Origin of the sequence: Enterobacter sp. CP102 (assembly GCF_025152625.1) — a bacterium.
GTDB lineage: Bacteria > Pseudomonadota > Gammaproteobacteria > Enterobacterales > Enterobacteriaceae > Enterobacter > Enterobacter soli.
The window spans coordinates 1,322,103-1,379,773 of sequence record NZ_CP104014.1; the positions used below are offsets into that span (position 1 = coordinate 1,322,103).

Annotated in this window: 53 protein-coding genes and 5 tRNA genes (1 of these 58 only partly in view); 40 read left to right on the forward strand and 18 right to left on the reverse strand. The window is 53.6% G+C overall.

Annotated features, from left to right (window positions below):
- From glnS to chiQ, 3 genes are all read left to right on the forward strand, one after another.
- Positions 1-833, forward strand: the final stretch of a protein-coding gene (gene glnS, locus N1249_RS06180; RefSeq protein WP_014069349.1) for a glutamine--tRNA ligase. 835 nt of this gene lie to the left of the window's left edge; 833 of the gene's 1,668 nt are visible here — the last part of the coding sequence; its start codon lies off the left edge, out of view; it ends in the stop codon at positions 831-833.
- A 448-nt stretch (positions 834-1,281) separates the two neighbouring features.
- Positions 1,282-2,679: a chitoporin ChiP gene (gene chiP, locus N1249_RS06185; protein ID WP_014069350.1), complete on the forward strand. Its 1,398-nt coding sequence runs from the start codon at positions 1,282-1,284 to the stop codon at positions 2,677-2,679.
- A gap of 47 nt (positions 2,680-2,726) precedes the next feature.
- Positions 2,727-3,053: a ChiQ/YbfN family lipoprotein gene (gene chiQ, locus N1249_RS06190; RefSeq protein ID WP_259838003.1), complete on the forward strand. Its 327-nt coding sequence runs from the start codon at positions 2,727-2,729 to the stop codon at positions 3,051-3,053.
- 144 nt (positions 3,054-3,197) lie between these two features.
- Here chiQ and fur read toward each other — a convergent pair whose 3' ends face one another.
- The 5 genes from fur to ybfF all read right to left on the reverse strand — a co-directional run bounded on the left by fur (position 3,198) and on the right by ybfF (position 5,812).
- The gene (fur, locus tag N1249_RS06195; RefSeq protein WP_014069352.1) at positions 3,198-3,644 is read right to left on the reverse strand and encodes a ferric iron uptake transcriptional regulator; all 447 of its coding nucleotides are present in this window, start codon (positions 3,642-3,644) and stop codon (positions 3,198-3,200) included.
- Complete coding sequence (locus N1249_RS06200) at positions 3,637-3,723, reverse strand: ryhB-regulated fur leader peptide (protein WP_182063536.1); 87 nt, start codon at positions 3,721-3,723, stop codon at positions 3,637-3,639. Before N1249_RS06200 ends, fur begins: the two co-directional genes overlap by 8 nt.
- A 212-nt stretch (positions 3,724-3,935) precedes the next feature.
- On the reverse strand, positions 3,936-4,466 hold the full coding sequence (gene fldA, locus N1249_RS06205) for a flavodoxin FldA (protein ID WP_003858653.1): 531 nt from the start codon (positions 4,464-4,466) through the stop codon (positions 3,936-3,938).
- A gap of 155 nt (positions 4,467-4,621) precedes the next feature.
- Entirely contained in the window at positions 4,622-4,909 is a 288-nt protein-coding gene (gene ybfE, locus N1249_RS06210) for a LexA regulated protein (RefSeq protein ID WP_041162017.1), read from the reverse strand.
- Between the two features lie 129 nt (positions 4,910-5,038).
- Positions 5,039-5,812 carry an esterase gene (gene ybfF, locus N1249_RS06215; protein ID WP_259835474.1) on the reverse strand — a complete coding sequence of 258 codons (774 nt, stop codon included), beginning with the start codon at positions 5,810-5,812 and terminating at the stop codon, positions 5,039-5,041.
- A 183-nt stretch (positions 5,813-5,995) separates the two neighbouring features.
- Here ybfF and seqA point away from each other — a divergent pair, with 183 nt between their 5' ends.
- Together seqA and pgm are read left to right on the forward strand one after the other, a co-directional pair.
- Positions 5,996-6,544: a replication initiation negative regulator SeqA gene (gene seqA / locus N1249_RS06220; RefSeq protein WP_259835477.1), complete on the forward strand. Its 549-nt coding sequence runs from the start codon at positions 5,996-5,998 to the stop codon at positions 6,542-6,544.
- 24 nt (positions 6,545-6,568) lie between these two features.
- Positions 6,569-8,209, forward strand: a complete 1,641-nt coding sequence (gene pgm, locus N1249_RS06225; protein ID WP_259835488.1) for a phosphoglucomutase (alpha-D-glucose-1,6-bisphosphate-dependent) — start codon at positions 6,569-6,571, stop codon at positions 8,207-8,209.
- A 90-nt stretch (positions 8,210-8,299) separates the two neighbouring features.
- Here pgm and potE read toward each other — a convergent pair whose 3' ends face one another.
- The 9 genes from potE to kdpF form a co-directional block, all read right to left on the reverse strand.
- Entirely contained in the window at positions 8,300-9,613 is a 1,314-nt protein-coding gene (gene potE, locus N1249_RS06230; protein ID WP_217186153.1) for a putrescine-ornithine antiporter, read from the reverse strand.
- A complete protein-coding gene (gene speF, locus N1249_RS06235) occupies positions 9,610-11,808 on the reverse strand; it encodes an ornithine decarboxylase SpeF (RefSeq protein WP_259835492.1) in 2,199 nt (732 codons plus the stop codon). The genes potE and speF overlap by 4 nt, the downstream gene beginning before the upstream one ends.
- Before the next feature lie 256 nt (positions 11,809-12,064).
- Entirely contained in the window at positions 12,065-12,169 is a 105-nt protein-coding gene (gene speFL, locus N1249_RS06240) for a leader peptide SpeFL (RefSeq protein ID WP_003858645.1), read from the reverse strand.
- A 277-nt stretch (positions 12,170-12,446) separates the two neighbouring features.
- On the reverse strand, positions 12,447-13,124 hold the full coding sequence (gene kdpE / locus N1249_RS06245) for a two-component system response regulator KdpE (protein ID WP_259835495.1): 678 nt from the start codon (positions 13,122-13,124) through the stop codon (positions 12,447-12,449).
- Positions 13,121-15,808 carry a two-component system sensor histidine kinase KdpD gene (gene kdpD / locus N1249_RS06250; protein WP_259835498.1) on the reverse strand — a complete coding sequence of 896 codons (2,688 nt, stop codon included), beginning with the start codon at positions 15,806-15,808 and terminating at the stop codon, positions 13,121-13,123. Before kdpD ends, kdpE begins: the two co-directional genes overlap by 4 nt.
- Positions 15,809-16,384 (reverse strand): potassium-transporting ATPase subunit KdpC, encoded by a 576-nt coding sequence (kdpC, locus tag N1249_RS06255; protein ID WP_259835512.1) that lies wholly within the window; start codon positions 16,382-16,384, stop codon positions 15,809-15,811.
- A 12-nt stretch (positions 16,385-16,396) separates the two neighbouring features.
- Positions 16,397-18,445 (reverse strand): potassium-transporting ATPase subunit KdpB, encoded by a 2,049-nt coding sequence (gene kdpB, locus N1249_RS06260; protein WP_259835515.1) that lies wholly within the window; start codon positions 18,443-18,445, stop codon positions 16,397-16,399.
- A gap of 18 nt (positions 18,446-18,463) precedes the next feature.
- Positions 18,464-20,143, reverse strand: coding sequence for a potassium-transporting ATPase subunit KdpA (gene kdpA / locus N1249_RS06265; protein WP_259835518.1), 1,680 nt, complete (start codon positions 20,141-20,143; stop codon positions 18,464-18,466).
- Positions 20,143-20,232, reverse strand: a complete 90-nt coding sequence (gene kdpF, locus N1249_RS06270; protein ID WP_014069365.1) for a K(+)-transporting ATPase subunit F — start codon at positions 20,230-20,232, stop codon at positions 20,143-20,145. Before kdpF ends, kdpA begins: the two co-directional genes overlap by 1 nt.
- 308 nt (positions 20,233-20,540) lie before the next feature.
- Here kdpF and N1249_RS06275 point away from each other — a divergent pair, with 308 nt between their 5' ends.
- The 7 genes from N1249_RS06275 to nei all read left to right on the forward strand — a co-directional run bounded on the left by N1249_RS06275 (position 20,541) and on the right by nei (position 26,655).
- A complete protein-coding gene (locus tag N1249_RS06275) occupies positions 20,541-20,747 on the forward strand; it encodes a YbfA family protein (protein WP_014069366.1) in 207 nt (68 codons plus the stop codon).
- Positions 20,748-21,353: 606 nt separating this feature from the next.
- The gene (gene phrB / locus N1249_RS06280; RefSeq protein WP_259835523.1) at positions 21,354-22,766 is read left to right on the forward strand and encodes a deoxyribodipyrimidine photo-lyase; all 1,413 of its coding nucleotides are present in this window, start codon (positions 21,354-21,356) and stop codon (positions 22,764-22,766) included.
- A 10-nt stretch (positions 22,767-22,776) separates the two neighbouring features.
- Entirely contained in the window at positions 22,777-23,520 is a 744-nt protein-coding gene (locus N1249_RS06285) for a type 2 GTP cyclohydrolase I (RefSeq protein ID WP_166717478.1), read from the forward strand.
- A gap of 14 nt (positions 23,521-23,534) precedes the next feature.
- Positions 23,535-24,191, forward strand: coding sequence for a 5-oxoprolinase subunit PxpB (gene pxpB / locus N1249_RS06290; RefSeq protein ID WP_259835526.1), 657 nt, complete (start codon positions 23,535-23,537; stop codon positions 24,189-24,191).
- Positions 24,185-25,117: a 5-oxoprolinase subunit PxpC gene (gene pxpC, locus N1249_RS06295; protein ID WP_259835529.1), complete on the forward strand. Its 933-nt coding sequence runs from the start codon at positions 24,185-24,187 to the stop codon at positions 25,115-25,117. The genes pxpB and pxpC overlap by 7 nt, the downstream gene beginning before the upstream one ends.
- A complete protein-coding gene (gene pxpA / locus N1249_RS06300) occupies positions 25,104-25,841 on the forward strand; it encodes a 5-oxoprolinase subunit PxpA (protein WP_259835532.1) in 738 nt (245 codons plus the stop codon). The genes pxpC and pxpA overlap by 14 nt, the downstream gene beginning before the upstream one ends.
- A gap of 22 nt (positions 25,842-25,863) precedes the next feature.
- Complete coding sequence (nei, locus tag N1249_RS06305; RefSeq protein ID WP_259835534.1) at positions 25,864-26,655, forward strand: endonuclease VIII; 792 nt, start codon at positions 25,864-25,866, stop codon at positions 26,653-26,655.
- A 121-nt stretch (positions 26,656-26,776) separates the two neighbouring features.
- Here nei and N1249_RS06310 read toward each other — a convergent pair whose 3' ends face one another.
- Positions 26,777-28,060, reverse strand: coding sequence for a citrate synthase (locus tag N1249_RS06310; protein ID WP_259835546.1), 1,284 nt, complete (start codon positions 28,058-28,060; stop codon positions 26,777-26,779).
- Positions 28,061-28,699: 639 nt separating this feature from the next.
- Between N1249_RS06310 and sdhC the strand changes: the two genes are divergently transcribed.
- From sdhC to sucD, 8 genes are all read left to right on the forward strand, one after another.
- Positions 28,700-29,104: a succinate dehydrogenase cytochrome b556 subunit gene (sdhC, locus tag N1249_RS06315; RefSeq protein ID WP_020684965.1), complete on the forward strand. Its 405-nt coding sequence runs from the start codon at positions 28,700-28,702 to the stop codon at positions 29,102-29,104.
- Positions 29,098-29,445, forward strand: coding sequence for a succinate dehydrogenase membrane anchor subunit (gene sdhD / locus N1249_RS06320; RefSeq protein ID WP_008501088.1), 348 nt, complete (start codon positions 29,098-29,100; stop codon positions 29,443-29,445). The genes sdhC and sdhD overlap by 7 nt, the downstream gene beginning before the upstream one ends.
- The gene (sdhA, locus tag N1249_RS06325) at positions 29,445-31,211 is read left to right on the forward strand and encodes a succinate dehydrogenase flavoprotein subunit (protein WP_259835549.1); all 1,767 of its coding nucleotides are present in this window, start codon (positions 29,445-29,447) and stop codon (positions 31,209-31,211) included. The genes sdhD and sdhA overlap by 1 nt, the downstream gene beginning before the upstream one ends.
- Positions 31,212-31,226: 15 nt before the next feature.
- Positions 31,227-31,943: a succinate dehydrogenase iron-sulfur subunit SdhB gene (sdhB, locus tag N1249_RS06330; RefSeq protein WP_010428707.1), complete on the forward strand. Its 717-nt coding sequence runs from the start codon at positions 31,227-31,229 to the stop codon at positions 31,941-31,943.
- Between the two features lie 243 nt (positions 31,944-32,186).
- Positions 32,187-34,994, forward strand: coding sequence for a 2-oxoglutarate dehydrogenase E1 component (sucA, locus tag N1249_RS06335; RefSeq protein WP_259835552.1), 2,808 nt, complete (start codon positions 32,187-32,189; stop codon positions 34,992-34,994).
- Positions 34,995-35,008: 14 nt separating this feature from the next.
- Complete coding sequence (gene odhB / locus N1249_RS06340; protein ID WP_089598913.1) at positions 35,009-36,229, forward strand: 2-oxoglutarate dehydrogenase complex dihydrolipoyllysine-residue succinyltransferase; 1,221 nt, start codon at positions 35,009-35,011, stop codon at positions 36,227-36,229.
- A gap of 85 nt (positions 36,230-36,314) precedes the next feature.
- The gene (gene sucC, locus N1249_RS06345; RefSeq protein WP_014069379.1) at positions 36,315-37,481 is read left to right on the forward strand and encodes an ADP-forming succinate--CoA ligase subunit beta; all 1,167 of its coding nucleotides are present in this window, start codon (positions 36,315-36,317) and stop codon (positions 37,479-37,481) included.
- Positions 37,481-38,350, forward strand: coding sequence for a succinate--CoA ligase subunit alpha (gene sucD / locus N1249_RS06350; protein WP_166717411.1), 870 nt, complete (start codon positions 37,481-37,483; stop codon positions 38,348-38,350). The genes sucC and sucD overlap by 1 nt, the downstream gene beginning before the upstream one ends.
- Positions 38,351-38,431: 81 nt before the next feature.
- On the opposite strand, the gene N1249_RS06355 is transcribed toward sucD, so the two are convergent.
- The gene (locus tag N1249_RS06355; RefSeq protein WP_259835559.1) at positions 38,432-39,148 is read right to left on the reverse strand and encodes a GntR family transcriptional regulator; all 717 of its coding nucleotides are present in this window, start codon (positions 39,146-39,148) and stop codon (positions 38,432-38,434) included.
- Between the two features lie 183 nt (positions 39,149-39,331).
- Between N1249_RS06355 and mngA the strand changes: the two genes are divergently transcribed.
- The 20 genes from mngA (at position 39,332) to pnuC (ending at position 56,186) form a co-directional block, all read left to right on the forward strand.
- On the forward strand, positions 39,332-41,239 hold the full coding sequence (mngA, locus tag N1249_RS06360; RefSeq protein ID WP_259835562.1) for a PTS 2-O-a-mannosyl-D-glycerate transporter subunit IIABC: 1,908 nt from the start codon (positions 39,332-39,334) through the stop codon (positions 41,237-41,239).
- A 22-nt stretch (positions 41,240-41,261) separates the two neighbouring features.
- Positions 41,262-43,895: a mannosylglycerate hydrolase gene (gene mngB / locus N1249_RS06365; RefSeq protein ID WP_259835564.1), complete on the forward strand. Its 2,634-nt coding sequence runs from the start codon at positions 41,262-41,264 to the stop codon at positions 43,893-43,895.
- Positions 43,896-44,579: 684 nt separating this feature from the next.
- Complete coding sequence (cydA, locus tag N1249_RS06370) at positions 44,580-46,148, forward strand: cytochrome ubiquinol oxidase subunit I (RefSeq protein WP_259838013.1); 1,569 nt, start codon at positions 44,580-44,582, stop codon at positions 46,146-46,148.
- A 15-nt stretch (positions 46,149-46,163) separates the two neighbouring features.
- Positions 46,164-47,303: a cytochrome d ubiquinol oxidase subunit II gene (gene cydB, locus N1249_RS06375; protein WP_014069385.1), complete on the forward strand. Its 1,140-nt coding sequence runs from the start codon at positions 46,164-46,166 to the stop codon at positions 47,301-47,303.
- Positions 47,304-47,317: 14 nt separating this feature from the next.
- Positions 47,318-47,431, forward strand: coding sequence for a cytochrome bd-I oxidase subunit CydX (cydX, locus tag N1249_RS06380; RefSeq protein WP_259835568.1), 114 nt, complete (start codon positions 47,318-47,320; stop codon positions 47,429-47,431).
- On the forward strand, positions 47,431-47,721 hold the full coding sequence (ybgE, locus tag N1249_RS06385; protein ID WP_014069387.1) for a cyd operon protein YbgE: 291 nt from the start codon (positions 47,431-47,433) through the stop codon (positions 47,719-47,721). The genes cydX and ybgE overlap by 1 nt, the downstream gene beginning before the upstream one ends.
- Positions 47,722-47,869: 148 nt before the next feature.
- Positions 47,870-48,274: a tol-pal system-associated acyl-CoA thioesterase gene (gene ybgC / locus N1249_RS06390; protein WP_014069388.1), complete on the forward strand. Its 405-nt coding sequence runs from the start codon at positions 47,870-47,872 to the stop codon at positions 48,272-48,274.
- Positions 48,271-48,963 (forward strand): Tol-Pal system protein TolQ, encoded by a 693-nt coding sequence (tolQ, locus tag N1249_RS06395; protein ID WP_014069389.1) that lies wholly within the window; start codon positions 48,271-48,273, stop codon positions 48,961-48,963. Before ybgC ends, tolQ begins: the two co-directional genes overlap by 4 nt.
- A 3-nt stretch (positions 48,964-48,966) precedes the next feature.
- Complete coding sequence (gene tolR / locus N1249_RS06400; RefSeq protein ID WP_003858589.1) at positions 48,967-49,395, forward strand: colicin uptake protein TolR; 429 nt, start codon at positions 48,967-48,969, stop codon at positions 49,393-49,395.
- 41 nt (positions 49,396-49,436) lie between these two features.
- Positions 49,437-50,735: a cell envelope integrity protein TolA gene (gene tolA, locus N1249_RS06405; RefSeq protein ID WP_259835585.1), complete on the forward strand. Its 1,299-nt coding sequence runs from the start codon at positions 49,437-49,439 to the stop codon at positions 50,733-50,735.
- Positions 50,736-50,869: 134 nt separating this feature from the next.
- Positions 50,870-52,162 (forward strand): Tol-Pal system beta propeller repeat protein TolB, encoded by a 1,293-nt coding sequence (gene tolB, locus N1249_RS06410; protein ID WP_259838015.1) that lies wholly within the window; start codon positions 50,870-50,872, stop codon positions 52,160-52,162.
- Positions 52,163-52,197: 35 nt separating this feature from the next.
- Complete coding sequence (gene pal / locus N1249_RS06415) at positions 52,198-52,719, forward strand: peptidoglycan-associated lipoprotein Pal (protein ID WP_003858578.1); 522 nt, start codon at positions 52,198-52,200, stop codon at positions 52,717-52,719.
- A 9-nt stretch (positions 52,720-52,728) separates the two neighbouring features.
- Entirely contained in the window at positions 52,729-53,523 is a 795-nt protein-coding gene (cpoB, locus tag N1249_RS06420) for a cell division protein CpoB (protein ID WP_259835589.1), read from the forward strand.
- A gap of 161 nt (positions 53,524-53,684) precedes the next feature.
- Positions 53,685-53,760 (forward strand) — tRNA-Lys (locus tag N1249_RS06425).
- 27 nt (positions 53,761-53,787) lie between these two features.
- Positions 53,788-53,863 (forward strand) — tRNA-Val (locus N1249_RS06430).
- Between the two features lie 3 nt (positions 53,864-53,866).
- Positions 53,867-53,942, forward strand: a tRNA-Lys gene (locus N1249_RS06435).
- 46 nt (positions 53,943-53,988) lie between these two features.
- Positions 53,989-54,064 (forward strand) — tRNA-Lys (locus N1249_RS06440).
- A 23-nt stretch (positions 54,065-54,087) separates the two neighbouring features.
- Positions 54,088-54,163 (forward strand) — tRNA-Lys (locus N1249_RS06445).
- Positions 54,164-54,400: 237 nt separating this feature from the next.
- On the forward strand, positions 54,401-55,444 hold the full coding sequence (gene nadA / locus N1249_RS06450) for a quinolinate synthase NadA (RefSeq protein WP_259835592.1): 1,044 nt from the start codon (positions 54,401-54,403) through the stop codon (positions 55,442-55,444).
- Positions 55,445-55,466: 22 nt separating this feature from the next.
- Positions 55,467-56,186 (forward strand): nicotinamide riboside transporter PnuC, encoded by a 720-nt coding sequence (pnuC, locus tag N1249_RS06455; RefSeq protein WP_259835595.1) that lies wholly within the window; start codon positions 55,467-55,469, stop codon positions 56,184-56,186.
- Here the strand turns inward: pnuC and zitB are convergent.
- Positions 56,183-57,121: a CDF family zinc transporter ZitB gene (gene zitB, locus N1249_RS06460; RefSeq protein WP_259835598.1), complete on the reverse strand. Its 939-nt coding sequence runs from the start codon at positions 57,119-57,121 to the stop codon at positions 56,183-56,185. The two genes, pnuC and zitB, sit on opposite strands and share 4 nt — an antisense overlap.
- 99 nt (positions 57,122-57,220) lie before the next feature.
- Entirely contained in the window at positions 57,221-57,601 is a 381-nt protein-coding gene (locus N1249_RS06465; protein WP_014069396.1) for a YbgS-like family protein, read from the reverse strand.
- Positions 57,602-57,671 lie beyond the last annotated feature (70 nt).

The window sequence follows — 57,671 nt, forward strand, 5'->3', positions numbered from 1 at the left end:
CTGACAAGCACGTTGAAGGCTGGGATGACCCGCGGATGCCGACCATCTCTGGCCTGCGTCGTCGTGGTTATACCTCTGCGTCCATTCGCGAGTTCTGCAAACGTATCGGCGTCACCAAGCAGGATAACACCATTGAGATTGCCTCTCTGGAATCCTGCATCCGTGAAGATCTGAACGAAAACGCGCCACGTGCGATGGCTGTTATCGATCCGGTTAAACTGGTTATCGAAAACTACCCGCAGGGTGAAAGCGAGCTGGTGTCCATGCCTAACCATCCGAGCAAACCGGAAATGGGCAGCCGTGACGTGCCATTCAGCGCGGATATCTGGATCGACCGTGCTGACTTCCGCGAAGAAGCCAACAAGCAGTACAAGCGTCTGGTGCTGGGTAAAGAAGTGCGTCTGCGTAACGCCTACGTGATCAAAGCTGAACGCGTAGAGAAAGATGCAGAAGGCAATATCACCACTATCTTCTGTACCTATGATGCAGAGACCCTGAGCAAAGATCCGGCTGATGGCCGTAAAGTGAAAGGCGTTATCCACTGGGTGAGCGCAGCACACGCGCTGCCGGTTGAAATCCGCCTTTACGACCGTCTGTTCAGCGTACCTAACCCAGGTGCGGCGGATGACTTCCTGGCAACCATCAACCAGGAATCTCTGGTGATCAAGCAGGGCTTTGCGGAACCTTCACTGAAAGACGCTGAAATCAGTAAAGCGTACCAGTTTGAGCGTGAAGGTTACTTCTGCCTGGACAGCCGTTACAGCACCGCAGAAAAACCAGTATTTAACCGTACTGTGGGTCTGCGTGATACTTGGGCGAAAGTCGGCGAATAATAACGCTTGCCTGGTCAATGAGAAACAAACGCCGCTTATTGCGGCGTTTTTTTTATTTAATGATCATGCCATTAACGGCATGGCGAAAGTGATATAGAGAAATAGACAGGTCAATGAGCAGCTACTTATTTTTCTCAAAAAAAGTTTGTTGAATTACGGAAAGGCAGAACCGGTGGAAATAAACGCAAACCACTCTTATTAGCCTCTGAATTTAATCGCTTTCCCCCGTGAAATCTCGCTTCGCGCGAAATGTTACAAATCACTACCAATTATGTGCACTTCGTCATAATCCTGACTTTTGGCTGCTAAAAAGCATTGATAATTCGCGTCGCGAAAAATAACCTAAAGACGGTAGTTAATTCGAGGGTATTTCTAACTACCCCTGACCTTTTGGTCTTTTATATTTTCGCCGTTTTAGGCGTTTTAATTCGTCAAAGAGGAATAATCTATGCGTACGTTCAGTGGCAAACGTAGTGCGCTGGCGCTGGCTATTGCCGGTGTGACAGCAATGTCGGGCCTGGTTGTCGCGCCAGAAGCTAAAGCGGCAGGTTTCATCGATGATTCTACTCTCACGGGCGGTATCTATTACTGGCAGCGTGAACGTGACCGTAAAGACGTCACCGAAGACAAATACAAAACCAACCTTTCTCACTCCACCTGGAACGCCAACCTGGATTTCCAGTCTGGTTATGCCGCCGATATGTTCGGCCTGGATATTGCGGCATTCACCGCAATTGAAATGGCAGAAAATGGCGACAGCGGCCACCCGAACGAAATCGCATTCTCTTCCAGCAACAAAGCGTATAAAGAAGACTGGTCAGGGGATAAAAGCGGAGTCAGCCTGTATAAGGCCGCTGCGAAATTCAAATATGGCCCGGTATGGGCACGTGCAGGTTATATTCAGCCAACCGGACAAACGCTGTTAGCGCCGCACTGGAGCTTTATGCCTGGTACTTATCAGGGCGCAGAAGCCGGCGCGAATTTTGACTACGGCGATGCAGGTGCATTGAGCTTCTCGTATATGTGGACCAACGAGTACAAAGCGCCGTGGCATATCGAGATGGATAAGTTCTACCAGAACGATAAAAAAACCAAAGTTGATTATCTTCACTCGCTGGGCGCGAAGTACGATTTCAAAAACGACCTGGTTCTTGAAGCCGCATTTGGTCAGGCTGAAGGCTATATCGACCAGTATTTTGCCAAAGCAAGCTACAAGTTTGATATTGCTGGCAGCCCATTAAGCACCAGCTATCAGTTCTACGGTACGCGCGACAAAGCCAGCAGCGGTACGGTCAACGATATTTACGACGGCACGGCGTGGTTACAGGCGTTAACCTTCGGCTACAAAGTGGGCCAGGTCGATTTACGTCTTGAAGGGACATGGGTGAAGGCCGAAGGCCAGCAGGGCTACTTCCTTCAACGTATGACCCCAACCTACGCGTCCTCTAACGGTCGTCTGGATATCTGGTGGGATAACCGTTCAGACTTCAACGCCGATGGCGAAAAGGCTGTCTTCTTCGGCGCCATGTATGACCTGAAAAACTGGAATCTGCCAGGCTGGGCGGTGGGGGCTTCGTACGCTTATGCATGGGATGCAAAACCGGGCGATATGGCCACACCAGACGCGTACTACGATCCGAACTATCGTCTGAAAGAGTCCTCTTACAGCCTGGATGCGATTTACACCCTTCAGGATGGTCGCGCGAAAGGCACGATGTTCAAACTGCACTTCACTCAGTACGACAACCACTCCGATATCCCAAGTTACGCGGGCGGTTACGGCAACATCTTCCAGGATGAACGTGACGTGAAATTCATGGTGATTGCCCCGTTCACAATCTTCTGATGAACAGACCGGCGGGTTAAGTCCCGCCGGAATGGAGACTGAAAATGATGAAAAAAATCATAATCGTCGCGATGCTGGCATCGGGGCTGGTGGCTTGTGTGCAGACTCAGGCACCAAAAGAGGACTCACGTCTGAAAGAGGCTTACAGCGCCTGTATTAATACCGCTGAAGGCTCGCCAGAAAAAATCGAAGCCTGCCAGAGCGTGCTTAATGTGCTGAAGAAAGAGAAGGCGCATGAGCAGTTCGCCACTCAGGAAAACGTCCGCGTGATGGATTACCAGGCCTGTATCCAGGCGCGTAAAACCGGAAACGATCAGGAAGTGGCGAAGCGTTGCGATCAGATCTGGAAAGAGATCCGCAACAACAATAAATAAGAATTGCACTACGCCCGGTGGCGCTGCGCTTACCGGGCCTACAAAGGTGTCATAACCCGTAGGCCCGGTAAGTGCAGCGTCACCGGGCTTTTTGGCGCAAAAAAAAGCCAACCTTTCGGCTGGCTCAGAGTATGAAAAGAGTACTTACTTCGCGTCGTGCGCGTGATCATTTTCGCGGCAATCGCCTTCCGCACAGTGGCCGTACAGGTACAGGCTGTGGTTGGTCAGACGGATGCCATGACGGGCCGCGATTTCACGCTGGCGCGCTTCGATAGAGTCGTCACTAAATTCAATGACCTTGCCACAGTCGAGGCAGATCAGGTGATCGTGATGGTGCTGCTGGGTCAGTTCGAAAACAGATTTACCGCCTTCGAAGTTATGACGGGTAACAATGCCCGCGTCATCAAACTGGTTCAGCACGCGATAAACGGTCGCCAGCCCAATTTCTTCACCCATGTCGATAAGACGCTTGTAAAGGTCTTCCGCACTGACATGGTGATTGTCTGGTCCCTGAAGCACTTCAAGGATTTTTAACCGAGGAAGCGTAACTTTCAGGCCAGCCTTCTTTAATGCGGTATTGTTGTCAGTCATGCGGAATCTGTCCTGTTGCTAAACGATTCACTTCTAAGGAAGAAGTGACAGAGAATGCACTTGGGATAATGCGTATCATTATAGAACTGCCATGTCTAAATGAAAACTGCAAGTCTCAAGCAAAGTATGCTTATAAAAACGTGGTATCACCAACAAACTTGTTCGATAGCACCCACGTATTGCCAGGGGGATATTGTACAGGTCTGAGCGAAAAAGTTAAAAGTTTGTAGCAATTAATTTAATCGGTTTGACCCGGTCAAGCGGGCGCAACCGAAGCTGCGCCGCTCATTATCAGGCGTTAAGGATGTCGTCCAGGTTCAGTTCTTCGCGGACCTGCTTAACCCATTTTTCAACGCGTTCTGCGGTCAGTTCAGGCTGACGGTCTTCATCAATAGCCAGACCCACAAAGTGATCGTCGTCGGCCAGGCCTTTAGAGGCCTCGAAGTGGTAACCCGCCGTTGGCCAGTGACCCACGATAGCCGCGCCGCGTGGTTCAATGATGTCGCGGATGGTGCCCAGCGCGTCACAGAAGTATTCTGCGTAGTCTTCCTGATCGCCACAACCGAACAGTGCAACCAGCTTACCGTTGAAATCAACTTCTTCCAGCGTCGGGAAGAAATCGTCCCAGTCGCACTGTGCTTCACCGTAGTACCAGGTCGGAATACCCAGCAGCAGGATGTCATAGCCTTCGAGATCTTCTTTGCTGCTCTTGGCAATGTCATGCACATCGGCAACGTCTTTACCGAGCTGTTTTTGAATGTTTTTTGCGATATTTTCGGTATTGCCGGTGTCACTGCCGAAGAAAATGCCGATGATTGCCATGAGTAAAATAACCTCTTGAAACTTAATGGTATGGTGGCGCAATTTGTCCACGGATAAGGGCAATAATAGCAGAACAGACAACCCTGCGGAAACAGCTATCACGCAGGACTGCACTCTGTGCTACATGAAAAAGGTGAGAAAGGGAGTTTTCTGACTTATGCCTTGCTGTGCAATTTTTCGAGTTGCGCGATCAACATCTCTTCAATCAGCTCGCTGCGGCTGATATCACGGGCGCTGGCAAGCTCGTTGAGTGCATCAACGGCATCGGCGTTGAGTTTCAGTTCGACACGCTTAAGCCCACGATTTTTATCGCGTTTAAGCTGGTTGCGTTTATTAATACGCAGCTGTTCATCGCGCGAAAGCGGATTTGTCTTGGGTCGTCCCGGGCGACGCTCATTCGCGAACAGATCTATTGTCGTGCGGTCCGTTTGTTCTTTGGCCATGATTTTGAGACTTCGGGGGAAAACAAGCCGCCCTGCTATTGCCCGGGCGATAAGCGCGCCATCATACATCACCCACATCGGCACGCCAACGACTGGAAGCCCGCAGGCTTCCGGTCGCTGACTTTTTAATCAATTTGCAGTATCAGAGAGATAGCGACGGATAGCGCGAAGCACGGCTTCCGGTTTTTCAGCGTGAACCCAGTGCCCGGCACCGGCGATCACATGAGCTCGTGCTTCGGGGAACTGCCTGAGCAATTCATCACGGCAGGCTTCGGTGACATAAGGTGAATTACCACCGCGCACAAAGAGGGTAGGGTGTTGCCAGGCCGGAACCGGCTGCCAGCCGACGATTTCTGAATATTGATCCCACAGCACCGGCACGTTGAAGCGCCACTGGCCGTCGACAAAGGATTTCAGCAGAAACTGCACCACGCCTTCTTCATTAAGATGTTCGCGCATGATGGCCGCGGCCTGCTGGCGTGTGGAAACACCTGAGTCGGTCACCGCATTAATAGCGGCAAAGATCTCATCGTGGCGACGCACGTCATAATCCACCGGGGCAACGTCAATCACCACCAGGCCGCTAATGCGTTCCGGCGCGAGCGCGGTCAGTGCCATAACGGCTTTGCCTCCCATTGAATGCCCGATCAGCGTCACCTTTTCGAGGTGATTGGCATCCAGCGTATCCAGAAGATCCTGCGCCATTGCGGCGTACGTCATCTCTGGCGAGCGCCCGGAAAGACCGTGGTTACGCATATCCACCTGCAAAATATCGTGATCGCTAACCAGATCCCGCGCCAGTACACCCAGGTTATCCAGGCTGCCAAAAAGACCGTGAACCAGTACGATGGGAGAATTATTGTTCGGCGATTGTGCAGATTGCGCTCGGGTATTCAATTTCATGGCAAAGTTCTTTTTTTACGTATGTCAGGTTAGGGTATCATGTTGACCATTCTGCCGCCCGGCTGCAAGGATCCAGTTTAATCTGACTTTTGCCGCCAACCTGGCTTGACGCTATCCGCTGTTGGGATTTGACCTTATAATCCCAACGACTTGTATTCAGATAAGATATCGCACTGGATTAAGATGAAAACAATCGAAGTTGATGACGAACTCTATCAGTATATCGCCAGCCAAACGCGGCATATCGGGGAGAGCGCGTCCGACATTTTACGGCGTATGCTTAAAATTTCCGCCGCCTCACAGCCTGTCACTCCTGTCGCGAAAGATGTCGTGTCCCAGCCGAGCGTTGTGGTGCAAGCCAAACCTGCCATGACACCTGCGAAAGATAAAGTTCGTGCGATGCGCGAACTACTGCTCTCTGATGAGTATGCAGAACAGAAGAAAGCGGTTAACCGCTTTATGCTGGTGCTGTCTACACTCTACTCACTGGATAACAAAGCGTTTGCTGAAGCGACCGAGTCGCTGCATGGTCGTACTCGCGTCTATTTTGCGGGCGACGAGCAGACGCTGTTGCAAAATGGCAATCAAACCAAACCCAAACACGTGGCTGGTACCCCGTATTGGGTGATCACCAATACCAACACCGGGCGCAAGTGCAGCATGGTCGAACACATCATGCAGTCCATGCAGTTCCCGGCGGAATTGATTGAAAAGGTTTGCGGTACAATTTAACCCTTGCATAAGAAGGACCAGGCAATGGCAAATCACAGCCGTGCAGGCCAACCTGCACAACAAAGCGATTTGATTAACGTCGCCCAACTGACCGCTCAGTACTATGTGCTGAAGCCGGTGGTAGGCAACGCGGAACACGCAGTGAAGTTTGGTACATCTGGCCACCGCGGTAGCGCGGGGCGCCACAGCTTTAACGAACCGCATATTCTGGCCATTGCCCAGGCCATCGCGGAAGAGCGCGCTAAAAATGGCGTTACTGGTCCGTGCTATGTAGGGAAAGATACCCACGCCTTGTCTGAGCCTGCATTTATTTCCGTACTGGAAGTGCTGGCCGCCAATGGCGTAGACGTCATTGTGCAGGAAAACAACGGCTTTACCCCAACGCCGGCGGTGTCCAACGCGATTCTGGTGCACAACAAAAAAGGTGGTGCGCTGGCTGATGGTATTGTTATCACGCCATCCCACAACCCGCCGGAAGACGGTGGTATCAAATACAATCCACCTAACGGCGGCCCGGCTGATACCAACGTCACCAAAGTGGTGGAAGATCGTGCTAACGCCCTGCTGGCAGATGGTCTGAAAGGTGTGAAACGCATTTCTCTGGATGCCGCGATGGCGTCTGGTCATGTGAAAGAGCAGGATCTGGTGCAGCCATTTGTTGAAGGGCTGGCGGATATCGTCGATATGGCGGCTATCCAGAAAGCAGGCCTTAAACTGGGTGTGGATCCGCTCGGCGGCTCTGGTATCGAATACTGGAAACGTATCGCAGAGCATTACAAGCTGGATCTGACCATCGTGAACGATCACGTCGATCAGACCTTCCGCTTTATGCATCTGGATAAAGACGGCGCTATCCGTATGGACTGCTCCTCTGAATGCGCAATGGCTGGCCTGCTGGCGCTGCGCGACAAATTCGATCTGGCGTTTGCTAACGACCCGGATTACGACCGTCACGGTATCGTCACCCCGGCAGGGCTGATGAACCCGAACCACTATCTGGCGGTAGCGATCAACTATCTGTTCCAGCACCGTCCACAGTGGGGCAACGATGTTGCCGTGGGTAAAACGCTGGTGTCCTCTGCGATGATTGACCGTGTGGTTGACGCGCTGGGCCGCAAGCTGGTGGAAGTACCGGTTGGCTTCAAATGGTTCGTTGATGGCTTGCATGACGGCAGCTTCGGCTTTGGCGGCGAAGAGAGCGCGGGTGCATCCTTCCTGCGTTTTGACGGCACGCCATGGTCCACCGACAAAGACGGCATCATTATGTGTCTGCTGGCGGCAGAGATTACTGCCGTAACCGGGAAAAACCCGCAGGAGCACTACAATGAGCTGGCTGCACGTTTTGGTGCGCCAAGCTACAACCGTATCCAGGCGTCAGCGACCTCTGCGCAGAAAGCCGCACTGTCTAAACTGTCCCCGGAAATGGTAAGCGCTAACACGCTGGCCGGTGATCCTATCACTGCGCGCCTGACGGCAGCACCGGGTAACGGTGCGTCTATTGGCGGCCTGAAAGTAATGACCGACAACGGCTGGTTCGCCGCGCGTCCGTCCGGTACGGAAGATGCGTACAAAATCTATTGTGAAAGCTTCCTCGGCGACGAACACCGTAAGCTGATTGAGAAAGAAGCGGTGGAGATTGTCAGCGAAGTGCTGAAAAACGCGTAAGTGCGGTTTGTGTGCCGGGCGGTACTGCGTTTGCCCGGCCTACAACAGCGATCGTAGGCCCGGTAAGCGCTAGCGCCACCGGGCTTTTTTTTAACTATGCTTATTCTTCAATTCAAATCTCGGCGATACCAGACCGTACAGCGTCCAGCCCATAAAGGTCACCATCGCGCCGTATAGCATCGCTTCCTGGCCAGACGAATAGAGCGCATAGAAGCTGTAAATCGCCCCAATCAGCGCCACGATGTTGGCCACTCTGGCTTTGCCCGGATCGACTTTCGCCACCTTCTGAATAATCACCAGTGCCGCCATCGACAGGATGTACGGAATGATGTTCGTGACTACCGCCAGGTTTACCAGCACGTTGAACTGGCTGTTCAGCGACGGGCTGATGGTCATGAGCGACAAACCACTCTGGAAGATAACAATCGCTAACATGCCCTGCACCGGCGCATCTGCTTTCGTCACGCGGGAGAAGATTTTCGGGAAATAACCTTCATCTGCGGATGACTTAAACACCTGCGCAATAGTGAACTGCCAGCCGAGCAGTGAGCCACAGCAGGACATCACCATCAGCCCCATGATCACTTTGCCGACGGTTGGGGTAAACATCTGCGCAAAGGCCAGCCCGAACGGCGCGGTGGAATTGGCGAGATCCATGTTAGGCACAATCCCGGCAATCACGTTGGTTGAAACGATGTAGATAACGGCAGCGCCCAGCGTACCGCCCAGTACGGCAATCGGGACGTTCTTTTCCGGGTTTTCGACAACTTCGGCATTCGCACAGGCAGATTCCAGACCGAGGAATGCCCACAGCGTCATGGCGATAGATGACCCCACCGCAGTAAAGAACGGTACATTGTGCGGGTTCCAGGAGTTGGCATACAGCGTAGGGCTAAACCAGAACCAGCCGATGATACACAATCCCACCACCGGGATGATCACCCCCCAGACAGTGATACTGCTGATCTGCCCGGTGATGCGCGCACCACCGAAGTTCGCAACGGTACAGATCCACAATACACAAATGGTGGCGATACCGATTTGTACCGGACTGAGCGTGGCACCGAACAGCTCTGTACCGTAACCGACAGCCGAAATGGCAATCGCCACGTTGGCAATCAGCAACGACACACCGTAGGTATAGTTGGCCATAAAGTTGCCCGACTTGCCGAAGGCATACTCTGCATACCCACCCATGCCGCCTGATTTCCGGCTGAACATCCCGCACTTGGCAAAGGCCCACGCCAGCGCCATTGAGCCAACGGCGGTCACCAGCCAGGAGATAATCGAGATCGTACCGACTTCTGCGAGCTTGGTAGGCAGCATGATAATTCCCGACCCCATCATGTTTACCATGGTGAGGATGGTCAGCTGCACCACGCCCATTTTGTTAGACTTACTCATAATTTTTCTCCTTTCAGCAACGACGGCTGAGCGGCAGGTTGCTTGATGACGTTACAGCGAACGTGTTTGCGGCCGTCACACTCTTCCACGTACACGCCCTGAAGCTCTGGCGCAAAGCCTGGCAGCAGGTTGATCCCTTCTTCCAGCGCGGCAAAGTAGCGCAGCACTGCACCGCCCCAGACTTCGCCCGGCACAACGCACAGTACGCCTGGTGGGTAAGGGAGGGCGCCTTCGGCGGCAATACGGCCTTCGGCATCGCGCAGGGACACCAGCTCCACCTCACCGCGCAGATAGGCATAGTTAGCGTCCTGGGGTGACATCACCACGCGCGGGAAATGAGACTTACGGAACATCTCTTTTTGCAGCTGCTTCACGTTATTACGCGCATACAGGTCGTGCATTTCCTGGCAAATCTGCCGCAGGGAATAGTCGGCGTAGCGTTCCGGGTATTGCTTACAAATCGATGGCAGCACCTCTTTTAACGGCGCATCGGTCTGGAGCAGTTTTTCGAAGCGCACCAGCTGAGCCACAAGCTGCTGCAATTTGCCCATATCCTCTGCCGGAGTCAGCAGGAACAGGATGGAGTTCAGGTCGCATTTTTCCGGGACAATGCCGTTTTCACGCAGGAAGTTCGCAAGAATGGTTGCCGGGACGCCGAAATCCTCGTACTCACCGGTACGGGCATTGATGCCCGGCGTGGTCAGCAGCAGTTTGCACGGATCGATAAAGTACTGATGCTCGGCATAGCCTTCAAAGGCGTGCCAGTTTTCGCCGGGGACAAAGTGGAAGAAGCGCAGGTCAGTGGCAATTTCTGCCGTATCCCAGCTTTCCCACGGGCGGCCATCTACGGTTTCCGGCACGAACGGACGCAGGAACTGGCAGTTTTGCAGAATAAGTTTGCGTGCTTCGATACCCGTGACCACGCAATCCATCCACATGTTGCGACCGCTCTGGCCCTCATGCATCCGGGCGTTGATGTCCAGCGCCGCAAACAGCGGATAGAACGGGCTGGTGGAGGCGTGCATCATAAAGGCGTTGTTGAGACGCTTATGCGGCACATAGCGCTGCTGGCCTTTGATGTGACTGTCTTTTTTGTGGATCTGCGAGGTTTGCGAGAAGCCAGCCTGCTGTTTATGCACGGACTGAGTGACCAGGATCCCCGGATCGTTTTCGTTCAGCTCAAGCAGCAGCGGCGAGCAGTCGGCCATCATCGGGATAAATTGCTCGTAGCCCACCCACGCAGAGTCAAACAGGATGTAATCACACAGGTGGCCAATGTTATCCACCACCTGACGGGCGTTATAAATGGTGCCATCGTAAGTACCAAGCTGGATCACCGCCAGTCGGAACGGGCGCTGGTCACGGGCGCGGCCCGGAGCGACTTCGGCGACCAGCTCGCGAAGATAGCTTTCTTCGAAGCAGTGCGCATCAATCCCGCCAATAAAACCGTACGGATTACGTGCTGTTTCCAGATAAACCGGCGTTGCACCGGCCTGTAACAGCGCTCCGTGGTGGTTGGATTTATGGTTATTACGATCGAACAGCACCAGGTCGCCAGGTGTCAGCAGGGCGTTTAAAACCACTTTGTTTGATGATGACGTGCCGTTCAGCACAAAGTAGGTTTTATCGGCATTAAACACTTTTGCGGCATGTTGCTGGGCAATACACGGGGCACCCTCGTGGATCAGCAGATCGCCCATGGCCACATCTGCGTTGCACAGATCTGAACGGAACAGCGTTTCGCCAAAGAAATCAACAAACTGATTTCCGGCCGGATGACGGCGGAAGAACTGGCCACCCTGATGACCTGGGCAGTCAAACGCGCTATTACCCTGTTTGACGTAGTCTACCAGGGCACGGAAGAACGGCGGACGCAGCTGGGTTTCGTACTTTTGTGCGGCGGCCTCAAGCTGACGGCCATAGAAATCATTGCTGGTGTCAGAGCATTCAAAAACACCCTGAATACGGGACAAATATTCTGCCGGAACAATTTCTTCTTTATGTGTGGCAATAAAGACGGGGATCCCAAATCCCGTTGCTTCTATTTCTTCTATAGCACCACTGGAAATATCGCTGATGGCTAAAACTACGGCTGCAACATCAATATAATCAGAAGCACTCACATCCACCATTTCGCGCGTGGTGGTAAAGCAATCAGGACATGAACGGCTGGCAGCAATTTTTAAACTTTTCATCTTTATCTCTTTATTTTAGGCAATAGGAGGCCTTCGATTCTTCGCAAGAAAAAAATCGATAATTTACCGGAATAAAAAGCAAAGCCTGACCTCTGATAAAAAATCAGTTAATTGCTTTTTACAGAATTAAATCCAGTCCGTCCGGCTACGGAAGAGCCTGGAACAAGAGAAATGAGCGCACGTGTTCACAGGCAGTAGCCTGTAAAGTAAGGTTTTTTAGAATAACCTGTAAGCAGATGCGCCAGAAGTCGAAGGACTACCGGGCATTAAAGAGATGAAAATCGAAGCAGTTACGGTGGGCAAACATCATAATATGAGTTGTCCGCCTTATATGGGGCATTAATCGATTGTTGTTTTCCATGTGTATTTTCCTTTCAGTAATTGAAAGCATGGTCATTCTATCCAGGAAAGGGCGGCAAACCGTGAAGGAGATCAACAATAATCGATCAGATCAGAAATAAATATTCTGTTTTACTGAATAACGCAGATCAAAATGCTGTTTTGTGTGTTTAATGTTAACGTTATGTTTTTGTATTGTTTTTATTGACGAAAAATAAGCCGTAAATAACGGCCTGGTTATTTTCTAATAGAGTTATGGGATGTTATTTGTTTTAATTAAAATCAAAATGAATAACTATTCAAATCATGAATCGATAACCGATACCGGTTTCAGTTAATAAATGGCGAGGACGCGCGGGGTCGACTTCGAGTTTCTGGCGAAGGTGTCCCATATATATGCGTAAATAGTGACTATGCTCGACAGCGTTTGGCCCCCAGACCTGATTTAACAGCTGACGCTGGGTGAGGACCTTACCGTGGTTGTTGAGCAAAACGGCGAGCAGGCGAAATTCAATCGGGGTGAGGTGGATCTCCTCTTCACCGCGCTGAATGCGGCGCGAAGCTAAATCAACCTGAATGTCGGAAAAGGTGTACACCGGCTCTGAAGGGGTTGTGGCGCTGTGTCGGCGCAGCGCCACGCGTAACCGGGCCTGAAGTTCGCCAATCCCGAAGGGCTTAATCAGATAGTCGTCAGCACCGGCATCGAGCGCTGCGATTTTATCTGTCTCTTCGGTACGGGCCGAGAGCACCAGAATGGGCATCTGGCTCCACTGGCGCACTTCGCGGATGAAATCGATGCCATCGCCATCCGGCAGCCCCAGATCGAGAATAACCAGGTCCGGCTTGCGGGTTGCGGCTTCGATAAGGCCGCGCTGAAGCGTCCCCGCTTCATGAACGCGCAGGCCGTCTCCTTCCAGCGCGGCGCGCAGAAAACGGCTAATCGCGAGTTCATCTTCAACAATCAGGACGTTAATCACAAATCCTCTGGTAATTCATCAAGTTCTGGCGGGGGATCAAGGGGAAGTGTAACACAGAAATGCGCGCCGCCTTCCGGGCGGTTCGCCGCTGAAATGGTTCCCCCGTGCACATCGATAATGGCCTGGCAAATCGCCAGCCCCAGCCCGACTCCAGGAATGGCCGACTCCTTATTCCCGCGCGCGAATTTCTCAAAAATTGCGTGCTCCTGCCCGGCAGGGATGCCAGGCCCGGTGTCCCAGACCTCGAGCTGCAGGGTGTGTGCCTCTACCGTTGCGTTAATGCCAATACGCGCTTTCTGACCGGCATATTTGGCGGCATTTTCCAGCAGGTTAATCAGCACGCGCTCGAACAGCGGCCCGTCAACGTGGATCAGCGTCAGCGGCTCCGGCAGGTTCAGCTCAATATGCCGGCCGCCCATTCCCGGCTCGAGCATTTTTAAGGCGCTGCCGACCACTTCCTCAAGCGTCAGCCACTCTTTTTTGAGGTTAAAACCACCGGACTGAATGCGTGCCATATCCAGCAAATTATTCACCAGCCGGGTGGTATTGAGCACATGCTGGCGTATTTCGCTGGCCTGCATGGCGTGGCTAGAGCCTTCCGCCGCCAGATCAAGCGTCAGGATCTCTGACTGACCAAACAGCACGGTGAGCGGGGTACGCAGGTCGTGCGACAGCGCCGCCAGCAGGGAGTTACGAATGCTCTCGCGTTCGCTGGCAAGCCTTGCCTGCTCTTCGCTGGCGGTGAGCGCCAGACGTTCAAGCGCGCTTGCGACCAGCAGGGTAAATGTCTCCAGCAGGCGCTGCTGCTCGGGGATCATCAACTGGCGCAGGTTGGTGGGTTCGACAATCACCAGCCCCTGATTTTTGTCGGCACTGCGCAGCGGCAGGATCTGGTACGGCACGCCTGGCAGCGTATCGGTCCCGGCACCGGCGGGTAAACCCTTGTCAAAACTCCAGCGGGCAATGGCTTCATCCCACGGCGTCATTCCGGTGGCTGACGTTAGCGGGCGCAGTACGCCATGTTCGTCAGGTAACAAAATCAGGTTGCTGGCATGAAACGTGGAGCGAATAAACTGCTCGCTGGTCTGGACGATATCCAGCGGCGTGCGGCCCACCGCCAGGGATTTGGACATCTCGTACAGATGGCGGGTGCGCTGTTCACGATAGCGGGCAATGCGCGCCTGATAGCGAACGCCCGCCGTCAGGTTCCCGATAACCAGCCCCACGGTAAGCATCACGCCAAACGTCAGGATGTACTGCACATCCGACACCGCCAGCGTGCCACGCGGTGCAATAAAGAACAGATCGAAGCTCACCACGTTGATAACCGTCGCCAGTACCGACGGCCAGCGGCCGTAGAAAAGCGCCACCACAACCACGCCCAGCAGGTAAATCATCACCAGGTTAGCGGCGTCAAAGGCGATCAGCCACTGGCTGGCAATAAGGGTTATCAGGGCGCAAAGTACCACGGCCACAAAGCAGCCGCGGATCTGAATACGCCATTTATCGCTAAACGCCCGGGCATCCGGCAGACGGCCTGGCAGGGGAGAGGGCTTGTCATCGAGCGCCACAATCACCAGGTCCAGATCCGGTGCGCGTCGGGCCAGCTTATCGGCAAAGGATTCGCGACTAAACCAGCGGCGATGCTGACGGCGACCAATCACGATTTTGCCGAGATTGTGTTCGCGCGCGTAGCGCAGAATGGCTTTGTCTTCTGACGGGTCGGAGAGGGTGGCGGTTTCAGCGCCAAGCTCCTGGGCCAGCCGGAGCGAGCTCAGGATCGCCCGGCGCTGGTTTTCCGGCAGCGCATGAAGACGAGGGGTTTCGACATACACCGCGTGCCAGACGCTGCCAAATTTTGCTGCCAGCCGGGCGGCTGTACGGATAAGTTTTTCATTGCCGCTGCCGTGATCGATACACAGCAGAATGGCATCCCGCGTGTGCCAGACGCGCTCTTGCCCTTGCAGGTCACGCCAGGCGCGCATCTGATCGTCAACGCGGTCGGCCGTGCGGCGCAGGGCCAGCTCGCGCAGGGCAATCAGGTTACCCTTGCGAAAGAAATGCTCAATGGCGCGTTCAGCCTGGCCTGCGATATACACTTTACCTTCGTGCAGGCGCTGGCGCAGATCGTCGGGGGGAAGATCGACCAGCACAACCTCATCGGCAGAGTCGAAGAACGGATCCGGCACGGTTTCCCGCACCTGAATACCGGTGACACCGCTGACCACGTCGTTCAGGCTCTCCAGATGCTGCACGTTCACGGTCGTAAAAACGTCGATGCCCGCTTCCAGAAGCTCTTCGACGTCCTGCCAGCGTTTAGGGTGGCGTGAGCCTGGCGCATTGCTGTGCGCCAGTTCGTCCATCAGGATAAGCGCAGGGCGGCGGGCGAGGGCGGCGTCCAGATCGAACTCAGTGACCAGACGCCCGCGGTGGTTGATACGCCGGGGCGGCTGCGTGGCAAGCCCGGCCAGCAGCGATGCCGTCTCTTTGCGCCCGTGCGTTTCGACGACGCCGATAAGAATGTCGAGCCCTTGCGCCCGTAGCCGCTGTGCTTCCGTGAGCATGGCAAAGGTTTTCCCGACGCCCGCACAGGCGCCGAAAAAGATTTTCAGTTTGCCGCGATGGGCTTCAGCGGTCTGTTCGAGCAGCCTGTCCGGGTCCGGGCGAATGGGCTCGTCGGTCATTTAGTTTTTCCTTAGCGCGTCCAGCGCCAGATTCAGCTCAACAATGTTCACGACTGGCATCCCGATGAAACTGACCAGCGGTTTTTGCGTATGTTCAGCCACCAGCTGGGTAACCTGTTCGATGGTCAGCTGGCGGGCGGCAGCCACGCGCGGAATTTGCCATGCCACCGATTCCGGCGTCAGGCTGTAATCCAGCCCGCTGGCGGAGGCGGTCACCAGCTCGACAGGCACCTCGCGGCTGGCCTGCGGATTGGCTGCACGCAGGGCGGCAACGCGTTCAGCGATCGCATGATCCAGATCCGGGTTGCTGCCGGCCAGATTACTGCCGCCGGAAGCCATCGGATTATACGGGCTTTCCGCCGTGGCGGAAGGGCGGCCCTGGAAGTAGCGGGCATCCGTAAAGTTCTGACCAATAAGGCGTGAACCACGGGTTTCGCCATCCTGCATAATCAGCGAGCCGTTCGCCTGATCGGTAAACCACCACTGGCCCAGCGCGGTGGTCACCAGCGGGTAAAGGCCGCCGGTAATCAGCGATAACAGAATAAACAGAAGTATAGCGGGGCGTAACATTGTCATTTGATTCACCTTTTAAACCAGCCCGAACAGAGTCAACAGCATGTCGATAACCTTGATGCCAACGAAAGGAACGACCAGCCCACCGAGCCCGTAAATCCACAGGTTACGGCGCAGCATGGCGGCGGCGGTCAGTGGCTTGTAGCTCACGCCTTTTAGCGCCAGCGGGATCAGGAAGACGATGATCAGGGCGTTAAAAATCACCGCGCTGAGAATGGCCGACGCCGGGGAGTGCAGATGCATGACGTTTAGCGCGTTAAGTTGCGGATAGGTTGCCGCGAACGCTGCCGGGATAATGGCAAAATACTTCGCCACATCATTGGCAATACTGAAGGTGGTCAGCGAACCACGGGTCATCAGCATCTGTTTACCGATGTGAACGACCTCAATCAGTTTGGTCGGGTTAGAGTCGAGGTCGACCATGTTGCCCGCCTCTTTCGCCGCCTGCGTCCCGGAGTTCATCGCAACCGCGACATCGGCCTGCGCCAGCGCTGGCGCATCGTTGGTGCCGTCACCCGTCATCGCCACCAGGCGACCTTCAGCCTGATACTGGCGGATCAGCGCCAGTTTGGCTTCTGGCGTGGCTTCTGACAGGAAATCATCAACGCCCGCTTCTGCGGCGATCGCGGCGGCGGTAAGACGGTTATCCCCGGTGATCATCACCGTTTTAATACCCATCTTGCGTAGCTGGGCGAAACGCTCTTTGATCCCGCCTTTAACGATATCTTTCAGCGCAATAACGCCCAGCACGTGCGATCCCTCTGCCACCACCAGTGGAGTGGCCCCCTGACGGGCAACGCTTTCGACCAGTTTGTCCACTTCTGGCGGGAAATGGCCGTTGTTGGCTTCGATATGGCGACGAATGGCGTCGACGGAGCCTTTGCGGATCATCCGGTCCTGGATGTTAATCCCGCTCATACGGGTCTGGGCAGTGAAGGGCACAAAGGTGGCATGAAGACTCTGTACATCGCGCTGACGCAGGTTGAAACGCTGCTTAGCCAGAATCACGATGCTGCGGCCTTCCGGTGTTTCATCGGCCAGCGATGAAAGCTGCGCGGCGTCAGCCAGCGTTTTTTCATCCACGCCAGGCGCGGGTAAGAAATCCGACGCCTGACGATTGCCGAGGGTGATGGTCCCGGTTTTATCCAGCAGCAGAACGTCCACATCACCCGCAGCTTCAACGGCACGTCCGCTGGTGGCGATAACGTTCGCGCCCAGCATCCGGCTCATGCCCGCCACACCAATGGCTGAAAGCAGCCCGCCGATAGTGGTCGGGATCAGACAGACCAGCAGAGCAACCAGCACAGTGATACTCACCGCCGTACCACCGTAGGCGGAAAACGGCCACAGGGTGGCGGTTGCCAGCAGAAAGACAATGGTCAAGGCAACCAGCAGAATGGTCAGGGCGATTTCGTTTGGCGTTTTACGACGCTGTGCGCCCTCGACCATGGCGATCATCCGGTCGAGGAAGGTTTCACCCGGGTTAACGCTGCACTGAATAACCAGCCAGTCAGAGAGAATGCGCGTGCCGCCCGTGACGGAGGCAAAGTCGCCGCCGGATTCACGGATAACCGGGGCGGATTCCCCGGTAATGGCACTTTCGTCTACCGAGGCCCCGCCTTCAATGACTTCGCCATCGCAGGGGATGATATCCCCGGCTTCGACCAGCACCACATCCCCTTTACGCAGCTCATCCGCCGGGACGTGATCCATCTGCGCGCCATATTTTGGCTCGCGCAATTTGCGGGCAAACGCGGTCTTTTTTACCCCTTTCAGGCTGTTGGCCTGCGCTTTACTGCGGCCTTCCGCCAGGGCTTCGGCAAAGTTGGCGAACAACACGGTGAACCACAGCCAGAGGCTGATTGCCCCGGTAAACAGCGCGTTTCCCACCAGATGACCGGTTCCCATCGCCACCGCCAGTGCCGTGGTGAGCAGGCTGCCAACCCAGACGATAAACATCACCGGGTTATGCCACTGAACGCGCGGGCTTAACTTTTTCACCGCATCCATTAGCGCCTGGCGAACTAAAGACGGTTCAAGCAGGGCCAGTTGTTTACGACTCATGACAAATTCTCCGCAAAATCAGCGTAAAGAGAGATATTCCGCGACCGGGCCTAACGCGAGGGCGGGGATAAAGGTCAGGGCACCGACCAGCAACACAGTGCCAATCAGCAATCCAGTGAACAGCGCGCCGTGGGTCGGTAACGTACCGCTGGTGGTCGGTTGGATTTTTTTACTCACCAGCGAACCGGCAATAGCCAGCACGGGCACAATGACGCCAAAACGGCCGACAAACATGCAAAACGCCAGCAGACAGTTCCAGAACGGGGAGTTGGCGTTCAGGCCCGCAAAGGCGCTGCCGTTGTTGTTGGCGGCAGACGAGACGGCATAAAGCACTTCACTAAAACCGTGAATGCCCGGGTTGAAGATGCCGCTGCGTCCCGCGTCGGTCATCAGCGCCAGCGCAGTGCCAAGCAGCACCAGTGCCGGAGTGACCAGGATAGCCAGCGCGGTGAGCTTCATTTCACGCACGTCGATTTTTTTCCCCAGGTATTCCGGGGTGCGGCCAATCATCAGCCCGGCGATAAACACCGCCAGCAGAACAAACAGCAACATGCCGTACAGCCCGGACCCCACGCCGCCAAACACCACTTCACCGATTTGCATCAGCCACAGTGGGATCATGCCGCCCAGTGCCGTAAAGGAGTCGTGCATCGCGTTGACTGCACCGCACGAGGCCGCCGTGGTGACAACCGCGTACAGGCTGCTCGCCAGGATGCCAAAGCGGCTCTCTTTTCCTTCCATATTGATGTTGCTACTGGCACCCAGCTGCATGAAGTGGCTGTTGCCATTCCATTCGGCCCACATCACCAGCGCAGCACAAACCACGAAGATAAGGGACATCGCCCAGAGCAGGGTGCGCCCCTGGCGGCGATCGTTAACCACATCGCCAAACGCAAAGCACAGCGCGGCAGGGATCAGGAAGATCGCCAGCATTTGTACGCAGTTCGTCAGTGCGGTCGGGTTTTCAAACGGATGAGACGAGTTGGCATTGAAGAACCCGCCCCCGTTGGTGCCGAGCATTTTTATGGCCTCTTGCGAGGCAACTGGCCCCATTGGCAGTAGCTGTTTTGCCCCTTCAAGCGAGGTATAGCTTGTGTAGGGAAGCAGGTTTTGCAGCGTGCCTTGCTGGATAAAGAACAACGCCATGATGAGGGAGATCGGGAGCAGCACCCACAAGGTGATGCGTGTCAAATCGACCCAGGCGTTGCCCAGCGTGCCGACATTCTGGCGCGCAAAGGCTCGCGTCAGGGCGAAGATCACCGCTATGCCGCTGGCCGCAGAGAGGAAGTTCTGCACCGTTAAGCCGGCCATCTGGCTGAAGTAGCTCAGGGTGGTTTCACCGGCATAGGACTGCCAGTTGGTATTACTGACGAAGCTGACCGCCGTGTTCAACGCCAGATGCCAGGACAGGCCCGGCAACTGCTGTGGGTTAAGCGGCAGAATGCCCTGAAGCATTAACATTGCGAACAGGGCAAACAGCCCGACAATATTAAGCAGCAGGATGGCCATCAGATACTGACACCAGTTCATCTCCTGGTCGCGTATTCCCAGTACGCGCCAGAGCCCTTTTTCAACACTGCCAACAACGGGCAGCGCCACGTTGTTGATCATTCGCGCAAGCAGGGTTCCCAGTGGTCTTGCAAGCAGGAACAGCACCAGTAAAAAGCTAGCAATAAGCAAAAACGCCTGAGCAGCCATCAGAATGCCTCCGCATTAATCAGGGCATAAACCAGATAACCCAATAACAGGAAAACCAGCACGATGCCGGCAATCAGACCTGCACTCACAATCCACCTCCGGGTGACATTTGTATTTGTGCTAAAGGTAGGATTTACGGCGCAAAGATTTCGCAAAAATCGGGAGGAGGGGTGTAAAAAAAGTATAAAAATGAAAAGGCCACAATTTAACTAATGATAAGTATTTTGTTAACTTTCTTGTAACTTAATTACGAGTCGAATGTAAATATTTGCCAAATGGATGAAAATAAGTGGTCGGATGAGTAGTAAAATTACAATCAAGGCGGTATTATTTTAGCCAGATCACAGATTTTGAATTTTCCGGATGACGTTTCCGGCCAACTATAGGGGAGAAAATTATGGATCTTTATAAAGAATATCCGGCTCATATCGTTTTCATGCGTCGCACTTTCGCCGTAGTGGCCGGTGTCCTCGCACTGCCCGTGATGCTTTTCTGGAAAGATCGCGCACGTTTTTACAGCTATCTGCACCGCGTCTGGGCGAAAACCAGCGAGAAGCCGGTGTGGATGGATCAGGCCGAAAAAGCGACCTGCGATTTCTACTAAAAAAAAAGATTACATACAGCAATAAAAAAACCGCCAACAGCAATGTGGCGGTTTTTTTGTCCCTCGAGATTCGCGGTCCGTTGGGTGGTTTTTCAAGCTCTCACACAGAGGTTTGCAAGCATACTTCTGCAAGCAGAAGATTCAAATGCTTAACTACTAAATATATTCTTAAAAACCATTTTAATGGATTACGCTTCGTTCGTGCGGGGATTACTATGCTGCGTCCCTTTCCGCCATCTCGCAAATGGGCACCGGTCACGGGAGAGGTATTTCCACAACCGTGAGTCAGGCTCCACACAGAGCTTGTGTCCACCGACTTATCACCGGTGGTGAACGGTGGAGCGGTTAGCAGCAGGGACCGCATAATGAAACGCTATATATGCATTGCGTTCATTGTCGCCAGCGTACTCGTTGTGAAGCGTGATGAACCGACCGGGTTTGTTGCATTGACCACGATAGCGCAGGACAAGTAGCGTTAAGGCCGCCTCGGGCGGCCTTTTTTATTTCATCCCGTCTACACTTCATGGCAAAGTACAGTAAAAGGCCGCCGCTTTTTCCTTTGGTGGCGTGCCTTTACGGACATAATAGATATTTGCCTGGAGTTTTATGCCCACCCATCTGGTTTGGTTTCGCGCGGACCTGCGCGTACATGACAACATCGCTCTCGCGGCAGCCTGCCGCTCTCAGGATGCCAGAGTGCTGGCGCTGTTTATCGCTACGCCCGGACAGTGGCAGCAGCATGATATGGCCCCACGGCAAACGGCCTGTTTAGCCTCGCATCTCAGTAGCCTACAACGCGCACTTGCAGAAAAAGGCATTCCTCTGCTGTATGCCGAGGTCAGTGATTTCGCCGCGCAGTCGCAAAAAGTGCAGCACATCTGCGAGCAGCACAGCGTTACGCATCTCTTTTACAACTATCAGTACGAATTCAACGAGCAGCAACGCGATCGCCTGCTGGAAAAAACGTTGCAGAATGTGGTGTGTCAGGGATTTGATGACAGCGTGATGCTGCCGCCGGGCAGCGTTATGACCGGCAACCACGAGATGTATAAAGTCTTTACGCCGTTCAAAAACGCGTTTATCAAACGCCTGAAAGAGGCGCTCCCGGAGTGCGTTGCCGCCCCTGCGTCCCGTGGCGAAACGATAAAGGATTTGCCTGGGCTGGCGTTTAATTACCCGCAAAAAGATTTCGATGAAACCCTTTTCCCGCCAGACGAGAAAGCGGCTATTGCTCAGCTGCGCCACTTCTGCAAACAGGATGCGGCCGGATACGAAACCCGCCGGGATTACCCTGCCATTGAAGGCACCAGCCGTTTATCCGCCAGTTTAGCCCTCGGTGTCCTTTCGCCGCGTCAGTGTTTGCATCGTCTGCTGGCGGAACAGCCGCAGGCGCTGGAAGGCGGTGCGGGTGCGGTGTGGCTTAACGAGCTTATCTGGCGTGAGTTTTACCGTCATTTGATGACGTATCATCCTGGTTTATGTAAGCACCGGCCCTTCATTCGCTGGACGGATAACGTAAAATGGCAGATGAATGATACTCAGTTGAACGCCTGGCAAAACGGGCGGACGGGCTACCCGATAGTGGATGCCGCGATGCGCCAGCTCAATGACACCGGCTGGATGCACAATCGCCTGCGCATGATCACCGCCAGTTTTCTGGTGAAAGACCTGCTTATCGACTGGCGTATCGGGGAGCGCTATTTTATGTCTCAGCTGATTGATGGCGACCTTGCGGCTAACAACGGTGGCTGGCAATGGGCCGCGTCAACGGGAACCGATGCCGCTCCCTATTTTCGTATTTTTAACCCGACCACCCAGGGGCAGAAGTTTGATCCTGACGGCAAGTTTATACGTCACTGGCTCCCCGAGCTTGCTGACGTGCCGCTGAAAGCGCTGCATGAACCCTGGGTGTGGGCGGATAAACAGGGCGTCACGCTCGAGTATCCCCGCCCGATTGTTGACCATAAACAGGCGCGCGTTGCCACCCTGGCAGCGTATGAAGCCGCCCGTAAAGCCTAAGAGAGTGATGATGAAAAACAGCGAACTGGAACGTCTGATTAACGAGAAGCTGAACAGTGCCAGCTTCAGCGACTACGGTCCGAATGGCTTGCAGGTTGAAGGGCGTGAAAACATACAGAAGATTGTAACCGGCGTAACGGCAAGCCAGGCTCTGCTGGATGAGGCGGTGCGTCAGGAAGCCGATGCAGTGATTGTACATCACGGTTATTTCTGGAAAAACGAATCGCCGATTATCCGCGGTATGAAGCGTAACCGTCTGAAAACACTGCTGGCAAACGACATTAACCTCTACGGTTATCACCTGCCGCTGGATGCCCATCCAGAACTGGGTAATAACGTCCAGCTCGCGCAGCTGCTGGGCATCACGGTGATGGGCGAAATCGAGCCGCTGGTGCCGTGGGGTGAGCTGGCCATGCCGGTACCAGGGCTGGAGCTGGCCTCCTGGATTGAAGCCCGACTGGGGCGCCGCCCGCTGTGGTGCGGTGATACCGGGCCAGATACGGTTAAACGCGTTGCCTGGTGCACAGGCGGCGGTCAGGGCTTTATCGACAGCGCGGCGCGTTTCGGTGTGGATGCATTCATCACCGGCGAAGTGTCTGAACAGACCGTTCACTCCGCACGTGAACAAGGGCTGCATTTTTACGCGGCCGGGCATCACGCAACAGAGCGTGGTGGCATCCGCGCACTCAGCGAGTGGTTGACGGAAAATACCGATCTGGATGTGACATTTGTGGATATCCCAAATCCTGCCTGATGAGAGGTGCTTAAGTGCAGCGAGCGCGTTGTTATCTTCTGGGCGAAACGGCAGTGGTTCTGGAGCTTGAGCCCCCGGTAACCCTGGCCACGCAAAAGCGTATCTGGCGGCTGACGCAGCGCCTGGCGGATGTGCCGGAAGTGGTGGAGGCCATTCCGGGTATGAACAACATCACCGTTGTTCTGCGTAATCCACATACTCTGGCGCTGGACGCCATCGAGCGTTTGCAAAGCTGGTGGGAAGAGAGTGATGCGCTGGAGCCAGAATCCCGGGCGATTGAGATCCCGGTCGTTTATGGCGGTAAGGGCGGCCCTGATTTGTCTGTTGTGGCGCAGCACTGCGGGTTAACAGAAAAACAGGTTGTCGAGCTGCACACCTCGGTGAACTACGTGGTCTGGTTTTTAGGATTCCAGCCCGGATTCCCGTATCTGGGCGGTTTATCTCCTGAGCTGTACACACCGCGTCGGGCTGAACCGCGCCTGAGCGTCCCGGCAGGGACAGTGGCTATCGGAGGGCAGCAAACCGGCATTTATCCGCTTGCTTCACCCGGTGGCTGGCAGTTGATCGGACACACCTCTGCGCCGCTATTTGAACCCGGGAAGGATGCGCCAATCCTCCTTCGCCCTGGTGATATCCTGCGCTTTATCCCGCAGAAGGAGGGGATATGTTAACGCTTATTCGCGCAGGACTTTATACCTCAGTTCAGGATGCGGGCCGGTTTGGCCTGCGCCAGTCGGGCGTCAGCTATTGTGGCGCACTCGACCGGCCGGCACTTGAAATTGCCAACCTGCTGGTGGGCAACCCTGGCAGTACGGCAGCGCTGGAAATCACCCTCGGTCAGTGCGTGGTGGAATTTAGCCAGGAAACCTGGTTTGCCCTGACCGGTGCAGGTTGTGACGCCACCCTTGATGGCAAAGCGGTGTGGACGGGCTGGCGACTGCGGGCAAAAGCGGGCCAGCGTCTGACGCTCAAACGGCCGTTACACGGCGTACGCAGCTATCTTGCGGTTGCCGGAGGCATCGATGTGCCGGAGGTTATGGGCTCGTCCAGTACCGATGCCAAAGCGGGCATTGGCGGGCATGAAGGGCGCTTACTTCGCGATGGCGATCGCCTCGCCGTCAGGCCGTCATCTCGTCACTTCACCACGACCCAGGGGGTGAAACAACTGCTCTGGGGGAATCTGATCCGCGCCTTGCCGGGACCGGAATATCAGGAATTTGACGAGGTTTCTCAGGAGTCTTTCTGGCGTTTTCCGTGGCACCTTAGCCCACAAAGTAACCGCATGGGCTATCGCTTGCAGGGGCAACCCCTGAACCGGACCACCGACCGGGAAATGCTCTCCCACGGTTTGTTGCCTGGCGTCATCCAGGTGCCGGGAAACGGACAACCAATTGTACTGATGAATGATGCGCAGACAACCGGCGGTTATCCGCGTATTGCCTGTATTATCGATGCCGATCGCTACCATCTGGCGCAAATACCGCTTGGGCAGCCGATCCACTTCGTGCAATGTTCGCTGGAAGAGGCTCTGAAAGCGCGCCACGATCAGCAGCGCTATCTTGAACAACTGGCGTGGCGACTCGATGGTAAAGATTGATTTAAACGCCGATCTGGGCGAGGGCGGGCAGGCCGATGCAGAGCTGATGATGCTGGTCTCTTCGGTCAATATCGCCTGCGGGTTTCATGCGGGCGATGCGCAGACCATGCTGGTGAGCGTGCGTAATGCCATTAAACATGGCGTGGCGATAGGAGCCCATCCGGGATTCCCCGACCGGGAAAACTTCGGCCGTACGGCAATGGTTTTACCGCCCGAGACGGTTTACGCCCAGACGCTGTACCAGACCGGAGCGCTGGACGCGATTGTCCGCGCCCAGCACGGTGTGCTGCGCCACGTGAAGCCGCACGGGATGCTCTACAACATGGCCGCGCAGGATCCGGCTCTGGCGGACGCCATTGCCCGTGCCGTGCGGGATCACAACCCGCAGCTGATCCTGGTCGGGCTGGCGGGCAGTGAACTTATTCGCGCCGGGCAGCGTCTGGGGCTGGTCACTCGTCAGGAAGTGTTTGCCGACAGAGGGTATCAGCAGGACGGAAGCCTGGTTCCGCGCAGTCAGCCGGGTGCGCTTATCACTGATGAGGCGCAGGCGCTGGCGCAAACGCTGGACATGATACGCACCGGGCGGGTGAAAACGATTAACGGTACGCAGGCAAACGTACAGGCCGAAACGGTGTGTTTACACGGTGATGGTGAGCACGCGCTGCTGTTTGCGCGTCGTCTGCGGGCGGCTTTTGCCGAACAGGGGATCCTCGTTCGCGCCTGAATTTTACAATAAGGCATGAAAGATGCCAGAAGGCCCGGAGATCCGCCGCGCGGCGGATAGCCTGGAGGCGGCGATAAAAGGCAAACCCCTGACGGATGTCTGGTTTGCTTTCCCTCAACTGAAACCGTTTGAAGCACAACTGGTGGGGCAAACGGTGACCCATATTGAAACGCGGGGCAAAGCACTGCTGACGCACTTTTCCCATAACCTGACGTTATATAGCCATAACCAGCTTTACGGTGTCTGGCGGGTGGTGAATACGGGTGAGTCATTACAAACCACCCGAGTGCTGCGTGTTAAATTGCAAACGGCTGATAAAACCATCCTGCTGTACAGCGCCTCGGATATCGAAATGTTAACGCCAGAGCAACTGCTCACTCACCCGTTCCTGCAACGTGTCGGGCCGGATGTGCTGGATATGCGGCTGACGGCTCAGGATGTTAAAGCCCGGTTATTATCGCCCGCCTTCCGCAACCGGCAGTTTTCGGGGTTGTTGCTCGATCAGGCGTTTCTGGCGGGGTTAGGGAATTATCTTCGCGTGGAAATTCTGTGGGCGGTGGGGCTGGCGGCGCAACATAAAGCGTCGCAGCTGAATGAGGCGCAACTCGATGCGTTATCCCATGCGCTGCTGGATATCCCGCGCCTGTCGTACAACACGCGTGGCATGGTGGATGACAACAAGCACCACGGGGCGTTGTTCCGCTTTAAGGTGTTTCATCGCGATGGCGAACCCTGCGAGCGGTGCGGCGGGGTGATTAAGAAGACTACGCTCTCTTCAAGACCGTTTTACTGGTGCCCTGGGTGCCAGATGTAAAAAAGCCGGGTGGCGGAGGTAAAAGCAAAACGGCAACCCAAAGGTTGCCGTTTTTAATGTTTGTGCCCTCTCCCTGTGGGAGAGGGCAAGGGTGAGGGCATCAGACCACACCCAACATCTGTTAGCGCTTAAGATCAGACTTAAAATCACGCTGCTCGTAGCCGGTGTACAGCTGGCGAGGACGGGCGATTTTCATGCCTTCACTGTGCATTTCGTTCCAGTGCGCGATCCAGCCCACGGTACGTGCCATGGCGAAGATCACGGTGAACATGGAAGATGGAATACCCATCGCTTTCAGGATGATACCAGAGTAGAAGTCTACGTTCGGGTAGAGTTTCTTCTCGATGAAGTACGGGTCGTTCAGCGCGATATGTTCCAGCTCCATCGCCACTTCCAGCAGATCATCTTTGGTGCCCAGCTCTTTCAGCACTTCGTGACAGGTTTCACGCATTACGGTTGCGCGTGGGTCATAGTTTTTGTAAACACGGTGACCGAAGCCCATCAGACGGAAGGAGTCATTCTTGTCTTTCGCGCGGCGCACGAATTCAGGAATGTGTTCCACGGAGCTGATCTCTTCCAGCATCTTCAGTGCCGCTTCGTTCGCACCGCCGTGTGCCGGTCCCCACAGGGAGGCAATGCCCGCAGCGATACAGGCGAACGGGTTCGCGCCTGAAGAGCCAGCGGTACGCACGGTAGACGTAGAGGCGTTCTGCTCGTGGTCTGCGTGCAGGATCAGAATACGGTCCATTGCGCGTTCCAGCACCGGGTTCACTTCGTACTCTTCGCACGGCGTGGAGAACATCATACGCAGGAAGTTACCGGCGTAAGAGAGGTCATTACGCGGGTAAACGAACGGCTGACCGATAGAGTATTTGTAACACATCGCTGCCATGGTTGGCATTTTGGACAGCAGACGGAACGCCGCGATATCACGGTGACGTGGGTTATTCACGTCCAGGGAGTCGTGGTAGAACGCCGCCAGCGCACCGGTAATACCGCACATCACCGCCATCGGGTGAGAGTCACGACGGAACGCATGGAACAGACGGGTGATCTGCTCATGGATCATGGTGTGGCGGGTAACGGTGGTTTTGAATTCATCGTATTGCGCCTGCGTCGGTTTTTCGCCGTTCAGCAGGATGTAGCACACTTCCAGATAGTTGGATTCGGTAGCTAACTGATCGATGGGGAAACCGCGGTGAAGCAGGATACCTTCGTCACCGTCGATGAAGGTGATTTTGGATTCGCAAGATGCGGTAGAGGTAAATCCAGGGTCAAAGGTGAAAACACCTTTAGAACCCAGCGTACGGATATCAATAACATCCTGACCGAGCGTGCCTTTTAGCACATCCAGTTCAATAGCAGTGTCACCATTTAGGGTGAGCTTTGCCTTTGTATCAGCCATTTACGGTCTCCTTAGCGCCTTATGCTTAAGACTGCTGTTCACCGGATTTGCATTCAGCTGTTAATCACCGTTACCAGATTGTTATTTGGCTTACCGCTCAGCTCACGAGGAGAAACCAGGGTACAGAGCTATGGCGCCTTGCAGGTAAACGGATGAAATATCAGTGAAAACACAGCAAATCAGCGTTTTTGCAGTCCGAATTATTCAAACCTGTATATCACTAATAACTGTCCTGATAACTTCGGTCAATACCATCACACTGTTACATAACTATTTGTCAGGTGAAAGAGAGACCTCATAACTTTTGCGCATTATATGCCTTTTCTGATGACGTTTGTAACAATATTGTTTAACATTTGTCAAATCAGATGATTAAAATTTAAAAAGATGTTGTTATCGTGACCCTGATCACTGTTCCAGAGAAAACCCGACAAACTGTATGTAGGTTAATTGTAATGATTTTGTGAACGGCCTATACTGCCGCCAGGTCTCCGGAACACCCTGCAATCCCGAGCCACCCAGCGTTGTAACGTGTCGTTTTAGCATTTGGAAGCAATGTTTTGCATGACGCGCAGTTATAGAAAAGGAACGCTGCTTGACCCGCATCGCAGTCCGGAGGAAGGAAACAATAAGAACAGCATGTGGGCGTTATTCATGATAAGAAATGTGAAAAAACAAAGACCTGTCAATCTGGATCTCAAAACGATCCGATTCCCTGTAACAGCAATAGCGTCCATTTTGCACCGTGTTTCAGGTGTAATTACGTTTGTGGCGGTCGGTATTCTGCTGTGGTTACTGGGAACCAGCCTCTCATCTCCTGAAGGGTTCCTTCAGGCCTCTGCCATTATGAACAGCTTCTTCGTGAAATTTATCATGTGGGGCATTCTGACCGCGCTGGCGTACCACGTAGTAGTGGGTGTTCGCCATATGCTGATGGACTTTGGCTATCTGGAAGAAACCTTCGAAGCCGGGAAACGCTCCGCTAACATTTCGTTTGTGATTACTGTCGTGCTTTCACTTCTCGCAGGAGTTCTCGTATGGTAAGCAACGCCTCCGCATTAGGACGCAACGGCGTACATGACTTCATTCTGGTCCGTGCTACCGCCATCGTTCTCACCCTTTACATCATCTATATGATTGGTTTCTTCGCGACCAGCGGCACGCTGACGTGGGAAATCTGGAGCGGGTTCTTCGGATCTGCCTTCACCAAAGTGTTCACCCTGCTGGCCCTGTTCTCCATCCTTATTCATGCCTGGATTGGCATGTGGCAGGTGTTGACTGATTACGTTAAACCACTGGCCATTCGCCTTCCGCTGCAACTGGCTATCGTCGTTGCTCTGGTGGTTTACGTCATTTATGGATTCGTTGTGGTGTGGGGTGTGTAATGAAACTGCCAGTCAGAGAATTTGATGCTGTTGTAATTGGTGCGGGTGGCGCAGGTATGCGCGCAGCGCTGCAAATTTCCCAGAGCGGCCAGACCTGTGCGCTGCTCTCTAAAGTCTTCCCGACCCGATCGCACACCGTGTCCGCGCAGGGTGGCATCACCGTTGCGCTCGGTAATACCCATGAAGATAACTGGGAATGGCACATGTACGATACGGTAAAAGGTTCCGATTACATCGGCGACCAGGATGCCATCGAATATATGTGTAAGACTGGCCCGGAAGCGATTCTGGAACTGGATCATATGGGTCTGCCGTTCTCCCGTCTGGAAAATGGCACCATCTATCAGCGTCCGTTTGGCGGCCAGTCGAAAAACTTCGGCGGCGAGCAGGCGGCACGTACTGCGGCGGCAGCTGACCGTACCGGTCACGCGCTGCTGCACACTCTGTATCAGCAGAACCTGAAAAACCACACCACTATCTTCTCCGAGTGGTACGCGCTGGATCTGGTGAAAAACGCCGATGGCGCAGTGGTAGGTTGTACCGCGCTGTGCATCGAAACCGGTGAAGTGGTTTACTTCAAAGCCCGCGCAACCGTGCTGGCGACCGGCGGCGCAGGCCGTATTTATCAGTCCACCACTAACGCCCACATCAACACCGGTGACGGCGTTGGCATGGCTATCCGCGCTGGTGTGCCGGTGCAGGATATGGAAATGTGGCAGTTCCACCCAACCGGTATCGCCGGTGCAGGCGTTCTGGTGACAGAAGGCTGCCGTGGTGAAGGTGGTTATCTGCTGAACAAACACGGCGAGCGCTTCATGGAGCGTTATGCCCCGAATGCGAAAGACCTGGCGGGTCGTGACGTGGTGGCGCGTTCCATTATGATCGAAATCCGTGAAGGCCGCGGCTGTGACGGCCCATGGGGTCCACACGCCAAGCTGAAACTGGATCACCTGGGTAAAGAGGTTCTGGAATCCCGTCTGCCGGGCATCCTGGAGCTGTCCCGTACCTTCGCCCACGTTGACCCGGTTAAAGAACCGATTCCGGTTATCCCAACCTGCCACTACATGATGGGCGGTATTCCGACCAAAGTGACCGGACAGGCGCTGACCGTGAACGAGCAGGGCGAAGATGTGGTTATCCCTGGCCTGTTCGCGGTAGGCGAAATCGCCTGTGTATCCGTACACGGTGCAAACCGTCTGGGCGGTAACTCTCTGCTGGACCTGGTGGTATTTGGTCGTGCGGTGGGTCTGCATCTGCAAGAGTCGATCGCCGAACAGGGCGACCTGCTTGACGCGACCGACGCTGAAATCGATGCCTCTCTTGAACGTCTGAACCGCTGGAACGGTAACCGTAACGGTGAAGATCCGGTGGAAATCCGTAAAGCGCTTCAGGAATGTATGCAGCACAACTTCTCGGTATTCCGTGAAGGTGACGCAATGGCCAAAGGTCTTGAGCAGCTGAAAGCGATCCGCGAGCGTCTGAAAAATGCCCGTCTGGACGACACCTCCAGCGAGTTCAACACCCAGCGCGTTGAGTGCCTGGAGCTGGATAACCTGATGGAAACCGCGTTCGCAACCGCGATGTCGGCAAACTTCCGTACCGAGAGCCGTGGCGCGCATAGCCGCTTCGACTTCCCGGATCGTGATGACGAAAACTGGCTGTGCCATTCCCTGTATCTGCCAGAGTCGGAAACCATGACGCGTCGTAGCGTCAATATGGAACCGAAACTGCGTCCGGCGTTCCCGCCGAAGATTCGTACTTACTAATGCGGAGACAGGACAATGAAACTCGAATTCTCAGTTTATCGTTATAACCCGGATGTAGACGATGCTCCGCGTATGCAGGATTACACGCTGGAAGCAGAAGAAGGCCGTGACATGATGCTGCTTGATGCGTTAATGCAGCTGAAAGAAAAAGATCCAACGCTGTCGTTCCGTCGCTCCTGTCGTGAAGGGGTTTGCGGCTCTGACGGCGTCAACATGAACGGCAAAAATGGTCTTGCCTGTATCACGCCAATTTCCGCGTTGCAGCGCCCGGGTCAGAAAATTGTTATCCGTCCTCTGCCTGGCCTGCCGGTCGTGCGCGATTTGGTGGTGGACATGGGGCAATTCTATGCACAATATGAGAAGATTAAGCCTTACTTATTGAATAATGGGCAAAATCCACCCGCTCGCGAGCACTTACAGTCTCCTGAGCAGCGTGAAAAACTCGATGGCTTGTACGAGTGTATTCTCTGTGCATGTTGTTCGACATCTTGCCCATCGTTCTGGTGGAACCCGGACAAGTTTATCGGCCCGGCCGGTCTGCTGGCTGCCTATCGCTTCCTGATCGATAGCCGCGACACCGAAACCGATAACCGTCTGGAAGGACTGAGTGACGCTTTCAGCGTATTCCGCTGCCATAGCATCATGAACTGCGTCAGTGTGTGTCCTAAGGGGCTGAACCCAACGCGCGCCATCGGTCATATTAAGTCGATGTTGTTGCAACGCAGTGCATAAGTAACAACGCCTGATGGCGCTGCGCTTATCCGGCCTACGAGAGAGTAGGCCCGGTAAACGTAGCGCCACCGGGCAAATTGCAGGAAACCTCTAAAAACTGCCCTGAAGTGTAGACAGTTTTTAAAGGTTCCTTCGCGAGCCACTACAGAGAGAAGAGCTCGCAGGTGAACCCCGGCACGTACACGTGTTGTGCGTGGTAGTTTCTACGGCGAAAGTAAGCATAAAAATGCTTAAGGGATCACGATGCAGAACGGCGCAATGAAAGCCTGGCTGGACTCTTCTTTCCTTTCTGGTGCGAACCAGAGCTGGATCGAACAGCTCTATGAAGACTTCTTAACCGATCCTGACTCAGTGGACGCAAACTGGCGTTCCATGTTCCAGGAGTTGCCTGGCACGGGAGTCAAACCGGATCAATTCCACTCCAAAACACGTGATTATTTCCGCCGTCTGGCGAAGGATGCCTCACGTTACTCTTCTGCGATTTCCGACCCTGACACCAATGCGAAGCAGGTTAAAGTCCTGCAACTTATCAACGCTTACCGCTTCCGTGGTCACCAGCACGCGAATCTCGATCCGCTGGGACTGTGGCAGCAAGATCGTGTGGCGGATCTTGATCCGGCTTATCACGATCTGACCGAGGCCGATTTCCAGGAAAGCTTTAACGTAGGTTCTTTCGCTATCGGCAAAGACACGATGAAGCTGGGCGATCTGATTGATGCGCTCAAGCAAACCTATTGCGGCTCCATCGGCGCGGAATACATGCACATTACCTCTACAGAAGAAAAACGCTGGATCCAGCAGCGCATTGAATCTGTGGCAGGCCATGCGACCTTCTCTGTTGAAGAGAAAAAACGCTTCCTGAGCGAACTGACCGCAGCAGAAGGCCTTGAGCGCTATCTGGGCGCGAAATTCCCGGGCGCAAAACGCTTCTCGCTGGAAGGCGGTGATGCATTAGTGCCAATGCTGAAAGAGCTGATTCGCCACGCAGGCAACAGCGGCACCCGTGAAGTGGTACTGGGCATGGCGCACCGTGGTCGTCTGAACGTACTGATCAACGTGCTGGGTAAAAAGCCGCAGGATCTGTTCGACGAATTCGCGGGCAAACATAAAGAACACCTCGGCACCGGTGACGTGAAGTACCACATGGGCTTCTCGTCTGATATCGAAACCCAGGGCGGCCTGGTTCACCTGGCGCTGGCGTTTAACCCGTCGCACCTGGAGATCGTCAGCCCGGTGGTTATCGGTTCCGTGCGTGCGCGTCTGGATCGTCTGGACGAGCCAAGCAGCAACAAAGTTCTGCCAATCACCATTCACGGTGATGCAGCCGTAACCGGGCAGGGCGTGGTTCAGGAAACCCTGAACATGTCCAAAGCGCGTGGCTACGAAGTGGGTGGTACTGTTCGCATCGTTATCAACAACCAGGTGGGCTTCACCACGTCTAACCCACTGGATGCGCGTTCTACCCCGTACTGCACCGACATCGGTAAAATGGTACAGGCACCTATCTTCCACGTTAACGCGGATGACCCAGAAGCCGTTGCTTTCGTGACCCGCCTGGCGCTGGACTTCCGTAACACGTTCAAACGCGATGTGTTCATCGACCTGTTCTGCTACCGCCGTCATGGCCACAACGAAGCGGATGAGCCAAGTGCAACTCAGCCGTTGATGTACCAGAAAATCAAAAAACACCCGACCCCGCGTAAAATTTATGCTGACAAGCTGGAAGCGGAAAAAGTGTCCTCGCTGGAAGATGCGACCGAAATGGTCAACCTCTACCGTGATGCGCTGGATGCGGGTGAATGCGTAGTGAAAGAGCTGCGCCCAATGAACATGCACTCCTTTACCTGGTCACCGTACCTCAACCACGAGTGGGATGAGAGCTACCCGAACAAGGTTGAGATGAAGCGCCTGCAGGAGCTGGCAAAACGCATCAGCACTGTGCCAGATGCTATCGAGATGCAGTCTCGCGTGCAGAAAATCTACTCCGACCGTCAGGCTATGGCGGCAGGTGAGAAGCTGTTCGACTGGGGTGGCGCTGAAAACCTGGCTTATGCAACGCTGGTTGACGAGGGTATTCCTGTTCGTCTGTCCGGTGAAGATGCGGGCCGTGGTACCTTCTTCCACCGTCATGCCGTGGTGCATAACCAGACTAACGGTTCAACCTATACCCCGTTGCAGCACGTACATAACGGCCAGGGCCAGTTCAAGGTCTGGGACTCCGTGCTGTCTGAAGAAGCGGTACTGGCGTTTGAATACGGCTATGCCACCGCAGAACCACGCACCCTGACCATCTGGGAAGCGCAGTTCGGTGACTTCGCCAACGGTGCGCAGGTGGTTATCGACCAGTTCATCTCTTCGGGTGAACAGAAGTGGGGCCGTATGTGTGGCCTGGTCATGCTGCTGCCACACGGTTACGAAGGCCAGGGGCCGGAGCACTCCTCCGCGCGTCTGGAACGTTATCTGCAACTCTGTGCTGAGCAGAACATGCAGGTTTGCGTGCCGTCTACCCCGGCTCAGGTTTACCACATGCTGCGTCGTCAGGCGCTGCGCGGAATGCGTCGTCCACTGGTGGTGATGTCTCCGAAATCTCTGCTGCGTCATCCGCTGGCCGTGTCCAGCCTGGATGAACTGGCAAACGGCACCTTCCTGCCGGCCATCGGCGAGATTGACGAGCTGGATCCGAAAGGCGTCAAGCGTGTCGTAATGTGTTCTGGTAAGGTTTATTACGACTTGCTGGAACAACGCCGTAAGAACGACCAGAAAGATGTCGCCATCGTGCGTATCGAACAGCTTTATCCATTCCCGCATCAGGCGATGCAGGAAGTGCTGAAACAATATGCTCACGTACATGATTTTGTCTGGTGCCAGGAAGAGCCGCTCAACCAGGGCGCATGGTATTGCAGCCAGCATCATTTCCGTGAAGTGATTCCATTTGGGTCTGCTCTGCGTTATGCAGGTCGCCCGGCCTCCGCCTCTCCGGCGGTAGGGTATATGTCCGTTCACCAGAAGCAGCAACAAGATCTGGTCAATGACGCGCTGAACGTCGATTAATTAAAGGATACATAATGAGTAGCGTAGATATTCTTGTTCCCGACCTGCCTGAATCTGTAGCAGATGCGACCGTCGCCACCTGGCACAAAAAACCGGGCGATGCCGTTAAGCGTGATGAAGTGCTGGTAGAAATCGAAACTGACAAAGTGGTACTGGAAGTACCGGCTTCGGCGGATGGCGTTCTGGATGCAGTGCTGGAAGATGAAGGCACCACCGTAACCTCTCGTCAGATCCTGGGTCGCCTGCGTGAAGGCAACAGCGCGGGCAAAGAGTCCAGCGCCAAGTCTGATGAGAAAGCCTCTACCCCAGCGCAGCGCCAGCAGGCGTCTCTGGAAGAGCAAACCAACGACGCACTGAGCCCGGCGATCCGTCGTCTGCTGGCTGAGCACAACCTGGACGCGGCAGCCATTAAAGGCACCGGTGTGGGTGGTCGTCTGACTCGCGAAGACATTGAGAAACACCTGGCGAAAGCGCCTGCGAAAGCAGAAGCCAAAGCCCCTGCGGCAGCGCCAGCGGCACAGCCTGCTTTGGGCGCACGCAGCGAAAAACGCGTACCGATGACTCGCCTGCGTAAGCGTGTGGCTGAGCGTCTGCTGGAAGCGAAAAACTCCACCGCGATGCTGACCACCTTCAACGAAGTCAACATGAAGCCAATCATGGACCTGCGTAAGCAGTACGGTGACGCGTTTGAAAAACGCCACGGTATCCGCCTGGGCTTTATGTCCTTCTACGTGAAGGCGGTTGTTGAAGCGCTGAAACGCTACCCGGAAGTGAACGCGTCTATTGATGGCGATGACGTGGTTTACCACAACTATTTCGACGTCAGCATGGCGGTTTCTACCCCACGTGGCCTGGTAACCCCAGTTCTGCGTGATGTGGATACCCTGGGTATGGCTGACATCGAGAAAAACATTAAAGAGCTGGCTGTGAAAGGCCGCGACGGCAAGCTGACCGTAGACGACCTGACCGGCGGTAACTTCACCATTACCAACGGCGGTGTATTCGGTTCACTGATGTCCACGCCTATCATCAACCCACCGCAGAGCGCGATCCTGGGGATGCACGCCATCAAAGATCGTCCGATGGCGGTAGACGGTAAAGTTGAGATCCTGCCAATGATGTATCTGGCGCTCTCTTACGATCACCGTCTGATCGATGGCCGCGAGTCCGTGGGCTTCCTGGTCGCCATTAAAGAGCTGCTGGAAGATCCAACGCGTCTGCTGCTCGACGTCTAGTTTTAGCAGTCTTGCCCGGCGGCGCTGAGCTTGCCGGGCCTACAAAAGCAATACCTAACGATTACCTGAAGGATGGATAGAACACATGAACTTACATGAATATCAGGCCAAACAGCTGTTTGCCCGGTATGGCTTACCGGCTCCGGTGGGTTATGCCTGTACTACCCCGCGTGAAGCAGAAGAAGCCGCATCTAAAATCGGTTCCGGCCCTTGGGTAGTTAAATGTCAGGTTCACGCTGGTGGCCGTGGTAAAGCGGGCGGTGTGAAGGTTGTTAAGAGCAAAGAAGAGATCCGTGCTTTTGCTGAACATTGGCTTGGCAAACGTCTGGTAACCTATCAAACAGATGCGAACGGCCAGCCTGTTAACCAGATCCTGGTAGAAGCGGCGACCGATATCGCAAAAGAACTGTATCTCGGCGCAGTAGTAGACCGTAGCTCTCGTCGCGTGGTGTTCATGGCGTCTACTGAAGGCGGCGTGGAAATCGAAAAAGTGGCAGAAGAAACCCCTCATCTGATCCACAAAGTGGCCATCGATCCGCTGGCAGGCCCAATGCCTTACCAGGGTCGTGAGCTGGCGTTCAAACTGGGTCTGGAAGGTAAACTGGTTCAACAGTTCACCAAGATCTTCATGGGTCTGGCGACTATCTTCCTGGAGCGCGATCTGGCGCTGATCGAAATTAACCCGCTGGTGATCACCACTCAGGGCGATCTGATCTGCCTCGACGGTAAACTGGGTGCTGACGGCAACGCACTGTTCCGCCAGCCGGATCTGCGCGAAATGCGTGACCAGTCTCAGGAAGATCCACGTGAAGCTCAGGCTGCACAGTGGGAACTGAACTACGTGGCACTGGATGGCAACATCGGCTGCATGGTTAACGGTGCGGGCCTGGCAATGGGCACCATGGACATCGTTAAGCTGCACGGCGGTGAACCAGCGAACTTCCTCGACGTAGGCGGTGGCGCAACCAAAGAGCGCGTAACCGAAGCGTTCAAAATTATTCTCTCTGACGACAATGTGAAAGCCGTTCTGGTTAACATCTTCGGCGGTATCGTTCGTTGCGATCTGATCGCTGACGGTATTATCGGCGCGGTGGCAGAAGTGGGCGTTAACGTCCCGGTTGTTGTGCGTCTGGAAGGTAACAACGCTGAACTCGGCGCGAAAAAACTGGCTGACAGCGGCCTGAATATTATTGCAGCGAAAAGTCTGACGGATGCAGCTCAGCAGGTTGTTGCCGCAGTGGAGGGGAAATAATGTCAGTTTTAATTAATAAAGATACCAAGGTTATCTGCCAGGGCTTCACCGGTAGCCAGGGGACTTTCCACTCCGAGCAGGCGATTGCCTACGGTACGCAGATGGTTGGCGGTGTAACGCCAGGTAAAGGCGGTACCACTCATCTGGGTCTGCCAGTGTTCAACACCGTACGCGAAGCAGTAGAAGCGACGGGCGCAACCGCGACCGTTATCTACGTTCCGGCGGCATTCTGCAAAGACTCCATTCTGGAAGCGATCGACGCAGGCATCAAACTGATCATCACCATCACCGAAGGCATCCCGACCCTGGACATGCTGACCGTGAAAGTGAAGCTGGATGAAGCTGGCGTGCGTATGATCGGCCCGAACTGCCCGGGTGTTATCACTCCGGGCGAGTGCAAAATCGGCATCATGCCAGGCCACATTCACAAGCCGGGTAAAGTGGGCATCGTTTCCCGCTCTGGTACCCTGACGTATGAAGCGGTTAAGCAGACCACTGACTACGGCTTCGGCCAGTCCACCTGTGTGGGCATCGGTGGTGACCCGATCCCGGGCTCTAACTTCATCGACATCCTGAAACTGTTCCAGGAAGACCCGCAGACCGAAGCGATCGTGATGATCGGTGAAATCGGCGGTAGCGCAGAAGAAGAAGCCGCTGCGTACATCAAAGATCACGTGACCAAGCCTGTTGTGGGCTACATCGCGGGCGTAACTGCGCCGAAAGGCAAACGTATGGGCCACGCAGGCGCAATCATCGCGGGCGGTAAAGGTACAGCGGATGAGAAATTCGCTGCGCTTGAAGCTGCTGGTGTGAAAACTGTGCGCAGCCTGGCCGATATCGGCGAAGCACTGAAATCCATCATTAAGTAAGTCCTCTCTGCTCCCAGGACTGGGAGCTTTGAAATAAAAATGTCCGTTTCGACATGGTTGGCCGCTGAAAAGCGGCCTTTTTTATTGCCTGCGTTTTGCGACCAGGGTGAATTTATAGTCGTCGGTGTTGAACACATTACGACTGTATTCAAACACCCGGCCATCTTTGAGAAATCCGCGTGACACTTTCTCCAGAATGGGTTTTGCCGGATCGAGCGCCAGTGCGGCTATTGCCTCCTGAGAGGGCATGACCGGCACGAGTTCTTGCTCGCTGCGATCGATGGCCATTTTTTTGATCTGCTCAATATAGTGATACTTGGAGTTTTCCATCACTTCCCACGTGAGGTCGGCAAACATTGCCAGAGGCATCCACGTTTCCTCCAGGTTTACCGGTTTTTGCTTGATGAAGCGTACGCGTTTAACGTGCCAGATTTTATCCTCGGGCTTAATGTTTAACGTTTCTGCCATACGCGCATCAGCTTTTATGACCTCGAAAATTTTGACGTCACTGTGAGTATCCACGTTTCTGTCGGCCAGTTTCTCGTAGAAACCCGTGAGCTGGTAGATATCGTAATTGACGCGCTCCTCTTTCACGTATGAACCGCTGCCCTGAATACTCTCGATGATCTGCTCTTCCGTCAGCCGCTTTAGCGCCTGCCTGACTGTCACGCGACTTACACCGAACGCCTCCTGAAGGCTCGACTCCGTCGGTAATGCATCTCCGGGCTTCAATTCGCCAGTAGTGATTTTATCGCGCAGCGCATCGGCTATCTGCCGGTACATCGGTTTGTTACTCATTATGTGATGCCTGATTAATACCTTTTCAAAGAATTATGCCTGCAACCTGTAATTTGTAAACAATACAAATTAAATACAAATTAAATACAAATAATGCATGTTAGTGAAAATGATCACATAAATGTATTGTTCTGTCTGTCACAATTCCCGGCAGACAATAACACCATGAATGTGAGGATCTGCATGAACCTGACGACCCTGACCCACCCCAGCGCTATCTGCGTGCAGACACAGTTCTCCAGTCGGGATGAGGCCATACGCAAGCTCACAATGCGGCTGTGTGATCTGGGAAAGATCGCTGATTGCGATGAATTTTTAGCGGAAGTTTTTCGTCGTGAATCGCTAGGGCCCACGGCGCTTGGAGAAGGACTGGCTGTGCCACACGGCAAATCATCAGTTGTGAAGGAAGCCGCCTTCGCTGTGGCGACGCTAATCGAACCACTGAGATGGGAAGGTGTTGAAGGCCCTGAGGAGGTCGAACTCATTTTCCTGCTCGCTATTCCGCCATCTGAAGCGGGGTCAACGCACATTCAGGTGTTAACGGAGCTCACGTCCAGACTGGCAGACGATGAATTGCGGGGGCGGGTGATGGCGTCGACCACTGCGCCAGCCTTACTGGCTGCGCTCAACGATACGCCTCAGGGCGAGGAAAACACTGTACAGGCTGATGCACCTACAGTTGTCTGCGTCACTGCCTGTCCGGCCGGGATTGCCCACACCTATATGGCAGCTGAATATCTGGAAAAAGCAGGGCGCAAGCTCGGCATCAATGTAGTGGTTGAAAAACAGGGGGCGAACGGCATTGAAGGGCGTATCACTCCGCAGCAGTTGCGCGATGCGCGAGCATCTATTTTTGCCGCGGATGTGGCGATTAAAGAGTGCGAACGCTTTCAGGGCATTCCGGCCATTTCAGTGCCGGTTGCGGAACCGCTGCGCCATGCCGAAGCCCTGATTGAGCGGGCGCTGGCGTTACCGGCGTCATCCATAGCACAACCGGTACAGGCTGAAAAAAGGAGTATAAGGACGGAGCTCAAGCAGGCTCTGCTTAGCGGTATCTCTTTTGCTGTGCCGCTGATCGTGGCCGGGGGAACGGTGCTGGCTGTCGCGGTACTGCTGGCACAGATGCTGGGGTTGCAGCATCTATTCGATCAGGAAAATTCGTGGCTGTGGATGTATCGCAAACTTGGCGGCGGCATTCTCGGCATTTTGATGGTGCCCGTACTTGCTGCTTATACAGCCTATTCGTTGGCGGATAAACCCGCACTGGCTCCGGGCTTTGCGGCTGGACTTGCCGCCAATATGATCGGCTCCGGTTTTCTGGGCGCTGTTGCAGGCGGACTGATCGCTGGCTACATGATGCGCTGGGTTAAAAATCACATTCGCCTCAGTAATCGTTACAACGGTTTCTTGACCTATTACCTCTACCCTGTGATTGGCGTTCTGGGGGCGGGCAGTCTGATGCTGTTTGTGATAGGAGAGCCAGTGGCATGGCTTAATAACTCGCTCACAGCCTGGTTAAATGGTCTCTCTGGTGCAAATGCGCTTTTACTCGGAACGCTTCTCGGATTTATGTGCTCGTTCGATTTGGGAGGGCCGGTGAACAAAGCGGCGTATGCGTTCTGTCTGGGGGCAATGGCCAATGGCGTTTACGGTCCATATGCCATTTTTGCCTCTGTCAAAATGGTGTCGGCTTTTACCGTCACCGCATCAACAATGCTTGCTCCGTACCTCTTTAAGCCGTTTGAAATTGAAACCGGCAAGTCAACGTGGCTGCTCGGGCTGGCGGGTATTACCGAAGGTGCTATCCCGATGGCGATAGAAGATCCGCTGAGAGTGATTGGCTCGTTTGTCCTTGGCTCGATGGCAACGGGGGCCATCGTCGGTGCAATGGGGATTGGGTTATCCACGCCAGGAGCGGGCATTTTCTCCCTGTTTTTACTGCATCACGCTGGAATCGGTGGGGTGATTGCTGCGGCAGGCTGGTTTGGTGCGGCACTTGTTGGTACCGCCATTTCTACGCTCATTTTACTGTTCTGGCGACGCCATGCCGTGAAAAAGGGCAAATACCACACTGAAGACGTCACGCCATAAAACTTACTTACAGGAAAAGAAGATGAAAGCTGTATCTCGCGTTCATATCACGCCGCATATGCACTGGGATCGCGAGTGGTATTTCACCACCGAAGCGTCGCGTATTCTCCTTGTTAATAATATGGAAGAGATCCTGACTCGCCTCGAACAGGATGAAGAGTACAAATATTATGTCCTCGACGGGCAGACGGCTGTGCTGGAGGACTACTTTGCCGTCATGCCTGAAAACAGGCCACGCGTGAAAAAACTGGTGGAAGCCGGAAAGTTGATAATCGGACCGTGGTATACCCAAACCGATACCACTATCGTCAGTGGAGAGTCGATTGTACGTAATCTGATGTACGGTATCCGCGACTGCATGGCGTTTGGCGAACCGATGAAAATTGGTTATCTGCCGGATTCGTTTGGTATGTCCGGACAGTTGCCGCATATCTATAACGGATTTGGTATTACCCGAACGATGTTCTGGCGCGGATGTTCAGAGCGTCACGGCACCGATAAAACTGAATTTTTGTGGCAAAGCGCGGACGGCAGCGAAGTGACGGCACAGGTGCTACCACTGGGCTACGCGATTGGTAAGTACTTACCAGAGGACGAAGCGGGTCTGCGGAAACGGCTCGACAGCTACTTCGATGTGCTGGAAAAAGCTTCGGTAACCAAAAATATTTTGCTACCGAATGGTCACGACCAAATGCCCCTGCAGCAGAACATTTTTGCGGTGATGGATAAACTTCGCGAAATTTACCCACAGCGTCAGTTTGTGATGAGCCGCTTCGAGGAGGTTTTTGAGCACATTGATGCTCACCGGGATGAACTGGCGACCCTGAAAGGGGAGTTTATCGATGGTAAATATATGCGCGTGCACCGGACGATTGGATCTACCCGAATGGACATTAAAATCATCCATGCCCGAATTGAGAACAAAATCGTGAATATTCTGGAGCCGCTGGCGACTCTTGCCTGGACGCTGGGTTTTGAGTATCACCACGGCTTGCTGGAAAAAATGTGGAAAGAGATCCTCAAAAATCATGCCCACGACAGTATCGGGTGCTGCTGTAGTGACAAAGTCCACCGTGAAATTATGTCCCGCTTCGTGCTGGCAGAAGACATGGCCGATAACCTGACGCACTTTTATATGCGTAAGATTACCGACAATATGCCGCAAACTGATAACGACAAGCTGGTGATGTTTAATCTGATGCCCTGGCCGCGTGAAGAGGTCATTAATACCACGATTCGCTTGCGCGCCAGTCAGTTCCGTCTGCTGGATGACAAAGGGAACAGTATCCCGTATTTCATTCGAAGTGCCCGCGAACTTGATCCTGGGTTGATTGACCGGCAAATCGTCCATTACGGTAATTATGAGCCGTTCAGGGAATTCGATATTCAGATTGAGGCTATCCTGCCTTCCATGGGATATCGCACACTTTATATAGAACCTCATGCCAGCGGAAAGCAGGTTCCAACCGTAAAAAATACCGAAGCATTGCTGGAAAATGCGTTCTGGCAAGTGGAGATCAATCGTGACGGAACGCTGCGTCTGTTCGATAAAGAGTCCGGGCTGATTTACGACCGCGTGCTGGAAATTGAAGAAAGTTCAGATGATGGCGATGAGTATGATTACTCCCCGTCACGGGAGGAGTGGCGACTCACAACGGCACAAGGAGAGCACGAGGTTGAAGTGGTACATGAAGGGTGGCAGAGCAGGGCGGTGATCCGTCACCGTATGGCTATTCCGGCTAACCTTTCTGAACGTTCAGCGCGCCAGCAAAACGGATACCTTAGCGCTGAAGTGGTAATCACACTCAGCCATAACAACAGGCGAATCGATGTGGAAGTGCGCCTGGACAACCAGGCGGATGACCATCGCGTTCGCGTTTTGATCCCCACACCATTTAATCCGGACACCGTGTTAGCCGATACACAATTTGGTTCACTGACACGGCCCGTAAATGATGAAGCAATGGCCAACTGGCAAACTGAGGGATGGAAAGAGGCTCCTCTGCCGGTCTGGAATCTCCTTAACTATGTTGTTCTCCAGGAGAAACGCAATGGGCTGGCGCTGTTCACTGAAGGATTGCGGGAATTTGAAGTTATAGGCGACGACAAAAAAACCTTTGCCCTGACGCTGTTACGCGGAGTCGGACTGCTCGGAAAGGAAGATTTACTTCTGCGTCCTGGCAGGCCTTCTGGCATCAAAATGCCCGTGCCTGACTCGCAGCTTCGTGGCTCGCTCAACTGCCGATTCAGTCTCTTTAGCTTCAACGGATCGCCTGAAAATGCAGGCGTTGCACATCAGGCGAAAAGCTGGCTTACTCCAGTCCAGTGTTACAATAAAATCCCCTGGGATGCGATGAAGCTCAACCGAGCCACGTTTACGACACCGGACAGCTATAGCCTGTTAACGCTCTCCCCGACAGGCTGTCTCATGAGCGCCCTGAAAAAAGCAGAAGATCGTGATGAGCTGATCCTTCGGGTATTTAACCCGTCAGAGTCGGGTACGTGCGACGTTACGCTATCCATGAGCAGAGCAATTAAGCGATGTTGCGAGACTGACATGAACGAGAGACTGCAGGCAGAAGGGCATGAAGATAAGTGCATCACTGAAGTATTTAGACCGAGTCAGTCGCGTACATTTAGCATTGGGTTAGACTAACGGTGCGAGATATGAATGGAGGGTTGCAGGTGATGCAACTCTTCGTTTCCTTAAATTGTCACATTGCGGTGTTAATTTTAAAGGGATTAAAAGTAAACCAGATGTAATTTCGGGGTGCTTTAGCACAACAATGGAAAAATACTGTGAAGAGACTATGATTACAGGTTCTCTGGTATGTAAATATGCATTCCCCTCCCGCGTTAATTAAAATCACCTCTGTTTATATTTTTTCTTGTATTTGATAACTATCACCGCTTCGTTATACACATAATTTTAACATGCCTTTTACTATTCTTACTGTAATTAAACATGATTAACAGTGCGATGCAATTTTGATTTAAATCAATGTTTAATCCTTGGAAAAAACCATCAAAAGGCGCTAAATTGTGCCCGATCAAAATGGCTGAAAAGTGGTAGTTTTGCTATAAGTTGATCACCGTCGTAAAACGTAAATGTGATTCAATAAAAACCTGTTTATTGTAAGGGTTTTGCAGCGTATTATATTTGCGGGATCAATTTGGGTTTTTTATTAACGTATTTGCAACCTTTCATCACTGCTTTTTCCTCTCGTAGCGAATAAGCACTGAAGAAGGGAAGCAGATAACTTTGTATTGGGGCATGTGTGTGGATCCTTTCTAACGGGATTCACTCTCGGAGTCTTCATGCGATGAGCAAGGAGTCATGATGTTAGATATAGTCGAACTGTCGCGCTTACAGTTTGCCTTGACCGCGATGTACCACTTCCTGTTTGTGCCACTGACGCTCGGTATGGCGTTCCTGCTGGCCATCATGGAAACGGTCTACGTCCTCTCCGGCAAACAGATTTATAAAGATATGACCAAGTTCTGGGGCAAGTTGTTTGGTATCAACTTCGCACTGGGCGTGGCAACCGGTTTGACCATGGAGTTCCAGTTCGGGACTAACTGGTCTTATTATTCCCACTACGTCGGGGATATCTTCGGTGCGCCGCTGGCCATTGAAGGTCTGATGGCCTTCTTCCTCGAATCCACCTTTGTAGGTCTGTTCTTCTTCGGTTGGGACCGTCTGGGCAAAGTCCAGCATATGGCGGTAACCTGGCTTGTGGCATTGGGTTCCAACCTGTCCGCACTGTGGATCCTGGTGGCGAACGGCTGGATGCAAAACCCAATCGCATCTGATTTCAACTTCGAAACCATGCGTATGGAGATGGTCAGCTTTGCCGAGCTGGTCCTGAACCCGGTAGCCCAGGTTAAATTCGTTCACACCGTGGCATCTGGCTACGTTTGTGGTGCGATGTTCGTTCTGGGTATCAGCTCCTACTACATGCTGCGTGGCCGTGACTTTGCTTTCGCTAAACGCTCCTTTGCTATTGCTGCTAGCTTCGGTATGGCTGCAATCCTCTCCGTTATCGTTCTGGGTGATGAATCCGGTTACGAAATGGGTGACGTGCAGAAAACCAAACTGGCTGCCATCGAAGCTGAGTGGGAAACCCAACCGGCTCCGGCTGCCTTTACCTTGTTCGGTATTCCGGATCAGGATGCGCAGCAAAACCACTTCTCGATTCAAATCCCTTACGCACTGGGCATCATCGCAACCCGCTCTGTCGACAAACAGGTTACTGGCCTGAAAGATCTGATGGTGCAGCATGAAGGCCGTATCCGTAATGGTATGAAAGCTTACTCACTGCTGGAGCAGCTGCGTGCTGGCTCTACCGATCAGGCTATACGCGATCAGTTCAACAGCGTGAAGAAAGACCTGGGTTACGGGCTGCTGCTCAAACGCTATACCCCGAACGTCTCTGACGCAACGGAAGCGCAGATCCAGCAGGCGACCAAAGACTCCATTCCACGCGTTGCGCCGTTGTATTTCGCGTTCCGTATCATGGTGGGCTGCGGCATCCTGATGCTGCTTATCATTGCGGCGTCCTTCTGGTCTGTTATTCGTAACCGTATCGGTCAGAAAAAATGGCTGCTGCGTACCGCGATGTACGGTATCCCACTGCCGTGGATTGCTATCGAATCCGGTTGGTTTGTGGCGGAATATGGCCGTCAGCCATGGGCGATAGGTGAGGTGCTGCCAACGGCGGTAGCGAACTCCTCCCTGACAGCGGGCGATCTGATCTTCTCCATGCTGCTGATTTGTGGTCTGTATACCCTGTTCCTGGTGGCTGAACTGTTCCTGATGTTCAAGTTCGCGCGCCTTGGCCCAAGCAGCCTGAAAACCGGTCGCTATCACTACGAGCAGTCTGCTGCGACTACTCAGCCGGCACGCTAAGACAGGAGTCATCAAATGATCGATTATGAAGTATTGCGTTTTATCTGGTGGCTGCTGGTTGGTATTTTGCTGATTGGCTTTGCTGTCACCGACGGCTTCGACATGGGGGTGGGGATGCTCACCCGCTTCCTCGGTCGTAATGACACCGAGCGTCGAATCATGATCAACTCCATCGCTCCGCACTGGGACGGTAACCAGGTGTGGCTCATCACCGCAGGCGGCGCGCTGTTCGCTGCCTGGCCGATGGTCTATGCGGCTGCGTTCTCCGGCTTCTATGTGGCGATGATTCTGGTGCTGGCGTCTTTATTCTTCCGTCCGGTCGGTTTTGACTACCGTTCCAAGATTGAAGACACCCGCTGGCGCAACATGTGGGACTGGGGCATCTTCATTGGTAGCTTTGTTCCACCGCTGGTGATTGGTGTGGCGTTCGGTAACCTGTTGCAGGGTGTTCCGTTCCACATTGATGAGTACATGCGTCTTTACTACACCGGTAACTTCTTCCAGCTGCTGAATCCGTTTGGCCTGCTGGCGGGCGTGGTGAGTGTGGCGATGATCATTACTCAGGGCGCGACATACCTGCAAATGCGTACGGTAGGTGAACTGCATCTGCGTTCACGTGCAACCGCTCAGCTGGCTGCCCTGGTGACGCTTGTCTGCTTCGCACTGGCCGGTGTCTGGGTGGTGTACGGTATTGATGGCTACGTGGTGACTTCTGCGATGAATCATGCTGCGCCGTCTAACCCGCTGACGAAAGAAGTTGTGCGTCAGGCTGGTGCCTGGATGACTAACTTCAACAACATGCCTGTGCTGTGGGTTATCCCGGCTCTGGGTGTTCTGTTGCCGCTGCTGACTGTGCTGACGTCTCGTCTGGAAAAAGGCGCTCTGGCGTTTGTGTTCTCTTCACTGACGCTGGCGTGCATCATTCTGACTGCAGGTATCGCGATGTTCCCATTCGTTATGCCGTCCAGCACCATGATGAACGCAAGTCTGACCATGTGGGATGCAACGTCTAGCCAGCTGACGCTGAACCTGATGACGTATGTTGCGTGCGTGTTCGTACCGATTATCCTGCTCTACACCACCTGGTGTTACTGGAAAATGTTCGGTCGTATCACGAAAGAAGACATCGAACGCAACACTCATTCCCTGTACTAAGTAAGGAGCTGAATATGTGGTATTTCGCATGGATTTTGGGGACGCTTCTTGCCTGTGCATTTGGCATCATTACTGCCCTGGCGCTTGAGCACGTTGAAGCGTCCAAAGCGAGTGACGAAAAACACTAATGAACATTATCGCGACGCTTTACGCGGTAATGGATAAGCGCCCGTTAAGGGCGCTTTCTTTAGTGATGGCATTACTGCTGGCAGGCTGTATTTTCTGGGACCCTTCGCGTTTTGCAGCGAAGACCAGCGAGCTTGAGATCTGGCATGGCTTCTTCATTATGTGGGCCGTGTGCGCAGGTGTTATTCACGGCGTTGGCTTTCGTCCGAAAGCCATTCACTGGCAGGGTATTTTCTGCCCGCTGATTGCCGATCTGGTGCTCCTCGCTGGGCTGATTTTCTTCTTCTTCTGAATAAGAAATGTCCGTTAATCATATGGGCTTACCCGAGCCCATAAAAATTTACTCTCCGTTTACTTTCTCCCATTCCAAACCATCATTCCCGCGCGTATAGTAGCGAAGTTTAAAAGCTCTAACTTTTGTTGCATTACCGGGATGTAAAGTGAATACAACGCTGTTTCGATGGCCGGTTCGTGTCTACTACGAAGATACCGATGCCGGTGGTGTGGTTTACCACGCCAGCTACGTTGCTTTTTATGAACGGGCACGCACAGAGATGCTGCGACATCATCACTTTAGCCAACAAGTGCTGTTGGCTGAGCGAGTTGCCTTTGTGGTACGCAAGATGACGCTTGAGTATTTTGCGCCTGCCAGACTCGACGATATGCTCGAAGTCCAAACAGAAATAACATCAATGCGCGGAACCTCACTGGTATTCACGCAACGGATCCTCAATGCAGAGAACACGGTACTGAACGAAGCTGAAGTACTGATTGTCTGTGTTGATCCACTCATCATGAAGCCTCGTGCGCTTCCTAAGTCTATTGTCGCGGAGTTTAAGCAGTGACTGACATGAATATCCTTGATTTGTTCCTGAAGGCAAGCCTTCTGGTTAAACTTATCATGTTGATTTTGATTGGTTTTTCAATCGCATCCTGGGCCATCATCATCCAGAGAACGCGTATCCTCAATGCCGCTGGCCGCGAGGCTGAAGCGTTTGAAGACAAGTTCTGGTCTGGTATCGAACTTTCCCGTCTGTATCAGGAAAGCCAGGGGCGTCGGGATAACCTCGCAGGCTCCGAACAAATTTTTTACAGCGGTTTCAAAGAATTCGCCCGTTTGCATCGCGCTAACAGCCATGCACCGGAAGCGGTCGTTGAAGGTGCGTCCCGTGCGATGCGCATTTCCATGAACCGTGAACTGGAAACCCTTGAAACGCATATTCCTTTCCTTGGCACAGTCGGTTCCATCAGCCCGTATATCGGCCTGTTCGGTACGGTGTGGGGGATTATGCACGCCTTTATCGCCCTGGGTGCGGTGAAGCAGGCAACGTTGCAGATGGTTGCACCGGGTATCGCAGAAGCACTGATCGCGACCGCTATCGGTCTGTTCGCCGCTATCCCGGCGGTTATGGCGTATAACCGTCTGAATCAGCGCGTGAACAAACTGGAACTGAACTACGACAACTTTATGGAAGAGTTCACCGCGATTCTGCACCGTCAGGCGTTTACCAGCACCGAGAGTAACAAGGGGTAAACCATGGCCAGATCGCGTGGACGAGGTCGTCGCGAGCTCAAGTCCGAAATCAATATCGTTCCGCTGCTGGACGTACTGTTAGTGCTGCTGCTTATCTTTATGGCAACAGCACCGATAATCACCCAGAGCGTGGAAGTTGATCTGCCGGATGCGACAGAATCACAGGCGGTAAGCACCAATGACGATCCTCCGGTCATCATTGAGGTTTCCGGCGTAGGGCAATACAGCGTGGTGGTAGAAAAAGATCGTATGGATCAGTTACCGCCAGAGCAGGTGATTGCCGAAGCGCAGCGCCGTCTGGAGTCAAATCCGAAGACGGTCTTCTTAATCGGTGGTGCAAAAGATGTGCCTTACGATGAAATTATAAAAGCGCTGAACTTGCTCCATAGCGCGGGCGTTAAGTCTGTTGGCTTAATGACGCAGCCTATTTGATCACCTGCTAGCAGTGGGATACGAGTTTTTGGGAACCGATAGTGTCAAAGGCAACCGAACAAAACGATAAGCTTAAGCGAGCGATAATTATCTCCGCAGTGCTGCACGTTATTCTTTTTGCGGCACTGATCTGGAGTTCGTTCGACGAGCATATAGATGCATCAGCTGGCGGTGGTGGGGGGTCTTCCATCGACGCCGTCATGGTGGATCCTGGTGCGGTAGTACAAAACTATAATCGCCAGCAACAACAGCAGGCGAGTGCAAAACGTGCTGAAGAGCAGCGTGATAAACAGGCGCAACAGCAAGCTGAGGAACTGCGTGAAAAGCAGGCCGCAGAGCAGGAGCGTTTGAAGCAGCTCGAGAAAGAACGTTTGCAGGCTCAGGAAGCAGCAAAAGAGCAGGCGGAACAGCAGAAACAGGCTGAAGCCGCCGCTAAAAAAGCGCAGGAACAGCAGAAACAAGCCGAAGAGGCCGCAGCGAAAGCGGCTGCTGACGCGAAAGCTCAGGCCGACGCACAGGCAAAACTGGCCGCAGAAGCCGCGAAGAAAGCCGCAGCAGATGCCCAGAAACAGGCTGAGGAAGCAGCGAAGAAAGCGGCTGCCGATGCTCAGAAGAAAGCTGAAGCCGAAGCCGCGAAAAAAGCCGCAGCAGATGCCCAGAAGAAAGCTGAAGCAGATGCCGCGAAAAAAGCCGCTCAGGAAGCTGAGAAGAAAGCTGCTGCCGATGCGGCTAAGAAAGCGGCTGCCGCTGAGAAAGCTGCTGCGGAAAAAGCCGCTGCTGCTGAGAAGGCTGCTGCCGCCGCTGAAGCTAAGAAAGCGGCTGCCGCTGAAAAGGCTGCTGCGGATAAAGCTGCCGCTGCTGCAAAAGCTGCTGCTGATAAGAAAGCCGCTGCGGCCGAAAAAGCGGCTGCTAAAAAGGCTGCCGCGGAAAAAGCCGCTGCTGCCTCAGGGGTGGATGACCTGCTGGGCGACCTGAGTTCTGGTAAGAATGCGCCGAAAGGCACGACCAGTGGTAGCGCTGGTGGTTCATCTCCTGCTAAAGGAAGTAAGCCGGGGCAGGGTGGGGCATCTCAGGCAGAGATTGCTTCGTACATCTCTCAGGTTCAGGCAGCCATTCGTGGCCACCTGTATGACTGGGATACCTACAAAGGTAAAACCTGTACTTTGCGTGTAAACATTAGTTCCGACGGCTCGATACTTAGCGTGAAACCGGAAGGTGGGGACGATGCGTTCTGTCAGCAGATGCTGTCTGCGACCAGCAGAATGACCAAGTTCCCTAAACCGCCATCTCAGGCTGTGTATGAAACGTTTAAAAATGCACCGCTGGACTTCAAACCTTAAGTTACATTTTCCCCGTGCAAACGGGGAAAAATAGACCAGGTTTAGTCACAGGGTTCTGGTAGTTTTGTCTATTTGAGTTTGTTAACATTCTGCTAAATTATCGCGGGTAAGGTTACCCAGATAAGGGAGATATGATGAAGCAGGCATTACGTGTAGCATTTAGTTTCTTAATGCTGTGGGCAGCTGTGCTGCACGCAGAAGTACGTATCGAGATCACCCAGGGGGTAGACTCGGCACGCCCAATCGGTGTTGTACCGTTCCAGTGGGCCGGTCCTGGCGCTGCACCAGAAGATATTGGTGGCATCGTTGCGGCTGACCTGCGTAACAGCGGTAAATTCAACCCGTTAGATCGTTCTCGTCTGCCTCAGCAGCCGGGTACTGCGCAGGAAGTTCAACCTGCTGCATGGTCTGCGCTGGGTATTGATGCGGTTGTTGTAGGCCAGGTTACTCCGAGCCCGGACGGCGGCTATAACGTGGCTTATCAGCTGGTGGATACCGGTGGTGCACCAGGTACCGTTCTGGCTCAGAACTCTTACAAAGTGAACAAGCAATGGCTGCGTTATGCTGGCCACACGGCAAGTGACGAAGTATTCGAGAAGCTGACCACCATTAAAGGTGCTTTCCGTACTCGTATCGCTTATGTGGTGCAGACCAATGGTGGTCAGTTCCCGTATGAACTCCGCGTGTCCGATTACGACGGTTATAACCAGTTCACTGTTCACCGTTCTGCACAGCCGCTGATGTCTCCGGCATGGTCTCCAGACGGTTCTAAACTGGCTTATGTTACCTTCGAAAGCGGTCGTTCTGCGCTGGTCATTCAGACGCTGTCTAACGGTGCTGTACGCCAGGTTGCGTCCTTCCCGCGTCACAACGGTGCGCCTTCATTCTCTCCGGATGGTTCTAAACTGGCATTTGCCCTGTCTAAAACCGGTAGCTTGAACCTGTACGTGATGGACATTGGTTCTGGTCAGATCCGTCAGGTGACTGATGGTCGTAGCAACAACACTGAGCCGACCTGGTTCCCGGATAGCCAGAACCTGGCGTTTACTTCCGACCAGGCAGGCCGTCCACAAATCTATAAAGTGAATGTCAACGGCGGTGCTCCACAGCGTATTTCCTGGGAAGGTACACAGAACCAGAACGCAGACGTGAGCAGCGACGGTAAGTTTATGGTAATGGTCAGCTCCAACGGTGGGCAGCAGCACATTGCCAAACAAGATCTGGTAGCGGGTGGCGTTCAAGTTCTGTCGTCAACGTTCCTGGATGAAACGCCAAGTCTGGCACCTAACGGCACTATGGTAATCTACAGCTCTTCTCAGGGGATGGGATCTGTGCTGAATCTGGTTTCTACAGATGGGCGTTTCAAAGCGCGTATTCCGGCTACTGATGGACAGGTAAAATCACCTGCCTGGTCGCCGTATCTGTAAATAATAATTAATTGATTACTAAAGGAATCATAGAAATGCAACTGAACAAAGTGCTGAAGGGGCTGATGATCGCTCTGCCTGTAATGGCAATCGCAGCGTGTTCTTCTAACAAGAACGCAAGCAATGACCAGAGCGGCGAAGGCATGATGGGTGCCGGCACCGGTATGGACGCGAACGGCAATGGCAACATGTCTTCTGAAGAGCAAGCGCGTCTTCAGATGCAGCAGCTGCAGCAGAACAACATCGTTTACTTCGATCTGGATAAGTACGACATCCGTTCTGACTTCGCTGCGATGCTGGATGCTCACGCTAACTTCCTGCGTAGCAACCCATCTTACAAAGTCACCGTAGAAGGTCACGCGGACGAACGTGGTACTCCAGAGTACAACATCTCCCTGGGTGAACGTCGTGCTAACGCTGTTAAAATGTACCTGCAAGGTAAAGGCGTTTCTGCTGACCAGATCTCCATCGTTTCTTACGGTAAAGAAAAACCAGCAGTACTGGGTCATGACGAAGCGGCTTACTCCAAAAACCGTCGTGCCGTACTGGTTTACTAAGAGAATTGCATGAACAGTAACTTCAGACATCATTTGTTGAGTCTGTCGTTACTGGTTGGAATAGCGGCCCCCTGGGCCGCTTTTGCTCAGGCACCAATCAGTAGTGTCGGCTCAGGCTCGGTTGAAGACCGTGTCACTCAACTCGAGCGTATTTCTAATGCTCACAGCCAGCTTTTAACCCAACTCCAGCAGCAACTTTCCGATAACCAAAGCGATATTGATTCTTTACGTGGGCAGATCCAGGAAAGTCAGTATCAGCTTAATCAGGTTATGGATCGTCAGAAGCAGATCATGTTGCAAATCGATAGCCTGAGTAATGGTGGTGCAGCTGCACAGCCAGCAGCGGGCGATCAGAGTGGTGGTGCTGCGGCAACACCGGCTCCGGCAGCAGATGCTTCAGCCTCGACAGGTGCGCCTGTCCAGAGCGGTGACGCGAATACGGATTACAACGCGGCCATTGCCCTGGTACAGGACAAATCTCGTCAGGACGATGCTATCGTTGCGTTTCAAAACTTCGTCAAGAAGTACCCTGATTCCACTTACCAGCCAAATGCGAATTACTGGCTAGGTCAGCTGAATTACAACAAGGGTAAGAAGGATGATGCGGCGTTTTATTTTGCCTCTGTGGTGAAAAATTACCCAAAATCACCTAAAGCACCTGATGCGATGTTCAAGGTCGGCGTGATCATGCAGGACAAAGGTGATAACGCAAAAGCGAAAGCCGTCTACCAGCAGGTTGTGACGAAGTTCCCGGGTACCGAAGGTGCCAAACAGGCGCAAAAACGTCTGAATTCGATGGGATGATTACCGCATGACCAGAAATCGCGTTATTTCTGGTCGTGCAGCATGATTACTAAGCAGTTAAGTGATCTTCATCGAAATTTTTGTTGCGCAGAATTCTTAAATCAGTAATATATGCCGCCGTTGCCACGGGATATCAAACAACGTGAAAGCAGCGCAAAAGTGGGTCGTTAGCTCAGTTGGTAGAGCAGTTGACTTTTAATCAATTGGTCGCAGGTTCGAATCCTGCACGACCCACCACTTAAAGTAGTTCCAGTAGTACAGAGTGGGTGATTAGCTCAGTTGGTAGAGCATCTCCTTTACACGGAGGGGGTCGGCGGTTCGAGCCCGTCATCACCCACCACTCGGGTCGTTAGCTCAGTTGGTAGAGCAGTTGACTTTTAATCAATTGGTCGCAGGTTCGAATCCTGCACGACCCACCACTTTACGGTGGTCCCGAGTAAAAATCTTCGAAGTCAGCACCCGAATGGGTCGTTAGCTCAGTTGGTAGAGCAGTTGACTTTTAATCAATTGGTCGCAGGTTCGAATCCTGCACGACCCACCACTTCGAAGAAAAAATCCCGCAAGGGGTCGTTAGCTCAGTTGGTAGAGCAGTTGACTTTTAATCAATTGGTCGCAGGTTCGAATCCTGCACGACCCACCAATGTAAAAAAGCGCCCTAAAGGCGCTTTTTTGCTATCTGTTGTTCCGATATGTGTCGACCTTGTAGGTCGGGTAAGGCAAAGCCGCCACCCGACAAATGCTACGCACACCTATTTCCGGTGACTTTTCACCTCAAATTCGCTATCTTGTTTAGTATACAAAACACAATTGCCACCCGTTTTGCTATGTCATGCAAAAGAAAGGCAATATTGTTAAGCCCGTAAAACGAGAAGCCATAATGAGTGTGATGTTCGATCCAGAAGCCGCGATCTATCCCTTCCCGCCAAAGCCCGTCCCGCTAACCCTGGATGAAAAACAGTTCTACCGTGAGAAGATCAAACGACTTCTCAAAGAGCGTGATGCGGTGATGGTGGCGCATTACTACACCGACCCGGAAATTCAGCAACTGGCGGAAGAGACTGGCGGGTGTATCTCCGATTCCCTGGAGATGGCGCGTTTTGGCGCAAAACATCCCGCTTCCACACTACTGGTGGCGGGCGTGCGTTTTATGGGGGAAACGGCAAAGATCTTAAGCCCGGAAAAAACCATCCTGATGCCGACGTTAAACGCCGAATGCTCGCTCGATCTCGGTTGCCCAATCGAGGAGTTCTCCGCGTTCTGCGATGCGCATCCTGATCGTACTGTCGTGGTCTACGCCAATACCTCTGCCGCGGTAAAAGCACGAGCAGACTGGGTGGTGACCTCCAGCATTGCGGTAGAGCTGATTGAACATCTGGATAGCCTGGGCGAGAAAATTATCTGGGCACCCGATCGCCATCTTGGGAACTATGTTCAAAAGCAAACCGGTGCCGATGTGCTCTGCTGGCAGGGCGCATGTATTGTGCATGATGAATTCAAAACGCAAGCGCTGGCACGCATGAAGGGGTTATACCCGCAGGCGGCCATTCTCGTTCACCCGGAATCACCGCAGTCGATTGTCGACATGGCAGATGCCGTGGGGTCAACCAGTCAGCTGATTAATGCCGCGAAGACGCTACCGCACAAGCAACTTATTGTGGCCACCGATCGCGGCATCTTCTATAAGATGCAACAGGCCGTGCCGGAAAAAGAGCTGCTCGAAGCGCCGACCGCAGGAGAGGGCGCAACCTGTCGTAGCTGCGCCCATTGTCCGTGGATGGCGATGAACGGCCTGAAAGCCATTGCTGAAGGGTTAGAAACGGGTGGTGCGGCCCATGAAATCCATGTGGATGCCGCATTGCGTGAAGGCGCGTTAATTCCGCTTAACCGAATGCTGGATTTTGCGGCTACACTACGTACTTAATTCAACACGCCCAGGGGAAAAGATGGATTTTTTTAGCACGCAAAACATTCTGGTTCATATACCGATTGGTGCGGGTGGCTACGACCTGTCATGGATTGAAGCGATAGGCACTCTGGCTGGCCTGCTTTGCATCTGGTTGGCCAGCCTGGAGAAGATCAGCAACTACGCGTTTGGGCTTATCAACGTCACGCTGTTTGCGATTATTTTCTTCCAGATCCAGCTCTACGCCAGCCTGCTGTTACAGCTATTTTTCTTTGCCGCGAATATTTATGGCTGGTATGCCTGGTCGCGCCAGAACAGCCAGCAGGAAGCAGAACTCCAGATCCGCTGGTTGCCGCTACCCAAAGCAATCGCCTGGTTTGTGGCCTGCGTAGTCGCTATCGGCTTGATGACCGTGTTTATCAACCCGGTGTTCGCCTTCCTGACGCGCATTGCGGTGTCAGTGATGTCTGCGCTTGGGCTGAATGTCACTATGCCCGAACTCCAGCCTGATGCCTTCCCGTTCTGGGATTCCTGCATGATGGTGCTGTCGATTGCGGCGATGATCCTGATGACCCGCAAATACGTCGAAAACTGGTTGCTGTGGGTCATCATTAACGTCATCAGCGTGGTGATTTTCGCCCTGCAAGGCGTTTACGCCATGTCACTGGAATATCTGCTGCTGACCTTCATTGCGCTCAACGGTAGCCGTATGTGGATAAACAGCGCGCGTGAACGTGGCTCACACGCGTTATCCAGTTAATGATGGTGATGATGTGAATGGCCGGACTGCATCTCGTTAAGATGGCAGTCCGGGCCGTTACAGGGCTGATACTCCATCTGGATGGTTGCGTGAGCAATCTCGTAGTGGTGTTCCAGGAAATGCTGAATGCGTTCAAGTAGCGCATCATGATCGTGAGGTGGGATCACCTGGACATGCAGTGTCATAATCGGTTTTTCACCCACCAGCCAGACATGAACATGGTGCACGTTTCGCACTTCCGGGATCGAGCGGCACAGGTTGCGCTTCAGCGCCGGGATATCCAGCGAAGTGGGCGCTCCCTCCAGTAACTCATTGACGCTCTCTTTCAAAAGCCGCCAGGCACTGCGCAGCACAAGACATGAAACCAGCACCGACAGGATCGGGTCGACAGGCGTCCAGCCCGTGTAGAGGATAACCAGCGCAGCCGCGATAGCCCCGACCGAACCCAGCAAATCCCCCAGCACGTGAAGCGCCGCGGCCCGTACGTTCAGATTCTTTTCGCCGCTGCCACGATGCAAAATCCAGAATGCCAGGATGTTGGCAAGCAGCCCGGCAACGGCAATAACCATCATGGTTACACCGGCAACAGGCTGCGGGTGTCTGAAACGCTGGAACGCCTCCCAGACGATAAGCATGGTAATAACAACCAGCGCAATGGCATTAACAAAAGCCGCAAGGGTCGTCAGCCTGAGCCAGCCAAACGTATGACGGGCGTTTGGTGGCCGACGTGCAAACTGTACCGCCAGCAGTGCAAACAGCAGGGCGGCAGCGTCGGTAAGCATATGCCCGGCGTCTGCCAGCAGCGCCAGAGAGCCTGAAACCAGCCCGCCGATGACCTCGATGACCATAAAGGTTGCGGTAACCCCGAAAGCCAGCGCCAGCCGCTTAGCGTTGTCGTCACCGGAAGTGTGTGAATGGGAGTGGGTGTGCGCCATGTCTTCTTTCCTGATTTATTATTATTTTTAGTGTAGCGTTTTTAAGAGGTTAAATAAAAAAGGAGAGCTCAGGCTCTCCTTTGGTCAGAATATTCACTTTTACTGCGTGGTGCCATCCGTTTTGGTATCAGCATCGTTACCCACTTTGTCATTTGGGTCCGGGCATTTACCGTCTTTACACATCGAATTTTTATGCACCTCATCCGTGGTCATACCGTCATGATTCATCGTGCCCGAACCGGTACCGTTCGGATGGAGCATTGTCCCACCCGTATTGGTGCTGCCGTTGTTGATATGGCTGTTATCGACATTATTAGGGGCGATGTTCTGTTTGGCATCAGGGGCGACCTGCCCTGCTGATGCTGCTGCATTGGCGTCACCGTTGCCTTCAGATGCGCTAGTCTCTGCGGCGAGCACGCTACCGCTTGCCAGGGTGAGGGTGGCGGTCAGGAAGAGGGTTGCCAGTTTCGTCATTTTCATCATGCTGCTCCTGTTTTTGTCGTTACGCTGGATAACATTTCCAACAGTGCATCTCGTTCACAGGCGAAAG

Bases quoted from the DNA above. Each gene is read 5' to 3' on its own strand.
- cpoB (WP_259835589.1), top strand. From the start codon at position 52,729: ATGAACAGTAACTTCAGACATCATTTGTTGAGTCTGTCGTTACTGGTT.
- nadA (WP_259835592.1), top strand. From the start codon at position 54,401: ATGAGTGTGATGTTCGATCCAGAAGCCGCGATCTATCCCTTCCCGCCA.
- seqA (WP_259835477.1), top strand. From the start codon at position 5,996: ATGAAAACAATCGAAGTTGATGACGAACTCTATCAGTATATCGCCAGC.
- cydA (WP_259838013.1), top strand. From the start codon at position 44,580: ATGTTAGATATAGTCGAACTGTCGCGCTTACAGTTTGCCTTGACCGCG.
- cydX (WP_259835568.1), top strand. From the start codon at position 47,318: ATGTGGTATTTCGCATGGATTTTGGGGACGCTTCTTGCCTGTGCATTT.
- N1249_RS06200 (WP_182063536.1), bottom strand. From the start codon at position 3,723: ATGATACGCATTATCCCAAGTGCATTCTCTGTCACTTCTTCCTTAGAA.
- kdpC (WP_259835512.1), bottom strand. From the start codon at position 16,384: ATGACAATGTTACGCCCCGCTATACTTCTGTTTATTCTGTTATCGCTG.
- N1249_RS06465 (WP_014069396.1), bottom strand. From the start codon at position 57,601: ATGAAAATGACGAAACTGGCAACCCTCTTCCTGACCGCCACCCTCACC.
- odhB (WP_089598913.1), top strand. From the start codon at position 35,009: ATGAGTAGCGTAGATATTCTTGTTCCCGACCTGCCTGAATCTGTAGCA.
- potE (WP_217186153.1), bottom strand. From the start codon at position 9,613: ATGAGTAAGTCTAACAAAATGGGCGTGGTGCAGCTGACCATCCTCACC.
- mngB (WP_259835564.1), top strand. From the start codon at position 41,262: ATGAAAGCTGTATCTCGCGTTCATATCACGCCGCATATGCACTGGGAT.
- mngA (WP_259835562.1), top strand. From the start codon at position 39,332: ATGAACCTGACGACCCTGACCCACCCCAGCGCTATCTGCGTGCAGACA.
- zitB (WP_259835598.1), bottom strand. From the start codon at position 57,121: ATGGCGCACACCCACTCCCATTCACACACTTCCGGTGACGACAACGCT.
- tolR (WP_003858589.1), top strand. From the start codon at position 48,967: ATGGCCAGATCGCGTGGACGAGGTCGTCGCGAGCTCAAGTCCGAAATC.
- chiQ (WP_259838003.1), top strand. From the start codon at position 2,727: ATGAAAAAAATCATAATCGTCGCGATGCTGGCATCGGGGCTGGTGGCT.
- sucA (WP_259835552.1), top strand. From the start codon at position 32,187: ATGCAGAACGGCGCAATGAAAGCCTGGCTGGACTCTTCTTTCCTTTCT.
- speFL (WP_003858645.1), bottom strand. From the start codon at position 12,169: ATGGAAAACAACAATCGATTAATGCCCCATATAAGGCGGACAACTCAT.
- N1249_RS06275 (WP_014069366.1), top strand. From the start codon at position 20,541: ATGGATCTTTATAAAGAATATCCGGCTCATATCGTTTTCATGCGTCGC.
- sdhC (WP_020684965.1), top strand. From the start codon at position 28,700: ATGTGGGCGTTATTCATGATAAGAAATGTGAAAAAACAAAGACCTGTC.
- N1249_RS06310 (WP_259835546.1), bottom strand. From the start codon at position 28,060: ATGGCTGATACAAAGGCAAAGCTCACCCTAAATGGTGACACTGCTATT.
- speF (WP_259835492.1), bottom strand. From the start codon at position 11,808: ATGAAAAGTTTAAAAATTGCTGCCAGCCGTTCATGTCCTGATTGCTTT.
- sucC (WP_014069379.1), top strand. From the start codon at position 36,315: ATGAACTTACATGAATATCAGGCCAAACAGCTGTTTGCCCGGTATGGC.
- phrB (WP_259835523.1), top strand. From the start codon at position 21,354: ATGCCCACCCATCTGGTTTGGTTTCGCGCGGACCTGCGCGTACATGAC.
- ybfE (WP_041162017.1), bottom strand. From the start codon at position 4,909: ATGGCCAAAGAACAAACGGACCGCACGACAATAGATCTGTTCGCGAAT.
- sucD (WP_166717411.1), top strand. From the start codon at position 37,481: ATGTCAGTTTTAATTAATAAAGATACCAAGGTTATCTGCCAGGGCTTC.
- sdhD (WP_008501088.1), top strand. From the start codon at position 29,098: ATGGTAAGCAACGCCTCCGCATTAGGACGCAACGGCGTACATGACTTC.
- kdpB (WP_259835515.1), bottom strand. From the start codon at position 18,445: ATGAGTCGTAAACAACTGGCCCTGCTTGAACCGTCTTTAGTTCGCCAG.
- pgm (WP_259835488.1), top strand. From the start codon at position 6,569: ATGGCAAATCACAGCCGTGCAGGCCAACCTGCACAACAAAGCGATTTG.
- N1249_RS06285 (WP_166717478.1), top strand. From the start codon at position 22,777: ATGAAAAACAGCGAACTGGAACGTCTGATTAACGAGAAGCTGAACAGT.
- pxpA (WP_259835532.1), top strand. From the start codon at position 25,104: ATGGTAAAGATTGATTTAAACGCCGATCTGGGCGAGGGCGGGCAGGCC.
- pnuC (WP_259835595.1), top strand. From the start codon at position 55,467: ATGGATTTTTTTAGCACGCAAAACATTCTGGTTCATATACCGATTGGT.
- ybfF (WP_259835474.1), bottom strand. From the start codon at position 5,812: ATGAAATTGAATACCCGAGCGCAATCTGCACAATCGCCGAACAATAAT.
- sdhA (WP_259835549.1), top strand. From the start codon at position 29,445: ATGAAACTGCCAGTCAGAGAATTTGATGCTGTTGTAATTGGTGCGGGT.
- chiP (WP_014069350.1), top strand. From the start codon at position 1,282: ATGCGTACGTTCAGTGGCAAACGTAGTGCGCTGGCGCTGGCTATTGCC.
- cydB (WP_014069385.1), top strand. From the start codon at position 46,164: ATGATCGATTATGAAGTATTGCGTTTTATCTGGTGGCTGCTGGTTGGT.
- fur (WP_014069352.1), bottom strand. From the start codon at position 3,644: ATGACTGACAACAATACCGCATTAAAGAAGGCTGGCCTGAAAGTTACG.
- fldA (WP_003858653.1), bottom strand. From the start codon at position 4,466: ATGGCAATCATCGGCATTTTCTTCGGCAGTGACACCGGCAATACCGAA.
- N1249_RS06355 (WP_259835559.1), bottom strand. From the start codon at position 39,148: ATGAGTAACAAACCGATGTACCGGCAGATAGCCGATGCGCTGCGCGAT.
- pxpC (WP_259835529.1), top strand. From the start codon at position 24,185: ATGTTAACGCTTATTCGCGCAGGACTTTATACCTCAGTTCAGGATGCG.
- ybgE (WP_014069387.1), top strand. From the start codon at position 47,431: ATGAACATTATCGCGACGCTTTACGCGGTAATGGATAAGCGCCCGTTA.
- pal (WP_003858578.1), top strand. From the start codon at position 52,198: ATGCAACTGAACAAAGTGCTGAAGGGGCTGATGATCGCTCTGCCTGTA.
- kdpA (WP_259835518.1), bottom strand. From the start codon at position 20,143: ATGGCTGCTCAGGCGTTTTTGCTTATTGCTAGCTTTTTACTGGTGCTG.
- nei (WP_259835534.1), top strand. From the start codon at position 25,864: ATGCCAGAAGGCCCGGAGATCCGCCGCGCGGCGGATAGCCTGGAGGCG.
- tolB (WP_259838015.1), top strand. From the start codon at position 50,870: ATGAAGCAGGCATTACGTGTAGCATTTAGTTTCTTAATGCTGTGGGCA.
- kdpD (WP_259835498.1), bottom strand. From the start codon at position 15,808: ATGACCGACGAGCCCATTCGCCCGGACCCGGACAGGCTGCTCGAACAG.
- sdhB (WP_010428707.1), top strand. From the start codon at position 31,227: ATGAAACTCGAATTCTCAGTTTATCGTTATAACCCGGATGTAGACGAT.